At 72.0% G+C, this 56,051-nt stretch carries 51 protein-coding genes and 2 pseudogenes (2 of these 53 running past the window's edge); 19 read left to right on the plus strand and 34 right to left on the minus strand.

The window, feature by feature from the left end; genetic code table 11:
* The 3 genes in view from F6W97_RS11000 to F6W97_RS11010 are tightly spaced (at most 59 nt apart) and all read right to left on the minus strand, a layout consistent with a single transcriptional unit that may run on beyond the window.
* On the minus strand, window positions 1-70 hold the start of the coding sequence (locus tag F6W97_RS11000) for a DUF2273 domain-containing protein (protein ID WP_155370147.1). Its footprint begins 125 nt before the window's first position; 70 of the gene's 195 nt are visible here — the first part of the coding sequence; its start codon is at window positions 68-70; its stop codon lies off the left edge, out of view.
* A gap of 59 nt (window positions 71-129) precedes the next feature.
* Entirely contained in the window at window positions 130-654 is a 525-nt protein-coding gene (locus F6W97_RS40045) for a hypothetical protein (protein WP_196279078.1), read from the minus strand.
* The gene (locus tag F6W97_RS11010) at window positions 654-1,121 is read right to left on the minus strand and encodes an Asp23/Gls24 family envelope stress response protein (protein ID WP_155370148.1); all 468 of its coding nucleotides are present in this window, start codon (window positions 1,119-1,121) and stop codon (window positions 654-656) included. The genes F6W97_RS40045 and F6W97_RS11010 overlap by 1 nt, the downstream gene beginning before the upstream one ends.
* A 379-nt stretch (window positions 1,122-1,500) precedes the next feature.
* Between F6W97_RS11010 and F6W97_RS11015 the strand changes: the two genes are divergently transcribed.
* The 3 genes from F6W97_RS11015 to F6W97_RS11025 all read left to right on the plus strand — a co-directional run bounded on the left by F6W97_RS11015 (window position 1,501) and on the right by F6W97_RS11025 (window position 4,281).
* A complete protein-coding gene (locus tag F6W97_RS11015) occupies window positions 1,501-2,043 on the plus strand; it encodes a hypothetical protein (RefSeq protein WP_155370149.1) in 543 nt (180 codons plus the stop codon).
* Between the two features lie 46 nt (window positions 2,044-2,089).
* Window positions 2,090-3,136, plus strand: coding sequence for a lytic polysaccharide monooxygenase (locus tag F6W97_RS11020; protein ID WP_155370150.1), 1,047 nt, complete (start codon window positions 2,090-2,092; stop codon window positions 3,134-3,136).
* Window positions 3,137-3,453: 317 nt separating this feature from the next.
* The gene (locus tag F6W97_RS11025; protein ID WP_155370151.1) at window positions 3,454-4,281 is read left to right on the plus strand and encodes a class II glutamine amidotransferase; all 828 of its coding nucleotides are present in this window, start codon (window positions 3,454-3,456) and stop codon (window positions 4,279-4,281) included.
* 137 nt (window positions 4,282-4,418) lie between these two features.
* Here the strand turns inward: F6W97_RS11025 and F6W97_RS11030 are convergent, their stop codons facing one another.
* Window positions 4,419-4,769, minus strand: coding sequence for a hypothetical protein (locus F6W97_RS11030; RefSeq protein WP_155370152.1), 351 nt, complete (start codon window positions 4,767-4,769; stop codon window positions 4,419-4,421).
* Between the two features lie 104 nt (window positions 4,770-4,873).
* Between F6W97_RS11030 and F6W97_RS11035 the strand changes: the two genes are divergently transcribed.
* Window positions 4,874-5,887, plus strand: a complete 1,014-nt coding sequence (locus F6W97_RS11035; protein WP_155370153.1) for a hypothetical protein — start codon at window positions 4,874-4,876, stop codon at window positions 5,885-5,887.
* 7 nt (window positions 5,888-5,894) lie between these two features.
* Here the strand turns inward: F6W97_RS11035 and F6W97_RS40560 are convergent.
* From F6W97_RS40560 to F6W97_RS40050, 4 genes and pseudogenes are all read right to left on the minus strand, one after another.
* A pseudogene (locus F6W97_RS40560) lies at window positions 5,895-6,080 on the minus strand (ACP synthase); the annotation flags it as partial.
* Between the two features lie 267 nt (window positions 6,081-6,347).
* Entirely contained in the window at window positions 6,348-7,421 is a 1,074-nt protein-coding gene (locus F6W97_RS11040; RefSeq protein ID WP_155370154.1) for a GDSL-type esterase/lipase family protein, read from the minus strand.
* Window positions 7,422-7,672: 251 nt separating this feature from the next.
* Entirely contained in the window at window positions 7,673-11,977 is a 4,305-nt protein-coding gene (locus F6W97_RS11045; protein ID WP_155370155.1) for a fibronectin type III domain-containing protein, read from the minus strand.
* 776 nt (window positions 11,978-12,753) lie between these two features.
* The gene (locus F6W97_RS40050) at window positions 12,754-13,110 is read right to left on the minus strand and encodes a hypothetical protein (RefSeq protein ID WP_196279079.1); all 357 of its coding nucleotides are present in this window, start codon (window positions 13,108-13,110) and stop codon (window positions 12,754-12,756) included.
* On the opposite strand from F6W97_RS40050, the gene F6W97_RS11050 reads away from it, so the two are divergent.
* Window positions 13,064-15,358 carry a tetratricopeptide repeat protein gene (locus tag F6W97_RS11050; protein WP_196279080.1) on the plus strand — a complete coding sequence of 765 codons (2,295 nt, stop codon included), beginning with the start codon at window positions 13,064-13,066 and terminating at the stop codon, window positions 15,356-15,358. The two genes, F6W97_RS40050 and F6W97_RS11050, sit on opposite strands and share 47 nt — an antisense overlap.
* A gap of 51 nt (window positions 15,359-15,409) precedes the next feature.
* Here F6W97_RS11050 and F6W97_RS11055 read toward each other — a convergent pair whose 3' ends face one another.
* A complete protein-coding gene (locus F6W97_RS11055; RefSeq protein ID WP_155370157.1) occupies window positions 15,410-16,135 on the minus strand; it encodes an NAD(P)/FAD-dependent oxidoreductase in 726 nt (241 codons plus the stop codon).
* Window positions 16,136-16,197: 62 nt separating this feature from the next.
* Window positions 16,198-16,860, minus strand: a complete 663-nt coding sequence (locus tag F6W97_RS11060; RefSeq protein ID WP_230686579.1) for a TetR/AcrR family transcriptional regulator — start codon at window positions 16,858-16,860, stop codon at window positions 16,198-16,200.
* A gap of 101 nt (window positions 16,861-16,961) precedes the next feature.
* On the opposite strand from F6W97_RS11060, the gene F6W97_RS11065 reads away from it, so the two are divergent.
* A complete protein-coding gene (locus F6W97_RS11065; protein ID WP_230686580.1) occupies window positions 16,962-17,849 on the plus strand; it encodes an alpha/beta fold hydrolase in 888 nt (295 codons plus the stop codon).
* Between the two features lie 429 nt (window positions 17,850-18,278).
* Here F6W97_RS11065 and F6W97_RS40055 read toward each other — a convergent pair whose 3' ends face one another.
* The 7 genes and pseudogenes from F6W97_RS40055 to F6W97_RS11100 form a co-directional block, all read right to left on the minus strand.
* Window positions 18,279-18,455 carry an alpha/beta hydrolase gene (locus F6W97_RS40055; protein WP_196279081.1) on the minus strand — a complete coding sequence of 59 codons (177 nt, stop codon included), beginning with the start codon at window positions 18,453-18,455 and terminating at the stop codon, window positions 18,279-18,281.
* Window positions 18,427-18,816 (minus strand): annotated as a pseudogene (locus F6W97_RS41515) (RBBP9/YdeN family alpha/beta hydrolase); the annotation flags it as partial. The gene F6W97_RS40055 and the pseudogene F6W97_RS41515, both read right to left, overlap by 29 nt.
* A 32-nt stretch (window positions 18,817-18,848) precedes the next feature.
* The gene (locus F6W97_RS11080; RefSeq protein WP_155370162.1) at window positions 18,849-19,472 is read right to left on the minus strand and encodes a GNAT family N-acetyltransferase; all 624 of its coding nucleotides are present in this window, start codon (window positions 19,470-19,472) and stop codon (window positions 18,849-18,851) included.
* 83 nt (window positions 19,473-19,555) lie between these two features.
* Entirely contained in the window at window positions 19,556-20,725 is a 1,170-nt protein-coding gene (locus F6W97_RS11085) for an MFS transporter (RefSeq protein WP_196279082.1), read from the minus strand.
* 85 nt (window positions 20,726-20,810) lie between these two features.
* Window positions 20,811-21,464, minus strand: a complete 654-nt coding sequence (locus tag F6W97_RS11090; RefSeq protein ID WP_230686581.1) for a DUF7003 family protein — start codon at window positions 21,462-21,464, stop codon at window positions 20,811-20,813.
* A gap of 67 nt (window positions 21,465-21,531) precedes the next feature.
* Window positions 21,532-22,377 carry a hypothetical protein gene (locus F6W97_RS11095; RefSeq protein ID WP_155370164.1) on the minus strand — a complete coding sequence of 282 codons (846 nt, stop codon included), beginning with the start codon at window positions 22,375-22,377 and terminating at the stop codon, window positions 21,532-21,534.
* 111 nt (window positions 22,378-22,488) lie between these two features.
* Window positions 22,489-24,966 (minus strand): glycoside hydrolase family 127 protein, encoded by a 2,478-nt coding sequence (locus F6W97_RS11100; protein WP_155370165.1) that lies wholly within the window; start codon window positions 24,964-24,966, stop codon window positions 22,489-22,491.
* A gap of 173 nt (window positions 24,967-25,139) precedes the next feature.
* Here F6W97_RS11100 and F6W97_RS11105 point away from each other — a divergent pair, with 173 nt between their 5' ends.
* Window positions 25,140-25,565, plus strand: coding sequence for an ASCH domain-containing protein (locus F6W97_RS11105; protein WP_155370166.1), 426 nt, complete (start codon window positions 25,140-25,142; stop codon window positions 25,563-25,565).
* Window positions 25,566-25,588: 23 nt separating this feature from the next.
* Here the strand turns inward: F6W97_RS11105 and F6W97_RS11110 are convergent, their stop codons facing one another.
* Window positions 25,589-26,194, minus strand: a complete 606-nt coding sequence (locus F6W97_RS11110; RefSeq protein WP_196279083.1) for a TetR/AcrR family transcriptional regulator — start codon at window positions 26,192-26,194, stop codon at window positions 25,589-25,591.
* Between the two features lie 23 nt (window positions 26,195-26,217).
* Here F6W97_RS11110 and F6W97_RS11115 point away from each other — a divergent pair, with 23 nt between their 5' ends.
* Together F6W97_RS11115 and F6W97_RS11120 are read left to right on the plus strand one after the other, a co-directional pair.
* Window positions 26,218-26,649, plus strand: coding sequence for an SRPBCC family protein (locus F6W97_RS11115; RefSeq protein ID WP_155370168.1), 432 nt, complete (start codon window positions 26,218-26,220; stop codon window positions 26,647-26,649).
* A 94-nt stretch (window positions 26,650-26,743) separates the two neighbouring features.
* Window positions 26,744-27,586: a hypothetical protein gene (locus F6W97_RS11120; RefSeq protein ID WP_196279084.1), complete on the plus strand. Its 843-nt coding sequence runs from the start codon at window positions 26,744-26,746 to the stop codon at window positions 27,584-27,586.
* Here the strand turns inward: F6W97_RS11120 and F6W97_RS11125 are convergent.
* Together F6W97_RS11125 and F6W97_RS11130 are read right to left on the minus strand one after the other, a co-directional pair.
* A complete protein-coding gene (locus tag F6W97_RS11125; RefSeq protein WP_155370169.1) occupies window positions 27,495-28,166 on the minus strand; it encodes a hypothetical protein in 672 nt (223 codons plus the stop codon). The genes F6W97_RS11120 and F6W97_RS11125 overlap by 92 nt on opposite strands.
* 96 nt (window positions 28,167-28,262) lie before the next feature.
* Entirely contained in the window at window positions 28,263-29,183 is a 921-nt protein-coding gene (locus tag F6W97_RS11130; protein WP_155370170.1) for an AraC family transcriptional regulator, read from the minus strand.
* A 49-nt stretch (window positions 29,184-29,232) separates the two neighbouring features.
* On the opposite strand from F6W97_RS11130, the gene F6W97_RS11135 reads away from it, so the two are divergent.
* Window positions 29,233-29,973 (plus strand): SDR family NAD(P)-dependent oxidoreductase, encoded by a 741-nt coding sequence (locus F6W97_RS11135; RefSeq protein ID WP_196279085.1) that lies wholly within the window; start codon window positions 29,233-29,235, stop codon window positions 29,971-29,973.
* Window positions 29,974-29,983: 10 nt separating this feature from the next.
* On the opposite strand, the gene F6W97_RS11140 is transcribed toward F6W97_RS11135, so the two are convergent.
* Both F6W97_RS11140 and F6W97_RS11145 read right to left on the minus strand, forming a co-directional pair.
* Window positions 29,984-30,634: a response regulator gene (locus F6W97_RS11140; RefSeq protein ID WP_155370172.1), complete on the minus strand. Its 651-nt coding sequence runs from the start codon at window positions 30,632-30,634 to the stop codon at window positions 29,984-29,986.
* Entirely contained in the window at window positions 30,631-31,776 is a 1,146-nt protein-coding gene (locus F6W97_RS11145; RefSeq protein ID WP_155370173.1) for a sensor histidine kinase, read from the minus strand. The genes F6W97_RS11140 and F6W97_RS11145 overlap by 4 nt, the downstream gene beginning before the upstream one ends.
* A 156-nt stretch (window positions 31,777-31,932) precedes the next feature.
* Between F6W97_RS11145 and F6W97_RS11150 the strand changes: the two genes are divergently transcribed.
* Window positions 31,933-32,610: a DUF2306 domain-containing protein gene (locus F6W97_RS11150; RefSeq protein WP_155370174.1), complete on the plus strand. Its 678-nt coding sequence runs from the start codon at window positions 31,933-31,935 to the stop codon at window positions 32,608-32,610.
* A 49-nt stretch (window positions 32,611-32,659) separates the two neighbouring features.
* Here F6W97_RS11150 and F6W97_RS11155 read toward each other — a convergent pair whose 3' ends face one another.
* Window positions 32,660-34,978 carry an esterase-like activity of phytase family protein gene (locus tag F6W97_RS11155; protein WP_155370175.1) on the minus strand — a complete coding sequence of 773 codons (2,319 nt, stop codon included), beginning with the start codon at window positions 34,976-34,978 and terminating at the stop codon, window positions 32,660-32,662.
* A 179-nt stretch (window positions 34,979-35,157) separates the two neighbouring features.
* Here F6W97_RS11155 and F6W97_RS11160 point away from each other — a divergent pair, with 179 nt between their 5' ends.
* The 5 genes from F6W97_RS11160 (at window position 35,158) to F6W97_RS11180 (ending at window position 39,661) form a co-directional block, all read left to right on the plus strand.
* The gene (locus F6W97_RS11160; RefSeq protein WP_230686582.1) at window positions 35,158-36,390 is read left to right on the plus strand and encodes a sensor histidine kinase; all 1,233 of its coding nucleotides are present in this window, start codon (window positions 35,158-35,160) and stop codon (window positions 36,388-36,390) included.
* Window positions 36,387-37,040, plus strand: coding sequence for a response regulator (locus tag F6W97_RS11165; protein ID WP_155370176.1), 654 nt, complete (start codon window positions 36,387-36,389; stop codon window positions 37,038-37,040). The genes F6W97_RS11160 and F6W97_RS11165 overlap by 4 nt, the downstream gene beginning before the upstream one ends.
* Before the next feature lie 74 nt (window positions 37,041-37,114).
* Window positions 37,115-37,990 (plus strand): alpha/beta hydrolase, encoded by an 876-nt coding sequence (locus tag F6W97_RS11170; protein ID WP_155370177.1) that lies wholly within the window; start codon window positions 37,115-37,117, stop codon window positions 37,988-37,990.
* A 166-nt stretch (window positions 37,991-38,156) separates the two neighbouring features.
* Complete coding sequence (locus tag F6W97_RS11175; RefSeq protein ID WP_155370178.1) at window positions 38,157-38,903, plus strand: SAM-dependent methyltransferase; 747 nt, start codon at window positions 38,157-38,159, stop codon at window positions 38,901-38,903.
* 182 nt (window positions 38,904-39,085) lie between these two features.
* Window positions 39,086-39,661 (plus strand): DUF4142 domain-containing protein, encoded by a 576-nt coding sequence (locus F6W97_RS11180; RefSeq protein WP_155370179.1) that lies wholly within the window; start codon window positions 39,086-39,088, stop codon window positions 39,659-39,661.
* Here the strand turns inward: F6W97_RS11180 and F6W97_RS11185 are convergent.
* Complete coding sequence (locus F6W97_RS11185) at window positions 39,633-40,463, minus strand: peptidoglycan-binding protein (protein WP_155370180.1); 831 nt, start codon at window positions 40,461-40,463, stop codon at window positions 39,633-39,635. The genes F6W97_RS11180 and F6W97_RS11185 overlap by 29 nt on opposite strands.
* Before the next feature lie 88 nt (window positions 40,464-40,551).
* On the minus strand, window positions 40,552-42,309 hold the full coding sequence (locus tag F6W97_RS11190) for an aminotransferase class V-fold PLP-dependent enzyme (RefSeq protein WP_155370181.1): 1,758 nt from the start codon (window positions 42,307-42,309) through the stop codon (window positions 40,552-40,554).
* 201 nt (window positions 42,310-42,510) lie between these two features.
* Between F6W97_RS11190 and F6W97_RS11195 the strand changes: the two genes are divergently transcribed.
* Together F6W97_RS11195 and F6W97_RS11200 are read left to right on the plus strand one after the other, a co-directional pair.
* Window positions 42,511-43,338 carry a phosphatase PAP2 family protein gene (locus tag F6W97_RS11195; protein ID WP_155370182.1) on the plus strand — a complete coding sequence of 276 codons (828 nt, stop codon included), beginning with the start codon at window positions 42,511-42,513 and terminating at the stop codon, window positions 43,336-43,338.
* Window positions 43,339-43,413: 75 nt separating this feature from the next.
* On the plus strand, window positions 43,414-46,689 hold the full coding sequence (locus F6W97_RS11200; protein WP_155370183.1) for a DUF2961 domain-containing protein: 3,276 nt from the start codon (window positions 43,414-43,416) through the stop codon (window positions 46,687-46,689).
* 51 nt (window positions 46,690-46,740) lie between these two features.
* On the opposite strand, the gene F6W97_RS40570 is transcribed toward F6W97_RS11200, so the two are convergent.
* Together F6W97_RS40570 and F6W97_RS11210 are read right to left on the minus strand one after the other, a co-directional pair.
* Window positions 46,741-48,201 carry an FG-GAP-like repeat-containing protein gene (locus F6W97_RS40570; RefSeq protein ID WP_407924567.1) on the minus strand — a complete coding sequence of 487 codons (1,461 nt, stop codon included), beginning with the start codon at window positions 48,199-48,201 and terminating at the stop codon, window positions 46,741-46,743.
* Between the two features lie 317 nt (window positions 48,202-48,518).
* The gene (locus F6W97_RS11210; RefSeq protein WP_155370184.1) at window positions 48,519-49,583 is read right to left on the minus strand and encodes an alanine racemase; all 1,065 of its coding nucleotides are present in this window, start codon (window positions 49,581-49,583) and stop codon (window positions 48,519-48,521) included.
* Between the two features lie 101 nt (window positions 49,584-49,684).
* Here F6W97_RS11210 and F6W97_RS11215 point away from each other — a divergent pair, with 101 nt between their 5' ends.
* Entirely contained in the window at window positions 49,685-50,404 is a 720-nt protein-coding gene (locus F6W97_RS11215; RefSeq protein WP_155370185.1) for a hypothetical protein, read from the plus strand.
* A 119-nt stretch (window positions 50,405-50,523) separates the two neighbouring features.
* Here F6W97_RS11215 and F6W97_RS11220 read toward each other — a convergent pair whose 3' ends face one another.
* From F6W97_RS11220 to F6W97_RS40060, 7 genes are all read right to left on the minus strand, one after another.
* Window positions 50,524-52,833, minus strand: a complete 2,310-nt coding sequence (locus F6W97_RS11220) for an ABC transporter permease (protein ID WP_230686583.1) — start codon at window positions 52,831-52,833, stop codon at window positions 50,524-50,526.
* Window positions 52,830-53,510 carry an ABC transporter ATP-binding protein gene (locus F6W97_RS11225; RefSeq protein WP_155370186.1) on the minus strand — a complete coding sequence of 227 codons (681 nt, stop codon included), beginning with the start codon at window positions 53,508-53,510 and terminating at the stop codon, window positions 52,830-52,832. The genes F6W97_RS11220 and F6W97_RS11225 overlap by 4 nt, the downstream gene beginning before the upstream one ends.
* Window positions 53,511-53,542: 32 nt before the next feature.
* Window positions 53,543-54,067 carry a PadR family transcriptional regulator gene (locus F6W97_RS11230; protein WP_155370187.1) on the minus strand — a complete coding sequence of 175 codons (525 nt, stop codon included), beginning with the start codon at window positions 54,065-54,067 and terminating at the stop codon, window positions 53,543-53,545.
* A gap of 108 nt (window positions 54,068-54,175) precedes the next feature.
* Entirely contained in the window at window positions 54,176-54,499 is a 324-nt protein-coding gene (locus tag F6W97_RS11235) for a plasmid stabilization protein (protein ID WP_155370188.1), read from the minus strand.
* A gap of 128 nt (window positions 54,500-54,627) precedes the next feature.
* Window positions 54,628-55,041 (minus strand): TIGR03668 family PPOX class F420-dependent oxidoreductase, encoded by a 414-nt coding sequence (locus F6W97_RS11240; protein ID WP_155370189.1) that lies wholly within the window; start codon window positions 55,039-55,041, stop codon window positions 54,628-54,630.
* The gene (locus tag F6W97_RS11245) at window positions 55,038-55,868 is read right to left on the minus strand and encodes an LLM class F420-dependent oxidoreductase (RefSeq protein ID WP_155370190.1); all 831 of its coding nucleotides are present in this window, start codon (window positions 55,866-55,868) and stop codon (window positions 55,038-55,040) included. The genes F6W97_RS11240 and F6W97_RS11245 overlap by 4 nt, the downstream gene beginning before the upstream one ends.
* 148 nt (window positions 55,869-56,016) lie before the next feature.
* Window positions 56,017-56,051, minus strand: the 3' portion of a protein-coding gene (locus F6W97_RS40060) for an aldo/keto reductase (protein ID WP_230686584.1). It continues 247 nt past the right edge of the window; the window shows 35 of its 282 coding nt (coding positions 248-282); its start codon lies beyond the right edge, outside the window; its stop codon occupies window positions 56,017-56,019.

The raw sequence follows: 56,051 nt of genomic DNA on the forward strand, positions 1-56,051 counted from the left end.
CGAATCCGGCGAACACCAGCACTATGCCGAGGAGCAGTCCCACGGCGGTGCCGAACATGGTGTGGTTCATCTTCTGCTCCTTGGCTGTACGCGAATGGGTGCCGGCTCAACCCGCCGGTGGCCGACGTGTCATGTACCGTCTGGGCCTGCCGGATCCGGGCCTGGCAGCGCGGCGCTCAGCGGGCCGGGGCGCGTGGCGATCGCGGTGGGCGTCGCCTGGATTTCGCCCAGCAGCGGATCGCCCTGCACCTTGCCCGCTCGTTGCGAGGCGTGCGCCAGCGGTGCCCGCCCGATCAGGCCGATGGTGCCGGTCCGGTCGGATTCGGCGGTCACCGGCTCAGCCGTGAGCGGCGGGTCGCCGAGACTGGCGATCATCACGTTGACCTCATGTCGGCCGATCAGTGGCACAACGGCAGCCTGAACCGCCGCGGCGATCTCGTACGCCGGGACCCCCCAGGCCACGCGAATGTGGACTTCCACTGCATCGCCGACGATCCGCACTCCCCGCACACGCCGGCCGGGGAGGTAGGTCGCCACCTCCGGGAAGCCGCTTTCGAGATCTTCCACGCCGCGGCAGGCGCGGGCAGCACCTGCCACCGCATCGACGTCGACGCCGTCGATCAGTGACAGGGCCGAACCCGCCGGGGCGTTCATCATTCGACCCGGGCCGGGCTGCGCTCCTCGCCCGTGTCCGGTAGATGCACGTCGTCGACGTTGACGTTGACCTCTACGACTTCGAGCCCGGTCATCCGCTCGATCGACTGCTTGACGTTGCGCTGCACGCTGCGGCCGAGTTCGGCGATGCTGGCCCCGTAGTCCACGACGATGTCGAGATCCACAGCAGCCTGGGTCTCGCCTACCTCCACGCCGACGCCCTGCGCCACGTTGGGTCCGCTGCTACCCGGGATCCGCTCCCGGATCGCCCCGAATGCACGCGCGCTGCCGGTACCCATGGAGTACACACCGGCGATCTCCCGGCAGGCGACGCCGGCGATCTTCTGGACCACTCCCTGGGCAACGCTGATCTTGCCTGCGTCGGTGGACAGCCGGTCATTGTGTGGCTTTTCCTTGTCGCCGGCCGCCATGGTCGGCACTGGTGAACGTTCCACAGTCTGCGTCATGGCCCAACCCCCTAGGTTCTGCGCAAACTAAGCCGTTCCCCAATAAATCTCCGCTAATCGTCGATGGCGAACTTTGTTCACGTAGAAGCCCGGCATTCCCCCTCAGACCGCCACGTAAGTGACGGAAGTCCAGAAACAGCACACGGCGCGCCGGGTCGCACCCGGCTGAGCCTGACGTGGGATGCCGCAGAAACTTTCATGGGCGCGCACACGCGTCCGGCGTCCCGACGATCGACAGTCGGCGCCGTCGGTGCAGCACCACGATGGTCCGGACGTACCGCCGCGCCGTGAACGTCGGATTTCGCGAGCGTTACCGGCTTGCCTGACATTGACGCAATGCGATGATGGGAGCGTTCCCACAACGGTTGAGGAGTACGGCATGTCGGTGGTGGACTCCGCGCCGCGGGAGCGTCGCAAGGTCCCGGCCGCGGTGACCGCAGCAGGTCTGCTGGTCGCCTGGGGAGTTCTGATCGTTGCCGTGCCCTACGTTCCGACCAGCGCGGAAATACGTCCGGTGGTGCTGTTCGTGCACCTGGCGGCGTTGGTTCTCGGCTTCGGCGCAGTGCTGACCGTGGACTGGTTCGGCCTCATGTGGATGCTCGGCCGCCAGGATCTGGTGACTCTCGTGTCGGTGGCGCGAGTCGTGCAGACGCCGATCTGGATCGGGCTGAGTGTGCTGGTGGTCAGCGGGGCACTGCTGTCGCCCGACACCTCGTCGCCGCTGACCGTGGTCAAGCTGATCGCGGTGCTGGCGGTGGCGCTCAACGGCCAGTGGGCCGAACGGGTGCAGGAGCGGCTCGCCGCAACCAGCGGCGCTCAGCCGTCACGCCGGCTGTTGGCCGCCGCGGTCTCGGTGGCGGCCATCTCCCAGGTCGGCTGGTGGACAGCCACTCTCGTGGGCTTCATCAGTGCCCAGCGGTAACGCCCACTCCCCCAATCAGCCCGTACAACATGCGAATGGAGTCACGATGAACTGGAAGAGAGCACAAGTCGCCGTGGTCACCGCGGTCACGACGGTGGTGACGGCGGGAGTCGCCCTGCTCGTGTCCTCCGGGGCGGACGCGCACGGCGCGGTCTCCGACCCGGCCACCCGGGCGTACAGCTGTTATCTGCGATGGAGCGGCGACCACACCAATCCGGCCATGCAGACCCAGGACCCGATGTGTTACCAGGCCTGGCAGGCCGAGCCGGGGGCGATGTGGAACTGGAACGGCCTGTTCCGGGAAGGCGTCGCCGGCAACCACCAGGCGGCGATCCCCGACGGGACACTGTGCAGCGGCGGCCTGACCGCTGCTGGACGCTACGCCGCCATGGACACACCGGGCCGGTGGCACGCGGTCGACAAGGCGAACAACTTCACCCTGAAGCTCAACGACCCCTCTGCCCACGGCGCGGACTACCTGAAGGTGTACATCACCCGGCAGGGCTTCGACCCCACCAGCCAGCAGCTGACCTGGGGCGCGCTGGAACTGGTGACTCAGACCGGCAGGCAGGCGCCGAGCAACACCTACACGGCACAGGTCAACGCCGGCAACCGGACCGGCCGGCACATCGTCTACACCATCTGGCAGGCGAGCCACCTGGACCAGTCGTACTACGGCTGCAGCGATGTGATCTTCGGCGGCGGCTCGGAACCGTCACCGTCCAACTCCGGCCCGGCCAGCCCGAGCCCGTCCAGCCCTGGCCCGTCGCCCAGCGACCCCGCCCCCAGCAGCCCGGCGCCCAGCAGCCCGGCTCCGACCGGATGCACCGCAACGCTGCGCATCATCAGCCAGTGGCAGGCCGGATACCAGGCCGAGGTGCAGGTCACTGGGACCAGCGGCACCCGGGGCTGGTCGGTCGGATTCACCGGCGCTCTCCAGAACGGCTGGAGCGCGAACTTCACCACCTCCGGGAGCGCCGTGACGGCGACCAACGTCGCCTACAACGGCTCCCTCGCACCGAATGGCACGACGACCTTCGGCTTCATCGGGATCGGTGCACAAGCCAGCGGGTTCACCTGCCGCGCAGCCTGACCCCCGGCGCATCCGGTCGCCCGCCGCTTCCCGAGACGGGCGACCGGACGCGTTGGCGAGATCGTGAGCCCGCGGTCGCGCCCCTGGTGCCGGCGTACCGGCCCGGCCTGTCCGCCGTCTCGGTCTCTGGATGGCCGTCGCCGAGCCGGTGGCAATACCGGCGATCCCAGCCGACCCGCACCAGGCCCGCCTAGCCTGGAGCCGAGGAGGCGGTCGCCCGCGGCGACCTGCCGGGACTCGCCGCGTAATGCGGGCCGCATCACGGCCTCGGCGGCATCCGCGTTCCATCGCTGACCCGCCACCGACAGGAGGACACCATGTGCCGATGGCTTGCCTACTCGGGCTCGCCCGTGCTCCTGGATGACCTGCTCTACAAGCCGAAGCATTCGCTGATCGACCAGAGCCTGCACTCGACCCTCGGTGTCGAGACGACCAACGGCGACGGCTTCGGCGTCGGCTGGTACACGGAAGGCGACCCAGGCGTCTTCCACGGGATCGGTCCCGCCTGGAACAACCGCAACCTGCGCAACCTCGCCGCGCACATCCGGGCGCCGATCGTGCTCGCCCACATCAGGGCCTCGACCGGCACGCCGGTTCAGGAGAGCAACTGCCACCCGTTCCAGTACCAGAACTGGCTCTGGATGCACAACGGCTCCATCACCGCCTTTCCCACCGTCAAACGCGACCTCGTCCTGAAGGTCGACCCGCAGCTGTACCCCTTCATCGAGGGGTCCACCGACTCGGAGCTGATGTTCTACCTCGCGCTCACCTTCGGACTGCGCGACGATCCGCCGAGTGCCGTGGCGCGCATGGTCGGATTCGTCGAGAAGACCGGCCGCGAGCACGGGATCGAACACCCGATCCAGATGACGGTCGCCACTTCGGACGGGGACAGGGTGTGGGCGTTTCGCTACTCGTCGATCGGCGACTCCCGCTCGCTGTTCTACAGCACCAACGTCGCCACGCTGCGCCAGCTCCACCCGGACGTCGCCGTGCTGCAGCACGTCTCGGACGAGAGCCGGCTCGTCGTCTCCGAACCGCTCGGCGACCTACCCGGCGCGTGGAACGCGGTGCCGGAGTCGACCTACGGCGTGATCCAGGAGGGCAACGACGTCATTACCGCGTTCCAGCCGCAGTGGCCGTGACCCGGCCGCAGCTGTGGGGGCAGAAGCCGATTGGCGCCCGGTGACATCGACGAACCCGCTCGACTCACGGTAGACGCGACTCTCTGATCGCATGATGGCCGGAGAGTCGCGACCGGCGGCCGGCCCACGACCACCGATCAGATCAGGTTGTACCGGGTGCCCAACGGCTTCGGATTCTGCAGGTCCTTGCTCCGGTACACGCGCGCGGTGCTGAGCAGGTCCGCGGAGCCGGTTTCCCAGAGGGCGGGATCGCCCCAGCCCACAGGCTTCGGGTCTCGCAGCCGGCCCACCAGCGTGCACGACTTGTGCGGGTCGATCCGGTCGACCAGCACCGCCTTGGCGTGCTCGTTCGCCGCGAACTCCACGGTCACCGGCACGGCCTTCCTGCTGTCGGACCGGTGCGGCAGGCCCAGAGCCTTCTGCCATCGCTTGACCGCCGTCGCGGTGGCCGCCGAGTACGCGCCACCCCCGCACAGACCAGCGCACAACAGCAACCTGCCGGCAGATCGGCAATCACCAGGCCCGGCCCGCTCCCGCCGGTCATGGCCGAGCCGTTGTTGCCGCCGGACCGTCCGTCCCCGACACTGTCGACATGCCGCAGCCGCAGAGCAGCTTCCATCCCAGCATGCCGGCGGATCCACCGAACAGTCCGCAGCAGCCGTCCGCCGAACTGCCACTATGGGTGATCGGCTTGCTGGGGCTGGCGCTCGGCGGCGCGACGACGTTCATGAGCTTCATGGTCACCGTCCTGATCCACAGCATGCTGGCGGGAGACACGACGAACGACCTGCTCGACTCCGGCTACTACACCCCAGGCTGGCACGCGACCCTCGCCGTCGTCGCGGTGGCCATCGGCGGGCTGGTCGCGCTGGCGTACGGCGGCCGCCGAGCGGTCTGGATCGCGCTGCTCGGCCCGCTCCTGTTCTGGGCGTTCACATCGACGCTGCGGGTCCTCTACAGCCTGGACTACCGGCAGCACCTGCCGGCATGGACGCTGATCGGCGTCGCGCTGGCGCCGATCAGCTACGCGCTGGCCGCAGTGCTGATCGCACGGCTGCCGCTGAGCGTCAGGCGGGCCACCGCCCTGCGGACCGGGGTCGTCGTGCTGTCCGTCGCCACGATCGCCGCCAGCGCGCCGATGTCCGCCGCGCTGCCCACCCTGCGCAGGGAGCACGACTTCGCACAGATCACGTTCGCGGTCGCCTACCCGGCGGTGGCCGGCTACGAGCCGACGATCGCGCACATGTCCGCCGACCGCCGAACCGTCAGCATCTGGCTGAATCCTGTCGAGGCGGCCGGCGGCGAGCGGGGCCAGATCACGGTCACCGTGACAGCCAACGACGGTCAGGGCCAGTGCGGCCAGCCGTCGGGCTGGCTGCTGCCGAGCCCGGCGCCCGGCGGGCAGCAACCCGATCCGACGTGCCGGAGCGTCGCGCCGGATCGCTGGCAGAGCGGCAGCCCGGACCAGCCGATGGTGTTCGTCGGCTACCGGAACTCGTGGATCACCTTCCAGAGCCCCTCGGAGCCTCCGGTCGCCGCGGGGCGGCTGCTGACCGCGGAGCTTCGCGAACTGACCGCTGCAGACCTGGCGGCCATCGCGTACTGACGCCGTCCTACAGCAGGCCCGCCTCGCGCAGCAGGCCGGCCAGGCCGGCGCCGTCCGGCGCGGACAGCCAGCGCTGATCGGCCGGACCGCAGGCCCGCGGCGCCTCCGACAGCGTCGGCAGCGCGCCGGCCAGCACCGACTGGGTCGGCTACAGCCGCCGGATCGCCACCGCGGCCACGTTGCCCGGGTGGCTCTGGACGCCGCTGTGAAGCCGCTGGGGTTCCGGCCGGGCGGGAGTTCGCGACCAAGCCGCAGTTGGCCCGGCAGATGATCGCCCGCGCGGTCGCGCATGCGGCCAGCCGGAACAGCACAGGCCGGTTGCCCGCGGCCGCGCTGTACCTTCGGCGCGGCTACCGGGATACCGGCCGTCGCCACCTCGATCGCTACCACTACACGGACGACCACGGACCCCGTCGCGAGGTCGCGGACCCTTGCCGGTTCCTGGACACACACGGCTCCGTCAGGCGTACGGCGTCACCGAGCAGACGTTCGAGAACACGCCCTTGTCGTACCATTTCGCTGCCTGCAGCCGGTATTCGTAGGTCTGGCCGGCGGTGAGGTAGAGGTTGGTGAGCGGGTTGTCGGTGAGGAACTTGAGCTGGTAGACCTGTGCGTCCCAGGTGCCGCCGGCGAGGCGGCGCTGGAACCAGTAGCCGGTCGCACCCGGTGACTCGGTCCACTGCAACCGGGCCATGTTCTGCCCCGCCGTGCAGGTGAGCTGGAACGGCAGCACCGGTCCGGTCGTCACGCCGGAGAGGCTGAGCGGGTAGGCGGGGCCGATCCCGAACGCGGCGGAGAACACGTCAGCGACCGCGTCGGCGATCCGGATCTCGCCGTGGGCGTTGGGGTGCGTGCCGTCGTAGCTGTCGTGCGGTGTCACGTTGAAGTCCGGCTGGTATCCGGCTGCTTGCGGGACGTAGGCGATCGGCGACGTCGGGGTCGACGACGCGGCCGCCAGGTCGCTCAGGCGCTGGTTGTACTCGGCGACGCGAGCGGCGTTGTCGGCGTTGCCCGCGGCCCACTTCGTCGGCTGGATCGCCGCCAAAACCAGCCGCACGTTCGGCTTGGCCGCCCTGGCTTTGCCGACCAGGGTCTGCATGTCCGCCGCGACGGCCGCCGGGGTCCGGGTGCTGAACCAGGTCAGATCGTTGAGGCCGAGCATCACCACGACGTAGTCAGGCTGGTAGGCGCTCACCTGCGCGGCGATGGTGTCTTTTGCCCCGGTCGGGTAGCCGGAGAACGTGCCCACGAATCCGCCCCAGCGGGCGAAGTGGTCGCGGTCGAAGGCCGGATCGGCGTAGGCGTCGTTGAAGACGAAGGTGCTGCCCGCCGAGCGGATGTTGTCGAACACCTGGTTGCTCGGCCCGACGAAGTCGACACTGACGTTGTTGGCGGTCAGGTGCTTCGAGAAGCGGTAGCGCCAGGTGTAGTCCCCGGCACTGCCCTGGGTGGTCGACGACCCCACCAGCATGATCTTGGTCGGGGTCAGCGGGTCGGCCACGGCCGGCGTCTGGACGATCAGGGAGCCCAGCATCGCGAGTACAGCGAGAATTCCGGCCGCGGCGGGACGGCGGCGCGCGGAGCCACATACGTGTGGATCAGTCGATGTCACCTTGCTAAAACGATGCGGCACCGCCAAAAGTTGACGCCGTGCCGGCGCATTCTGCCCTGCAGCGCAAATCCGGCGGCCGCCCCGGCGTCGTTGCCGACGCTGTCGGCGGTTCGCCCGTTGCCGGGGCGCTTTCTCGACCTGTGCGTCGAGCAAGCGCCCCGGCAACGGTCAACTCACATGACCGTCAGGTACGTGTCGAACGACGACGCGAGCACCCGCCGCCGCGAGTACGCCTCGGAGTTGACGCCGTTGTACTCCTCGATGATCACGTATGCGCCGTCGATGCCGGCGACCCAGGCCACGTGCCCGTAGTCTCCTCGGCTGTGCTGGGCGATGGAGCCCACCACGGGAGTGGTCCAGACCGCTCCGCCGTGCTTGGGCGCTTCTTCGTCCCAGTTCTTGGCGTGCCAGTAGTTGGTGACGACGAAGCCCGGCGGGTCCGGGTTCGGATAGTGCCGCCACACTCGCGAGGCCACGAACGAGGTGCACTGCTTGCGCCAGAACCCGTACCGGTCGATCGGTGACCAGCCGCCGTTCCACGGGTAGTCGTCGACCGTGCCGAACGCCAGGATGGTGCCGGTCGAGTCAGGGCCGTAGACGCCGAACCGGTCGGCGACCACCCGGTAGGTGTAGCAGCCCGCCGCGCCGCCGACCCGGTGCGAGGTACCCGTGATCATGAACCCGACCCGGTACCACGTCGACGTCTTGCAGACCTGCGCCTCCACGGTGTACCCGGTGGCGTTGGCGACCGTGTTCCAGGACACGTCCACGTCGGACGAGTCGACCCGGGGCACCGCCTTGACCCCGCCGGGCCGGCCCGGCGCGGTGATGGTCAGGGTGACCGCGGCGGTGTTGGAGGCCCCCGACATCCCGGTCAGGTTCTCGGCCTTGAGATGGAACTCGTAGCGCTTGCCCGGGGTCAGCATGCTCATCGTGAACGCGCAGCACGTGCTCAGCGGGTACTGGGCCTTCGTCCAGGCGCTTTGCCCGGCGATGCGGTAGAAGATCCAGTAGTAGACGCTGCCGGTGGAACTGGCCGTCCAGGTCAGCCTCGCCGCCGTGTCACCCTGCGCGCTCACCGACAGCCCGCCCGGCGCCTGCGGCAGCGGCGGCATCGGCCTGGCCCCGGCCGCGACCGACGCCGCCGAATCGCCTGCCAGGTTCGTCGCCCGCAGCCGGAACTCGTAATACGTGCCGTTGCTGAGCAGCCCGGCCGTGAACTGGCAGCACGTGGTGACCGGCAGCGGCAGCCGCTGCCACGTCCCGCCCGCCGGGCGCTGCTCGACCCAGTAGTACACGTTCGGAGTCGGGCTGGCCGTCCACCGCAGCGTGATCTGCCCGTCGCCCACGATCGCGATCAGGCCCGTCGGGGGCTGCGGCAGCGGCGGCAGCGGCCGTGCGCTCGCCACGTTCGAGGCCGCCGAGTCACCGTGCACGTTGTTGGCCCGCACCCGGAACTCGTACGTCGTGCCGTTGGTCAGCAGCGTCGCGGTGAACACGCAGCAGGTGCTGAGCGGGTACTGCAGCCGCTGCCAGGTGCCGCCCGCCACCCGCTGCTCGATCCAGTAGTACACGCTCGCGGTGCCACTGGCCGTCCAGCGCAACGTCACCTGCCCGTCGCCCGCGGTCGCGGTCAGGCCGCTGGGCGCCTGCGGCAGGCCGCCGGTCGCCGTCGCCCGCACCGCCGCCGTCGCCGGGCCCTCACCGCCCTGGTTCTCCGCGGTCACCTTGAACTCGTACACGTGCCCGTGCACCAGCCAGCCCAAGCTGCCCGACGTCCGGTCGGTCGGATACACCGACTTCGTGAACGACCCACCGGCCGTGACATCGCGCGAGTAGATCCAGTACAGGACGTTGCCCGCGGTGGCGTCCCAGTCCAGGTCGATGCTGCCGTCACCGGCGGCCGATGCGCGCAGGTTCGCCGGGGCCGGCGGCTTGGCATAGGTCGCGGTGCCCCGCACCGCGGCCGACGCGGGGCCGTCGCCGGTCTGGTTGGTGCCCGCCACCTTGAACTCGTACACGTGCCCGTGCGCCAGCAACCCGGCCGTGAACGTGCAGCACGTGCCGACGGGCAGCGACAGCTTCGTGAACGCCGTCTCCCCCGCCGTCACGTCGCGCTGGTACACCCAGTAGTACAGGTCGGTGTCCGGCGCGGTCCAGTTCAGCCGCAGCTCGCCGCTGCTCAGCGATGTCACCGTCAGCCCGGTCACCTGACCGGGCAGCGGCCGCAGCGGCTTGGCCGTCACCGTGTTCGACGCCGCCGACTCCCCCGCCTGGTTCGTCGAGGTCACCTTGAACTCGTACACATGCCCGTTGGCCAGGTAACCCGCCGTCATCGTGCAGCAGGTCGAGATCGGGATGGACAGCCGCGTGAACGCGGACTCCCCCGCCGTCACATCCCGCTGGTACACCCAGTACCACGTGTCCGGGCTGCTGCTGGCACCCCAGGTCAGCTGCACCTGGCCGTTGCCCGCCACCGCGGACAGGGTGCCCGGCGCGGCCGGCAGCGGATACGACGAGACGGCCCTGGCCAGGTTCGACGCCGCCGACTCCCCGCCGGAGTTGCTGGCCACGACCTTGAACTCGTACTCGTGGCCGTGGGCGAGGTAACCGGCGGCCAGCTCGCAGCACGGCAGCGGCAGCGGCAGCTGCGTGAACGTCGTCTCACCGGCGGTCACGTCACGCTGGAACACCAGGTAGTACACGTTGCTGGCCGGGCCGGACCAGGTCAGCCGGATCGTGCCGTTGCCCTGTGCGACGGCGGTCAGTCCGGTGGGCGCCGGCGGCAGCGCGTAGCGGGCGGTGGCCCGCACCGCCGCCGACTGCGGCGAGGTGCCCCCGCCGTGGCTGGCCGTGACGGCGAACTCGTACTCGTGGTTGTGTGCCAGCCAGGTGACGCTCAGCGTGGTGTCGCCCGGGTTGGCGTCGTTGACCGCGCTGAACGCCGTCTCACCCGCGGTCACGTCCCGGCGGAGGACGTCGTAGCGCCACGCGTACGGCACCGCCCCCCAGTTCAGCGCGATGGTGCCGTCGCTGCCCGCGACGGCGGTCAGCCCGCTCGGGGCCGGCGGGGCGGCGATGGTCACCGCGACGCTGCGCACCGCCGACGGCGGGCCCTCGCCTGCGGCGTTGCGGGCGGTGACCCGGAACTCGTACGTGTGGCCGGTACGGAACCCGCCCAGCGTCTGGTTCGCGGCCGTCGGCGATGCGACCCGGGCGAAGTGGGTCTGCCCCGCGGTGACATCACGCTGATAGACGATGTAGGCCACGCCGCTGCCGGACACCGCCGGCCAGGTCAGGCTCACCGCGCCCGTCGGGTCGCCGGCCGCGGTCAGGCCCGCCGGCGCGGCCGGCACCGCAGCCGGGTCCGGTGCCGGCACCGGCCAGGTCACGTCCACGAACCGCGGCCGGTAGATCCGCGCGTCGGCATACAGGTCCTCGCTGACCAGGCTGTGCACGTTGTACGACACCAGCAGCTTGCCGTTGGGCGCCAGGTGCGGGTGCACTCGCGCGTCGTACACGATCACGCCCTCCCGCTGGGCCGGCTCCGGCGCGGTGAACAACTCGACCGGGCCGGCGAACGGGCCGGTCGGGCTGCTGGCCGTGTACGCCACCGCGTGCGCGGCGAACGGGGTGTTGCTCTCCATCGTCACCACGACGTACTGCGAGCCGACCTTCTGCACCCCGAACGCGGTGCCGACCCCCGACAGGGGTAGCCGACCCGACGCCGCAGCCGAGGCTGACCAGGCGCTGCCGGTCCAGTACTGCCACGCTCCACTCAGCTCGCCCGCGGGCACCCTGGCCAGGCGGGCGAACCGCATCGCGTCGGCGGCGACGTACTCCGAACCGTAGATGTAGGTGTAACCGCCGTCCTCCAGCAGCGCCGCACCCCACGCGACGGTGTCGCCGAGCGGCAGCTCGGTGACACTGCTGACGGTCAGGCCCGGCAGGGCCATGCTCGCCAGCGCGGTGCCCGTCAGCGCGAAGTCCAGGCCGCCGTCACCGGTCTTGCGATAACGGTTGACCAGCACCTTCATCGTGCCGGCTTCGACCGTGGCGTCGGCGATCCAGTACCACTCGCCGCTGACCGCGGACGGGATCAGTGACTGCGGGGCGGCGGCCGAGCCGCCGTGCACGGTCGAGGTCAGCGCCGCGCCGTCCTGCACCACCAGCGAATTGTTGATCATCGGGCTGGACCGGGGTCGGCTGAAGTCGGCGTTGACCGTGCCGATCATCGTGTCGGAGAACAACCACGCCACCCGCCCGTCGGGCAGCAGCACCGACGCGGTGCTGTCGGCGCCGCTCCACCGGCCGCTGGTGTTGCCGTAGCCGGCGAACAGCTCCGTCAGCTGCGCACCGGTCATGCCGCCCGCGGGCGGCGCCGCGGCAGCCGTCGCAGGTTTCACACCGGGTGCGGTGATGAGTCCGATCAGGATTCCTGCCAGTGCCAGACCGGCGGTGTGGCGCCTTCGGCGCATGAGCCCTCCCCAGGGGTCGTCACCGCGGTCTGGCGGCGCGCCGGACGGCTCGACCGGGACGCGGGCCGGTAAAAGATATCAATACCTCGACTCCCCGGAGGCCCCTCACCCGCTCATGACGAAGTCGTGCTGGGATCGGCGGTCAGCGCGAGAGTCCGGGCTGGCCTCGATCTTCCCGCACCTGAACGCCTGCCCGGAGAACACCCTGGCTGACGCGCAGCGGTGGCCGCTGACCTCGGGGTGCCGGCTTGTGCCATCGACGAACAGACGGCCATCAAGGTCGTCAACGGCTCCATCGAGGTGGTCTCCGAAGGGCGGTGGGCGAAGTTGCGGTGATGCCCTGGGCTCCCGTCCGGATCTGCACCCGACCGCGCTGACGAGGGCTGGCAACCGATCCTCAGCGCTGATACACCAGCGCCGGTTCGTGCTGTACCAGCGCATTCCTGGACGGCTGCCGCTACTGCCGCGGACGGCGGCCCGCGGTGGGCCGGATCGCGCGCCGAGGACTACACGGGCAGCACGCCGGACAACACGGCAATGCGCCGGCATCGAGGATCGCCAGGCGACCGCAGGACCGCAGCCTAGCCGAGAAGACCACTTTGCCGGTTGCGGGGCCCTACCAGGTGGCGGCGACGGCCGCGATGATCGGCGCGGCGCATAGGCCGGTGAGCCTTGTCCCCTCTGCAGGGAGCGCAGGGCGGTCGTGGCCTCGGCGCGGTCTGCCGCCGGCCCCGACTGAACCTGCGCTTGAACGATCAAGGCCGCGTGACGTGGCTTTAGTTGAAGGTGTTGTGCTGGGTGGCGTGGTCGCCGATGATCAGACCCTTGGCGTCCGGTGCGTGCACGTTGAACTTCGCCCCCGCACTGTTGAGCAGTTCCAGGAGTCGGCGTGCGGCTTCCTCGGTCGGATCGTCGACACCGGCCGCCTCCAGCTTCGAAGTCAGCGCGGCGCTGCTGTCGGTCGCGCCGCCGTTGGCCTGCTCGACCAGCTCGCGTCCGGTGTCCGCGGCGGTGCCGCCACGACGCAGCAGGCCGACCACCAGGGACTTCAGCGTGTCGTACGCGTCGACGACCAGTTTCGTGGCCGTGCCGGCCAGGCCTGCTTTCGCGCCTTCGATCAATGCTGTGACCACCAGTGTCACCGGGTCCATCAACCCCACCATCCACTTCTCTTCCACGCTTGTCCACAATGGACCAACCGCCCAGCAATGTCGATCAAGGAGTGCGGGTGTGGGACCTGACCGAGCAGCCTTCCACATCGATGCCGCCCACGGCCAGGGCCAGCAGATCGGCGACCGCAACACCCAGCACAATCACTACTACAGCCCGGTGGCACGCACAACATGGCCGCTGCGGGTGGGGGTGGTGCCGCCGCTGGCCGACTGCTTGCAGGACCGGTGCCTCGAGAAAGAGATCCTGGCTGCAAGACCGGACGCCACCACGATGCCGGCGCGAGTGCTGTCGGGCATGGGCGGGGTCGGTAAGACGCAGCTGGCCGCCGCACACGCCGAACGGCTGTGGCAGCAGCGGTCACTGGACGTGCTGATATGGGTGCCGGCCAGGTCGCGTTCCGGAATCGTCGACAGCTACACCGACGCAGCAGGCCAACTGGGCATCGACGAGGGCCTGACCGGCGAACGAGCCGCCGTCCGGTTACTGAACTGGCTGGCCGCGACCGACAAACGGTGGCTGGTCGTACTGGACGACATGGCCGATCCCGACGACCTGCGGGACCTGTGGCCGCCGCAGAACCCAGCCGGATCGACGGTGGCGACCACCCGTAGCCGCGACGCCGCCCTGACCGGCGCTGGACGGCGCCTCGTGCAGGTCGGCCTGTTCACCTCCGAACAGGCGCGCGATTACCTGGCCGCGCGGCTCGCCGACCGGCCCGCGCTGGCCGACGATATCGACGGCTTGGCCGCCGACCTGGGCTACCTGCCCTTGGCCCTGGCCCAGGCCGCCGTCTACCTGATCAATCAGGAGCGCCCCTGCAGTTGGTACCGGTCGGCGCTGGCCGACCGCAGCCGACACCTTAGCCGGCTCGCCCCGCGCAGGCTGCCCGACCAGCACCGCGATACTGTCGCGGCGGCCTGGTCTCTGTCGATCGAGCAGGCCGACTGCATGGAACCGATCGGCGTGGCACAGCCCTTGCTCCAACTGGCCAGCCTGCTCGACCCCGACGGCATCCCCGCCGCCGTACTCACCGAACCCGAAGTCCTCGCCTGGCTCGACACCGAAACCGGCACACCCGTCGGCGCGGACGAGGTGCACGACGCGATCCGCAACCTCCACCTGCTGAACCTGGCGACCCACGACCCGGACAGTCCCACCTGGAGCCTGCGCGTACACGCTCTGGTCCAACGCGCCACCCACGACCAGACCCCACCCGAGCGGCTCGACACCGCGACCCGCGCTGCCGCTGACGCGCTGAAGTCCGCGTGGCCGCCGATCGAGACCGACCCCGAACTCGGCCAGGTCCTGCGCGCCAACACCTTCCGGCTGCACCACATCCGCCCCGATCCGCTGTGGACCGACCACGGCGCGCATCTGGTGCTGTTCGCCGCAGGCAGAAGCCTCGGCGAGACCGGGCAGGTTGCCGAGGCCGCGGACTACTACCTGCACCTACACACCGACGCTCAGCGACGCCTCGGACCCGGCCACCCTGACACTCTGGCCGTCCGCGCCAACCTCGCCTACTGGCGAGGTGAGGCCGGGGATGCGGCTGGCGCGGCCACCTCGTTCGAGCACCTGCTGGCAGACACATTGCGGGTCCTCGGACCCGACCATCCGCACACCCTGCGCATCCGCGCCAACCTCGCCCGGTGGCGGGGTGAGGCCGGGGACCCGGCCGGTGCGGCCACCGTCTTCGAGCACCTGCTGGCAGATTCGTCACGGCTTCTCGGACCCGACGACCTCGACACCCTGACTGCCCGAGCCAACCTCGCCTGGTGGCGGGGCATGGCCGGGGACCGGACCGGCGTTGCCGCCGCGCTCGAGCCGGTGCTGGCAGAAATGGTGAGAGTCCTCGGACCCGACCACCCCGACACCCTCACCACCCGCCACAACCTCGCCTACTGGCGGGGTGAGGCCGGGGATCCGGCCGGCGCGGCCACCGCGACGGAGCATCTGCTGGCAGACCGGCTGCGGGTCCTCGGACCCGACCACCCACAGACCCTGACCACTCGCCACAACCTCGCCGAATGGCGGGGTGAGGCCGGAGACCCGGCCGACGCGGCCACCGCGTTCGAGCACCTGCTGGCAGACACCTTGCGGGTCCTCGGACCCGACCACCCCGACACCCTCACCACCCGCGCCAACCTCGCCCGCTGGCGAATGAGAAGCCGCGATCCGGCAGTCGTTCGTCGCGGTTGGCACGGATGAGAACGCGTCAAGCGGCACCGTCGGCCCGGCTTTCCGTCCATGCGGTGGGTCTCAGCGCAAGGTGAGCGAGATCTCGGCGTCGAGGCGGGAGAGCTTCTCCGGGTTGCGGACGTAGTAGATGCCGGTGACGTGGGAGTCCTCGATCCGCAGTGCGGCGACGCCGTCGAGCCGGCCGTCAAGTTCAAGCACGGTCACACCGAGCTTGGCGAGCCGCCCGGCCACCGCGCGCCGGGCACGCGGATGCAGGTAGGCCCCGAACACCTTTCCGCATACGAGGGTGACCTTGCGGCCCAGCTCCGCCAGCTCGGAGGCGGTTTCGATACCGGTCGACCCACCTCCCACCACCGTCAGCGCGGCCGATGCCGGTGCGGCGTCGATGACGGGCCGCAGCCGCTGCGCCTCCTCCAGGGTGGCGATCGGGTAGGCGTGCTCCGCCGCGCCGGGCACGCCCGGGTCGGCGCTGCCGCTGCCCACGGCGTAGATCAGGTAGTCGTAGTCGAGGACGCCCCCGCCGGCCAGGGTCACCCGACGCCCCGCCGCGTCGATCCGGGTCACGGTGTCGACCACCAGCCCGACGCCGCCGGCCAGCACCCGCTGGTAGTCCACCAGCGCGTCGTCCGACCCGCCGACGAGCTGGTGCAGGCGGATCCGCTCGACGAAGGCCGGACGGGGGTTGATCAGGGTCACAGTCACGCCGTCGCGTCGCGTCAGGCGGTTGGCCGCCATCACGCCGGCGTATCCGCCGCCGACCACGATGACATCGGTGTTCTCAGCCATTGACCTCTCCTTCGTGTCCAAGGTCCGACCTCAAGACACCGCAGGTGCGGCGGTTTGTGACATCAGTGAGTCAGATCACCCGCCGCGCTTCGGGCCGAGTCCGCAGCTTCACCTGACCCCGGCTGATGGCCGAACAGCCGGTCGAGGTGGTAGGTCAGGATCGCGAGCGCGGCGTCGCCGTCGCGCTGGCCGCCGAGCACGCTGGAGCCGAGGCCGTTGGTGAGGGCCAGCAGCCCGGCGGCCGCGGTCGGCGCGTCCAGGCCCGGATCGACCTGGCCGGCCGCCTGGGCGGTGCGCAGGTGGCCGGCGAGGAACCGCTCCAGCGCGTCGGGATAGGTCGTGCCGTGGTCCGCGGCGAGCGCCGGCTCGGCGAGCACCAGCGCGTAGTACGCGGCGTAGGTCCTGGTCAGGCGGCGGCTCTCGGCGTCGGTCGGCAGGATCGCGGTGAGGGTGCCGTAGACGAGGCTGCGCGGGGTCGGCGGCAGGCCCAGGGCCCGGATGTGCGCCTCCACCCGGGCGGACAGCTGCTCGCCGAGATAGGCGAGCGCGCCGAGCAGCAGCTCGGTCTTGGTGTGGAAGTAGTACTGCACCAGTCTCAGCGAGACGCCGGCCTCCGCCGCCACCTCGCGCATGCTCGCCGCCTGCAGACCCCTGGTGCTCGCGATGCGCAGCAGTGCCTCGCCGATCTGTCGGCGCCGCAGGTCGTGGTCCACGCGCTTGGGCACGGCCCTCCGTTCGGGTCTGGCGGTGCGGTCACGTCGGCCTATCATGCAACAGCCTCTTGATGATACGGTCGTACCATCAAAATGGGCGATCGGAGACCGTGGTGACCCAGGCACGGATCAGCACCTTCACCAGTGACAACGCGCGCATGAAGTTCCTGGCGGTCTACACGCGCGCCTTCGACCGGCTTTGGCCCGCCGACCACCGGTCTCTCGACATTCCCACCTCGTTCGGCAACACCCGGGTCTACCGGAGCGGGCGATCCGACGGCGTTCCGTTCGTGCTGCTGCCGGGCGCGGGCGGCAACGCGCTGGGCTGGCACCGGCACGTGGCGCGATGGGGTCAGGTCCGGCCAGTCATCGCGATCGACCCCGTCGGCGAACCGGGACACTCCACGCCGGACAAAGCCATGTCCGACGGCCGCGACCTCGCCCACTGGCTCGACGAGGTGCTCGCCGCGCTGGACGTCGACCGGGCACACCTCGTGGGGTGCTCGTATGGCGGCTGGGTCGCCCTGCAGCACGCGCTGCACACGCCGGGACGCGCCGCCACGATCACGCTGCTCGACCCGGCGGGCTTCGGCCGGATCACCAAGCGGTTCCTCCTCTGGGTGGTCATGGGCGGGCTCGCCGGGCTCACCCCCCGCCCGCTGCGCCGCCGGGCGGCGCGCTGGCTGCGCAACGCGACCCTGCTGGACGACGACCTGATGGGACTGGCACTGGTGTCGACGAGCTTCCGGCGGCGGCTGCCCAGCCCTCCCCCGCTCACCGACGAGGAGTTGCGCAGGGTGGCCGTGCCGACCCTGGCCCTGCTCGGCGAGCGCAGCCAGATGTACGACGCCGCCCAGGTGGCGGCGCGCATCCGGGCGCTGATGCCGGCGGCGCACGCCGAGGTCGTTCCCGGCGCCGGCCACGACCTGCAGGTGCACAGCCCTGAGCTGGTCACCGAGCGCACCGCCGCGTTCGCCGCCGGCGTCGAGACCGCGGCCTGAGCCGCGAGCGGCACACCCGGGTCAGGATTCGCGGCACCGTGCGCCTGGTCGCCACCGGCTTGTTAAGGTCAAAACAAACATAACGGACCCTCCCGGCCTGTCATCTACGCTGCCGCCCCGCGGCGGGGCGGCGGACGGGGGTACGCCATGACGAGCACCATGAGGCGCGACGGTCAGCTCCGGGTCGCCGTCGTCACGGGCGGATCACGCGGTATCGGTCGTGACTGATACCCCTCGCCGGCCCGCCGTCGGCCGTCACGCTGATGGAGCAGCTGGCGCGCACCGCGGTGCAGGTGCTGCCCGGTGTCCTCACCGACCTCACCTCGACCGGACCGCCGACACCGTGGTCGGGCTGATCCGCGATCGTGTCCGCACCACCGCGGGACCCGAGGCCGGCGCGCAGGCGCAGTGAACCGGGTCAGATATCGCTCAGCCGAGGCCGGCGACGAGCCGCTCGCCGTCCGGCCAGTGGCCGTGGCCGCTCGCCGTCTCGATGTGGCCGACGTCGCCCGCGTCGTACAGCTCCGCGCCCCAGTCCGCGGCGTAGCTCTCGAACTGCGGGAACGTCGTTGTACGGATCGGTGCGGCTGGCCACCAGGACAGCACGGAACGGCAGCGGCTCGCGCGGCACCGCCCCGAAGACCGAGTCGGCGGGATCGTCCGGGCCGGGTGTCCATCTTGGGTCGAGGTAGGGCGGCGTGACCAGCAGGGCCGCGCGCACCGGGCCGGTATGGCGAGCCGCCCACGCGACCGTCGTGATGCACCCTGCGCTGTGCGCGATCAGCACCGCCGGCTCGTCGTCGGCCATGACCGCCTCGTGCAGCGCGGCCACCCGGTCCTCCAGCCTGAACGGCGGACCTGGCGGGTAGGGCGCCCAGCGGTACTCCGGATGCGCGTCCGCCCAGCGTCGTTGCCAGTGCTCCGGCCGGGGGATGCCACGCCCCGGTACCAGCAGATGTCGCGCCATCGGCCGATCCTAACCGGACGCGTGCCGCACGATCACCCCTCAGCCGGTGCGCGACCCGCCTCCCACATCTCGCGGGTCATCTCGTACTCGACCTCCCCGAGGTCCGCGCCCGGCAGCGGCTCATCCCAGTGGGGGAAGTACGTGCGCACGTACCGCAGGCCGACGGCCTCCATCACGCCTCGGGACCCGGTGTTGACGGCCATGGTCTGCGCGATCACCCGGCGCTGGCCGACGGTGTCGAAGGCGTGCCGCAGCAGGGCCCGGGAGGCCTCGCTCGCCAGGCCTTTGCGCCAGTGCCGGCGGAGGATGCGGTAGCCGAGGTCCGTGACGGTCGGGTCGTCGGGCTGGTCGGGCCCGTGCGCCGGCGGGAGCATCATGAGACCGATGAACTCGCCCTCGTCCTCGGCTGGCGGTGCCGTCGAGGCACGCGCGCCGCCGTCGCACCCGAACGCCATCCAGAAGCCCAGGCCGTCCACCCTGCCCGCCAGGGCCATCCGCTGCGCATGGGACTCGACCACCTCGTCCCTGGACCGCGCCCGGCCCCAGATGTAGCGGAGCACCTCCGGATCCGAGTCGAGCTCGACCTCCAGCTCGAGATGCCGGTCCGCAAGGGGCACCAGCAGCAGGCGGTCAGTGCGCAAGATCGGTTGGGGCATTCCCAAAGGATCGCATAACGGCGCCTGTGGTCCCGTTCGGGCACCTGCGGGGACCGTGTGCCGCCTCTGTACCCGCCGGTGGGTCACAGGCGTTCCGGCTGCACCCGGGCGGATGCGGTGCCGGACACGTAGAGCGCCAGGCCGCCGGCGACCAGCAGCGCGCCGAGCGGCGGAATCGCCCCCAGGCCCCAGGTCTCCAGCGCGAACGCGCCGCTGAGCGCGCCAGCGGCGACGCCGACGTTGTACGCGCTGGCGTTGATGCCGGAGGCCTGCTCGGTGTGGTCAGGGGCGATCCGGAGCGTCGCGGCCTGCATGAAGATCGGCAGCAGGCCCATGCCGACGCCGAGCACGACGACCGCGGTGACGGCCGCCCAGGCCGCGGTGCCGTGGAGCCAGAGCAGCACCAGTCCCCCGAGCAGCACCCCGCACGCCGCCATGATGCCTGCCCGCAGGCGGCGGTCGGCGATCCAGCCGGCGAGCGGCAGCATCAGCGTGCCGGCCAGCCCGTTGGCCAGCAGCACCGGCGCGATCCCGTGCTCGCTGATCCCGGCGCGCTGCAGCAGCGGAGCCGTGTAAGTGATCATCATGTAGGTGCCCAGCATGGTCACCGCGGTCATCGCCACGATCGGCGGGAAGTCGGGCACGCGCAGCACCTCCCGCATCCGGGCGCGCACGGCGGCGGTGCTGCCCGGCACCTCAGGCAGCAGCCACCAGGCCAGCAGCGTCAGCACGACCGCCACTGCGGTCAGCGCGGTGAACGTGGCCCGCCAGCCGAGCGCGGTGCCGACGCTGGTGCCCGCGGGCAGTCCGATCAGCACCGCCATGCTGCCGCCCGCGGAGACCACGGTGACGGCCCGGCCGATCCGGTCGGGGGTGACCAGCCGTGCCGCGAACCCGCCGACCACCGCCCAGAACAGCCCGTGCGTGGCCCCGCCGAGCAGCCGTGCCACGAAGGCCACCGGATAGTCCGGGGCCACCACCATGACCGCGTTGCTGGCGGTGTACGCGGCCAGGGACGCGACCAGCAGCGACTTGCGCGGCATCCGGGCGGTCAGCGTGCCCAGCGGGGCCGCGAACAGCGCCACCATCAGCGCGTACCCGGTGACCAGCAGGCCGAGCTGCGACTCCGACACCCCCAGGTCACGGCTCATGCCCAGCAGCAGGCCGGTGGGCACCAGCTCGGTGGTCACCGACACGAAGACGGCGGCGCTGAGGAGCACGAGCGACGGCCACGGGCCTGGTTTGCGGATCACGTGCCGCATTTTGTGTTGCGGGTGAACAAATGCGCAACCGAGATCGCGGTGAACCGACCGACCGGCCGGTCCGCCGCAACCACCGTCAGAGCGAGCCGGACTCCGGCCAGAAGGACCAGTGCGTGTTCGGCGCGTGCGTGGGCCGGTACGCGCCGATGTCGCCGGTGACGAGCACCTGTGCCAGCTGCTGGAACGTCTCGGTCTCGCTGGGCAGCTGGTCGAACCGGTCCGGGTCGCGGTGCCACCACTGCTCCAGCACCATGATCCGGGGCAGGTCGTCGGGCAGCCGGTGCCGCAGCTCCTCGTCGTCGGCCAGCAGCAGGTCGCGGTGCTCGGGCACGAGCCGGCGGAACACGTCCCACAGCGGCTCGCCCGCGGTCGCCTCGACCTCGATGGCCTGCCCGCGGACCACGATCGGCGGGCGTCCGCCGCGCAGCAGCTCGCCGTCCTCGGGGTCCTCGACCTGGTGCATGTTGTCGACGCGGTCCAGGAAGTCGCCGTGGGTGTAGCCCGGCTGGCCCTCGGTCAGGCAGTTGCCGAAGCAGTGCAGCACGTCGATGACGTTCGCGGCGCGCGGGTTGTAGCCGACGAGCTCGACCACCAGCGCCCAGCGGGCGTCGTCGCGGAACGCGTGCAGCCTGGCGTCGATCGCGTAGTAGTAGCCGTTCTCCAGGTCCGGGAAGTCGAACCCTTTCGCGGCGCGGTCCAGCTGCGCCAGCACCTCGTCGGACGTGATCACGGGCGGACACGGTACACGTGACGGGCCGGGTCGCCCAGCCGGCCACGCGGAGAACACCCGGGCCGGATCATCGGCCGGGTGGGTCCGGCACGACCCCGTGCTCGCGCCCGCAGGCGGTCAGCGCGAGCAGTGCCTGCCCCGACACCGGCGTGTCCGGGCCGAACACGCTCGGGTCGACGGAGGTCGACGCGGCGATGTCGGTGGCGTAGCACACCTCCGGCAGCGCGTGCCGTTCGAACAGCTCCGCCCGGCGGGCCATGACCGCGTCGACGTCGGCCGGGTCGATCCCGTCGTACGCATCGGCCGGCAGCTCGTCGTCCTCGTCGGGCAGGCGGTAGCCGTCCTCGGCGCGGTGGGGTCCGCCGAGCCGCTCCCCCGAGCCGGCCTCGTAGTAGCGCCGCACGGCCCCCGCCTCGGCCAGGCACCACATCGTCCACGCGTCGCCGCAGCTCATCCCGTAGAGGTGGGTCGCGCCGAACCGGGTGCTGAGCCGCGCGCACAGGGTCTGCACACGCCGTGCCCACGTGCTGCGGTCAGCGGGGTCGATGTGCGCGGTTTCGGGCAGGGTGCCGAACACGAGGGTCCAGCCGTCGATCGCCGGGGCGACGTACACGCGGCCGTGCGAGCGGTGGTCGTCGCGGGCGAGGCCCCACGAGTGGTGGTCGCGGTTCCAGGCGGCCTCGCCCTGGCGCATGGTGACCGGCACCGGGCCGGACAGGTCGAGGGCGGCCAGCACCGCCGCCTGGTCGGTGGTGTGGATCGCGAGCCAGGTCCCGCACAGGTGGACGGGGCCGACGGGCGAAGTCCGCGCGCCCGTCCGGCCCCCGGAGTCGCCCGGCGGCGCCGGGAACTCCGGCACGCGGCCGGCGTCGCCGCCACGGGGATGGTCGTCGCGGAGAGAGGTGGTCCGCATAGGACACCACGCTACGCCCGACCGCCGACAGATCTTCAGACCCGCAGGTACAGCCGTTTGACGACAGCGGCCGCGACACCGCACCGGGTGCCGCGGCCACCGCCTGCGCGCCTACAGGCCCGACGAGTGGAAGCCGCTGACCTCGGACGCGGTCAGCACCCGGCTGTACACGCGGAACGAGTCCACGGCGCCGTCGAGGTACGGGTCGCTGTACTGCGAGCGGCCGATCCAGTTCTGGGTGGTGCTGCCCAGCGACGCCGGGGTCAGCGTCATCGCCGCGTTGCGGGCCACCTCGGCCCCGTTGACATACAGGATGCCGCCGCCGCCGCCGACCGTGACCGCGACGTGTGTCCACACGCCGATCGGCAGCCCGGACGGCGCGTTGATGCGCTGTTCCCCACCGGACCCGGACGTGGTGATGGCGAACCGGGCCGTGCCGGAGCTGCTGCTCGGGACCAGGAACATGTTCGCCGTGGTGCCGGTGCCGAAGTCGAACAGCCGCGCCCAGTTCGTCACCGCGTCCAGGCGTACCCAGGTGGCGATGCTGAACGCGCTCGCCCCGGCGAGGATGCCCGACGGCAGCGACACGTACTGCGAGGTGCCGCTGAGGTTGACCGCGTTGCCGGTGCGCCCGGCGACCCAGGTCGCTCCCCCGGCCGTCGTCGCCGTCTTTCCGTTGCCGGTGGCGTCGGCAGCGGACGTGCCGGAGGACTCGTTGAACAGGTAGTGCGCCACGAACGCGGGCAGCGGGTTGGTCGTGGTGACGTTCCAGTAGACGGTGTAGCGCTGGCCGTGCACCTTGTAGAACGGCAGCAGGGTCACCGTGCCGGTGGACGCGGTCGCGGTGAACTGCAGCGGCGTCGCCGTCGCGGTGATCGACGACGCGGTCAGGGTGGGCAGGGCGGACAGGTTGGTGCTGCCGTACGCCCCGGCCAGCACGATCGGGCCGTACTTGACCGCCTGCGTGGTCGCGCTGTCCGGGGTGGCCTCGCGCACCAGTGCCATCGGCAGCGCCACGTCGACCACGTCGCCGGTGGCCCAGGTGCGGTTGACCACGGCGTACGACCCAGGGGTGATCCCGCTCTGCAGGGTGCCGTTGACGCGGATCGTCGCGCCGGTGGCCCAGGCCGGCACCCGGATGCGCATCGCGAACGTGCCCGAGCCCGCGGTGACCGTCAGCTTGCTGGACGCCGCCTCCGGGAACGTGGTGTCCTGCCGGATCGTGACGCCCTTGGCGGCCCAGTTCAGCTGCGAGGCGACGAACAGGTTGACGTACAGGTTGTCGCCGGAGTGGAAGTAGATGGTGTCGCCGAGCTTGGTGTTGGTCTCCATGCCGGTGCCATGGCAGCAGGTGAAGTTGCTGTAATCGTTGCTGTAGGTCTTGATGCCGCCGGCCCGCAGCGGGATGTAGTAGCTGTGGAAGCCGTGCGAGGAGTTCGGGTCCTGCGCGCCGAGCAGGTGGTTGTAGAGCGCCTTCTCGTAGAAGTCCATGTAGTCGGCGCGGGCCGGGTTGGTGAAGAACAGCTGCCGGCTCAGTTTGAGCATGTTGTAGGTGTTGCAGCATTCGGCGGTGTTGTCGGAAAGCTCGCTGGCGATCCGGTTGGGGGCCTTGAAGTACTCGCCGTTGGAGTTGGCGCCGATGGCGTACGTGTGGCGGCTGACCACGATGTCCCAGAAGTTGCGGGCGATGTCGAGGTAGCGGGTGGTGCCGGTGGCGTGGTACTCCCGGATCGCCCCGAGGGCCTTCGGGATCTGGGTGTTGGCGTGGTAGTTGTTCAGCGCGTCGGTGTTGGCGGCCAGCGGGTCGAAGACCTCGGCGTGGTCGAAGTGCTGGGCTGCGGTGAGGTGGGCGCTGTTCTCGGTCAGCTGGTACAGGTTGGCCAGCACCTCGTTCATGCCGCCGAACTCGGTGTCGAGCATGTTCTGTCGCTGGGTCAGGGTGAGCCGGTCGTTACGGAACTTCACCCACGACGCCATCGCGGTGAGCACGGTCAGCGCCTGCGCGTTCCCGGCGAGCAGGTGCATGTCCAGCAGCCCCGCCATGATCTTGTGGAGCGTGTAGTACGGGGCCCAGACCTGCTGGCGGGCCTCGACGCGGTCGATGAAGCTCTCCGGGTAGGCCGACAGGTAGCCGGTGTTGTAGCCGGCGGTCGTCGCGCGGGCCTGACAGATCGCCAGCTGCGCGACGAGGTAGTCGCCCTTGGTCTTGAAGCTCGCTGTGCCGGTGCTCGCGTACGCCTGGGCCAGGCCGGTGAGCACGTGGCCCATGGAGTGCCCGCGCAGCTCGGTGGTGGGCGACTCCCAGCCGCCGCACGCGGTCGCCGAGGAGCTGAGGCCGTAGTTGAGCCGGAAGGTGTGCAGCAGCCGGTCGGCGTCGAGGAAGCTCAGGTAACTCTGGGTGCGGCCGGTGTTGGCCAGGAACGGGCCGGACAGCAGCGTCACCGCGCCGAGCGGGAACGGGTAGACGGATACACCGATGTCGGTGCGGGCGGCATGGGCGGGCGACGCGGGCAGGCTGCCGGCGACAGCCGCGGCCGCGGCGCCGACGGCCCCTGCACGCAGCACGGTACGGCGGGACAGTGCGGACATCGATTCGCCTTTCTCTCAGACGGGGCGGTGAGAGCGACGTGTCCGGCGCATCGACGATGTCCTACGAAAACCATTTCGGCAAGATGTCCGGGTGATTACCCTCCCTCTCGAAATGTTTCGAAACTGAGCTGGTCGACAGCCGTAGGCGCTCAGCGACGGTCTACGGTGTCGCCATGACCGCGCTGCCCTTGTTCGAGTTCGCCTTCCCCGGCCCGCTGCGTGAAAAGCTCATCGCCGCCGTGCTCGACGGTGCCAAGTCGTCCACGACATCACTGCTCAAGGGCTATGAGCACGAAGGCGGTGCGCCGCGCCGGGTCGGCACCCGCTCCGTCGTGATCGACTCCGCGGAACGCCCCGTCGTCATCATCGAGACCACCAGCGTGCGCGTGGTGCCGCTGGCGCAGGTCGATCTCGGACACGTGGTGGACGAGGGCGAGGGCCTGACGACGGTGGCGCAGTGGCGTGCCGAGCACGAGCTGGGCTGGCACAGCGCGGAACAGCGCGCGGAATTCGGCGACCCGGATTTCACCGTGAACGACGAGACCCTGGTGGTGCTCGAACGGTTCCGCGTGGTGGAAGACCTCCGTTCCACCCGATAAAGCAGATGGTGATCGGCTTCCGGTCACCTTTCGCGGGTGCGGCGATCGGTGAGCCAGCCCTCCCACATCCGGACGAACAGCCGGTAGGAGGCGTCCGTCGCCTGCGGGTCGGCGCCCGCGAGCAGCTCCAGCAGCAGGCCACGGCAGGTGGCCACGCCCAGCCGCAGCGCGTCGCGGTCGACGGGCAGGCCGAGGCGACGCACCACCGCCTCGCTCTCGTCGAGCCACGGGCCGGTCAGGTTCGCCAGGAAGCCGCCGGTGCCGGGGGCGTCGTGCACGGCGACTCCGACGACCTCGAAGAACAGCCGTACGTACGGCCGCAGCTCCGGATCGGACAGCCGCGCCCAGAGCAGGAGCATGAGTTCGCCGGCCCTGGTGCCCTCGGCCGGGGTCCCGCCGGCCGCGACCTGTTCGACCAGTTCCCTCAGCAGGTCGCGTTGCTGCTGCTCGATGAGGCCGACGACGGCGGCGAGCAGGCCCTCGCGCGAGCCGAAGTGATAGAGCAGCATGCGGTGGCTCGTGCCCACCCCGGCGGCGATCTCGCGCAGGCTCCGGCCCGTGATGCCCTCGGCTGCGGCGTACGCGACCACGCGTTCCAGCAGCTCCCGTGAGCTCGCACTGACGATCATGTACCACATGGTACATTGGCGTCATGCGATGGGAAGACGAGATCGTGATCGACGCGCCGGCGGACGCGGTCTGGGCGCTGACCGCCGACGTCGAGCAGTGGCCCGCCGCCACGCCGACGATGACCCGGGTGGTCCGCCTCGACGAAGGGCCGCTCCGGGTGGGCAGCCGGGCCCGCATCAAGCAGCCGGGCCAGGCCGAAGCCGTGTGGACCGTGACGGCGCTCGACGAGGGTCGCGGGTTCACCTGGCAGACCAGCCGGCTGGGCCTGACCGTCGTCGGCTCGCACCTGGTGGAGCCGGTCGGTGGCGGCTGCCGCAACACGCTGGGCATCGAGGTGCGCGGCCGGGGCGCGGGACTGTTCTGGGCGCTGCTCGGCCCCCTGCTGCGCCGCGCAGTCCGCACCGAGAACCGCGGCTTCCGCGACGCGGCACATCGCCTGCGCGCCACGCCCTGACTCCGGCGGCGATGAGTTTCGGTCGTGCCGCCCGCCTTCACTGATGACTGCCACAGGAGATGGCGCGATCCCGGGCGACGTCTAGATTGTGCCCGTGACGCTGCTGCTCAAGCTTCTGCTGGCTCCCGCGCTGGTCGTCGGTTCGTCGCTGGCCGGGCGGCGGTGGGGAGCCCAGGTGACCGGAGTGCTGGTCACGCTGCCGATCGTGGCGGGCCCGATCCTGCTGATCACCTGCCTGGAGCAGGGCACCGTCTTCGGGGCTGCCGCGGCGTCGTCATCGCTGCTCGGACTGGTGACACTCGCGCTGTTCGCGGTCGTCTTCGCCTGGTGCTCGCGAACCATGCGCTGGGCCGGCGCGCTGGCGGTCGCCTGGGCGGCATGCCTGGTGGCGGACCTGGTCGTGGCACAGGTGACCGTGCCCGCCTGGTGCGGCCTGCTGCTGGCGCTCACCGGGATCTCAGCCGCGGCCCGCGCGCTGCCGCCGGTGGCGGCCGCAACGGGGGTACGCCCGGCGACGTCGTGGCCGTGGTGGGATCTGCCCGGCCGGGCCGTGGCCACCGCGAGCCTGGTGGTGCTGGTGACCACGCTGTCGAGCGCGCTGGGTCCGGAGCTGACCGGGGTGCTGGCCCCGTTCCCGATCGCGACCAGCGTGGTGGCGGCGTTCGTGCTGGCCCGGCACGGTACGGCGGAGACGGTGCGCACCCTGCGCGGCGTGCTGGCCGGGCTGGTCGGCTTCGCGGCCTTCTGTTTCGTGGTCGCCATGCTGGTCGACAGATGGGGCATCGCGGCCGCGTTCAGCCTCGCCTTGCTCGTGACGGTGGCCGGGCAGCTCGCCTGGCTGCGGTTCAGCCGCGCAACCAGCGCCGCCAGGACCCGGCCGTCACCGGGGCAGCCGGGTTGTCCAAGGCCCAGCGCAGGTAGCCGGCGCGCAGCCTGATCAGACCGTCGAGGCTCTGCTCGGCCGACTCGATGATCATGCGCACGGATGGCTCGTGCAGCGTTCGGGCGATCTTGACGTAGCCGAGGTCCTCGCAGCGGTGCTCGCGCCCGACCGCGGCCGCGACCAGGCCCAGCAGCTCGGCATGGGTGTCGAGGGTCGGCCCGTCGGCGGCGAGGGCGCGCAAAATGTGCCGTTTGGCCTGCCAGCTCCGAGCGTGCTTGGCCCACTCGGCGGGGTAGTCGGTCTCCCAGCGCAGGTAGAGCACGGCGAACCGGGCCAGCGGCGCGCGCTCCCGCGCCGTCTCGGCGGCCACGTAGTGCCAGATCGGGGCGGCGAACATGCGGGCGTGCACATCACGCTTGGCGGCCTCGGTCTGGTCGTGCTCGGCGACCAGGCGCGGGTCGGGCCGGTCGGCGGCGTCACCGGAGCGGGGGCGCACGATGCGCGACCACGAGTGCAGGCGGGCCCAGTCGTCCTGGTAGCCCTTCTCGCGCTCGATGGCGGCCCGCCGCCGGTCGGCGTCCGGGTGTACGACGTCGAAGGCCCAGGTGAAATCGGCCAGCTGCTCTGCCTGCACGACGGCAAGATTGCCAGCTCAGGGGCCTGTCGCCAAGGGATCGGGGCCCGTTGTGATCCCGCACCGACGACCTGTCGACCTGGAGAGACATTTCAGTCACTCTCCGTGTTCACGGGCTCGTCCGCGCATGGCGGACGGGGCGAGTCCGTGCCGAGTGGTGAAGCACCGGGTCAGGTGCGCGTGATCGGTGAACCCACAGGCCGCCGCGATCTCCGCGAGACCCAGGTCGGTGCGCCGGACCAGGCCGCGAGCGATGTCCAGCCGGGTGCCGGTCACCAGCACGCGGAAGCCCGTCCCCTGCTGCGCCAGCGTCCGTTGCAGGCTGCGGGTGGAAACGCCCGACCGCACGGCCGCCCCGGCCAGCCGCCAGCGCCGTGCCGGATCCGCCGCGATCATGTCGCGTACGGCGAACACCGGCGACGCGGCCGTCTCCTGCGGCGTCGCCAGGTCCAGAGTCCAGCCTTCGACCCTGCCGCGCGCGGTCAGGCTCCGCTCCCCGGGTTGATCATCGACCAGCGCGCTGCCGTCGGCGAACCGCACCGTCACCGCCGGTCGCCGACCCGCACAAGCCCCGAGCAGCACCGCGTGGATTGCCGCGGTGAACAGACTCTCCGCGGGGTTCGGGAAACCGCCCAGCAGGGGCCGGTGGGACGCGACGAGCCGGCCCGGCTCCAGCCGCAGGTCGGTGGTGTGGCCGACGTGGAAGCGCAGCTGCAGCTCGGGCAGCCGGGAGGTCAGTTCGGGCACCGAGCCCCGCTCGATGACCTCCGCGATGTCCGTCTCGCGGGGCCGGTCCAGCAGGTGCTCTGCCGCACCGCGCAGCGCCTGCCAGCCGTGACCCGCGAGTTCCGCCAGCAGCGCGTGGTGCAGCGCTTCCGGCACGGGCTCGGCCGCCGCCTGCCGCCGGGCCACCGCGTCCGCGGCAGGGCTCGGGCCGAACCGGTGCGCGCCGAGCCGCGCCGCCCGGGCCAGGTCCGGGTGCACCGTGCGCTCGTGCGCGGGAACCCGGACCTGCATGGCGGAATCGTACAAGCGTCGGGGCCGCCGCTTCGGCCAGGCTTCGGGCATGACCTTCCATCGCACCCGCGTCCTCGTCACCGGCGGCACCAGCGGCATCGGCACCCACCTGGTGCGTCTGCTCGCCGAGCAGGGCGCACTCGTCGCGACCTGCGGCCGCGACCCCGACCGGCTGGCCGAGGCGACCCGGCACCCCGGTGTCACCGGCTGGGTCACCGACCTGGCCGACCCCGGCCGCACCGCCGCGCTGGTGGCCGACGCCGCGGCCGCGCTCGGCGGGCTCGACGTCGTCGTCGCCAACGCCGCCGTGCAGCACCGGCAGTCCTTCACGGCCGGCTGGTCCGCCACCGACAGCGCGGCGGTGCTCGCCGAGGTGTCGACCAACCTCGTCGGGCCGGTCGTGCTGGCCGGTGCGGCCTGGCCGCACCTGCGGCGATCCGGCGGCGTGTTCACCGCGCTCACCTCGGCCCTGGCCTACTCGCCGAAGAAGAGCGCGCCCGTGTACTGCGCCGGAAAGGCGGGACTCGGTGTGTTCCTCAGGGCGCTGCGCTACCAGTGGGACGACGCCGACGCCGGAGTGACCGTGCAGGAAGCGCTGATGCCGCTGGTCGCCACCCCGATGACGGACGGGCGCAACGACGGCGCGATGCCTGCCGAGCAGGCCGCACGGCAGATCCTGCAGGGCATCGCGCGGCGCGTGCCGGTGATCGCCGTCGGGCGGGCGCGGCCCTTCCGCGTGATCCGCCGGGTCGCGCCGGGATTCGCCGACGCGATGCTGCGCGACTCCTGACCGCGCGGGCTCAGCGGCCGGTGAAGCCGGTCCGGTACGCCCAGACCACGGCCTGCGTGCGGTCACGCGCGCCGAGCTTGCCGAGCAGACTCTTGACGTGGCTCTTGACCGTCTCCAGCGAGATGAACATGGCCCGCGCGATCTCGGCGTTCGACTTGCCCGCGGCGAGCGCCCGCAGCACCTCCGCCTCCCGCTCGGTGAGGCGGGCCGCCGCCACGGCCGCCGGGTCGGCCGGACCCCGCCGGGCCGCCGCCTCCAGCAGCCGCCGGGTCACCGCCGGGGCGATCAGCGCGTCCCCGGCCGCCACCGTGCGTATCCCGGCCACCAGCTGCTCCGGCGTCGCCCGCTTGAGCAGGAACCCGTCCACCCCGGCAGCGACGGCGTCGTCGACGACCTCGTCGTGGTCGAAGGTGGTGAGCACCAGCACCCGGGGGCGCGGCGGCGGCCAGGACACGATCTCACGACCGGCCGAGGTGCCGTCCTGCACCGGCATGCGGATGTCCAGCACCACCACGTCCGGCCTCTGCGCGCGGGCCGCGGCCACCGCGTCCCGGCCGTTGGCCGCCTCGCCGACGACGACGATTCCCGGCTCGGCGGCCAGCAGCGCCCGCAGCCCGCCGCGCACCAGCGCGTCGTCGTCGGCCAGCAGCACCCTGATCACGACCGCACCGCCACGGGCAGCGCGGCCCGTACCCGGAAGCCGCCGTCGACCGGGCCGGCCTCGAACAGGCCGCCCTCAAGCCGGGCCCGTTCGCGCATGTTGACCAGCCCCCGGCCGGGGGTCGGCGCGGGCAGCGGCGGCGACTCGTTGACGACCTCCAGCACCACCGTGTCCGCGGTCTGCCCGATGTCGACGGTGATGCGCCCGGCGGCCGTATGCCGCAGCGCGTTGGTGACGGCCTCCTGCGCGATGCGGAACAGCGCCCGCTCCCCGCTGGGCGACAGCGACACCGGCGCGGGGTTCAGGACCAGCTCGCGCCCGGCGGCCCGGACCCGGCCCGCGAGCTCGGCGAGATCGGTCAGGGCAGGCTCGGCGGCGGGCTCGCCGGCGCGGTCCGGGTGCAGCACCCGCAGCAGCCGGTCCAGCTCGCCGAGCGCGTCGCGGCCGACGGTCTCGATGTGGACGAGGGCCTGCGCGGCGAACTCCGGGTTGTCGGTGAACACCCGCCTGCCCACCCCGGCCTGCATCACCATCACGTTGACCGCATGCCCGAGCGCGTCGTGCAGCTCCCCGGCGAGGCGGTGCCGCTCCTGGGCGAGCACCCGGTCGGCCGCGGCGGCCTGCTCCCTCGCCGCCGCGACGACGCGCACGCGCTCGGCCGCGGCGGCGATCCGGCGGCTGCGCGCGGCGTCGCCGGCGACCGTCGCGATGCCGAAGCACATCGCGATCCCGAAGTAGTCGAGCGTGCCGACCGCGCCTCCGTCGGCGAGTGCGAACCCGCCGACGGACAGGCCGGTCAGCGTCACCGCGAGGACCCGCCGACGCAGGTCTTCGGTATGCGAGAAGCAGGTGAACAGGGCGATCCAGGCCACCCACTGCACCGTGGTGACCGCGTAGCCGAGCGCCGCGGTCAGCGGCACGGCCGCGCCCGCGACGGCGAGCACCCGCAGCGGCGCTCGGCGACGCCACAGCAGCGCCAGCGGCGCGAGCGCGCCCAGGGCGAGGCCGACCGCGTCGGCGGGCCGGTAGGGCGGGCTCACCGGCATGAACAGTCCGGCCAGGACGGAGACCAGCGACAGCCCGGCGGCAGGTCCGAGGTCGGCGAACGCGAAACGCCGGACGGCTGCGGGGGTGGTGGCCATGGCGGCAATCCTGCCGGATCCGGGTCGCCCAACGGCAGCCGCAGTACGGAAACCCCTCGCGCGAGGGAGGCGGGATCCCTGTGGCGAGTGGGGTGGGACGCACCTGCGCCTGCCTACGCTCGGCCGGACGGATCCACCGACCGACAAGGGGTTTCCATGGTGACGACCGGCCTGTCCACCGGCCGCCGTACCGCTCGCGTGCTGGGTTTCTGGTGGTTCGCGCTGAGCGGTGCCGCCGTCGCGGCGTTCGCGGTGGCGCCGTACCTGACCGCGTCGCTGCAGCGGCTCGCCGAGGACGACGCCGGGCTCGCCGCCGGCTACGCGGGCCGGCCGGCCTGGGTGCACGTGGTGTTCTACACGCACATCGTCGGCGGCGGGATCGCGCTGGCCGTGTCGCCGCTGCAGTTCGCGGCCCGGGTGCGGGCGCGGCTGCCGCAGGTGCACCGGGCCGTCGGCCGGGTCGCCGTCACGGCGATGCTGTTCGGCGGGGCGGCCGGGCTGGTGCTCGCGCCGATGAACCAGGCCGGGCCGGTCGGCACCGCCGGGTTCGGGGCGCTGGCGGTGCTGTGGTCGTGGTTCGCGGCCGCTGCGCTGCGGGCGGCCCGGCGGCGGGACTTCGCCGCGCACCGGCGCTGGGCGGTGCGTGCCTTCGCGATGACGTACGCGGGGGTGATGCTGCGGCTGTGGCTGGTCGTGCTGATGGTGGCGGCGATCGGCTGGTTCGGTGTCGCGCCGGAGGAGGCGTTCCCGGTCGCGTACGCGTACGTGCCGTTCCTGTGCTGGGTGCCGAACCTGCTGGTGGCCGAGTTCATGTTGCGCCGCCGCGCGTCCTGATCGCCGGGTGAGGGGGCCGCGGAGTGCCGTCGCGACCCCCTCGGCTCACTCAGCTCGCCGGGCGACGGCGGCGGGCCAGCCGGAACAGGCCCGCGCCCAGGGCCAGGACCAGGAAGCCGGTCGCGACGATCGTGCTGACCTTGGCGCCGGTGACGGGCAGGCCGCCGCCGTCGGCGGGCGGGAACACGCCCGGGAACACCGCGTTCGCCTTGCCCAGGCGCAGGAAGACGGTCTCGCCGGTGGCGTCGTCGATGCCGTCGTTGTCGGTGACGGCGTACACGTGACCGTCCCCGCCGACGGTGAGGCCTTCCAGCTTGTCCTGGGTCCAGCCGTGGCCGGACCGCAGCGCGGGCAGCACGTCGACGGCGAGCTTCTTGGTGACCGGGGTGACTCCCGCGCCGAGCGTGGCGGGCACGTCGAAGGTGTACACCTTCTTGAGCTTGGCGAGCTCGCCGCGCTGGTTGTCTCGCTCGATCACCGCGAACGTGTCCGCGTCGAGCGCCACCAGCTCGGAAAGGCCGACCCAGGCGCCGGTCTGGGCGGCGTCGAGCGGGTAGCCCAGCCAGGCCCAGTCGCCCTCGGTGACGCGGTAGCGGCCGATGCGGGCGGTGCCCTTCTCGCCGGTCAGCTCGCGCTGCACGGCGACCCATACGGTCTCGGTGACGCCTGCGCCGGTGACCGCGACGCCCTCCAGGCCGTTGCTGCCGAGCTTGGCGGTGACGTCGGCGGGCAGCGAGACCTCCTGCTGCACCGCGCCTGCGGCGTCGATGCGCACGAGCTTGTTCGCCGGGCCCTTCGCGCCCTCGACGGCCAGCCAGAAGCCGCCGCCGGGCCGGGTGGCCAGGCCCTCGGCGTCCAGGGCGACGCCGTTGCCGTCCTTGGTGACGGTCAGGTCCTTGGTGATCACGGCCGGGGTCGCCGTGGTGTCGATCGCGAACAGCCGGGTCGGCGCGTACACGCTGTCGCTGACGCCCCAGAGCCTGCCCGGCTCGCCGGCGGCCGGGGTGAGGCCGGACAGCGCGCCCCAGGCGATGGGCAGGCCGCCGGACTTGCCCGAGACCAGCGACGGGTACGCCGGAGCCTGCCCGAACTGCGCGATGGTCACCGCCCCGCGCAGCCCGTTGTCCGGGTCGTCCAGCTCGCTGGAGATCACGACAAGGCCACGCGACGGCACCGCGATGACGCCCTCGGGCTCGTTCGCGGTCGGGATGAGCTGGGTGAACTTCGGGTGGGCCGGGTCGCTGACCTCGTACACGGCGGTGAAGTTGCCGCGCTCGGCGTTGACGAACAGGTACGGCCTGCCGCCGAACACGCCCGTGGCGACGTTCTCCGGTTCCACGCCCTTGGCATCGCTGCGCTTGTCCGGGTAGCTGCCGTGGGTGACGGCGAGGTGCTCCAGGCTGTTGCCGGCGTCGAAGACGACCTTGCCGCTGGTGTCGAAGACGGTCCAGCCGCGCGAGCCGCCCTCGTAGTCGCCCTCGTTGGCGGTGGCGAACCGGTCGGTGCCCAGCCACACGACGCCGTCGGGCTCGCGGCGGGCACTGATGCTGCCGCTCAGCGAGATCTTGTCGTCGTCTTCGGTGTCGACCGCCGAGACGGCCACCTGGCCCGCGCTGAAGTGCTTGTCGACCGTGCCGGCGGCCAGGTCCACGATGACGAGGTGGTTGTTCTCCTGCAAGGAGACCACGGCCTTGCCGGCGCTGTTGATCGAGACGTACTCCGGCTCCGGGTCGGTCGGTGCGACCTCGGCCAGGCCGGTCAGCGCGACGGTGCGCAGCGCCCAGTCCGCCACGGCCGCCTTGACGTCCACGACCGCCAGCCGGCCGGCGGGCGCCTGCGGGATCGCGCCGTCGTCGACGTCCTCGTCGCGCTCGTTCTCGATGGCGACCGCGACGAACCTGCCGTCGGGTGACACCGCCACCGAGTCGGGCTGCCCGCCCAGGTCGATGCTGCGCTCGACCGTGCGGGTGGCCACGTCGACGACGAGCAGCTCGCCGTCGGGGTGGGTGAAGTCCGCGCCGGTGCTGACCGCGACCAGGGCGTGCCGGCCGAGCACCGCGACCGAGGTCGGCGAGCCGGGCAGGCCGAGCACGCCGGCCGGGGCGGGGGCGTTCGGGTCGGTGATGTCCACGAAGCCGATGCGGTCGCCGGAGGCGTCGGTGTAGATCACGGTCTTGCCGTCGGCGCTGACGGCGGAGATCTCGGCCGACGCGGCGTCGGCGGCCGAGGTGTTCAGGTAGACCGGGAAGGTCGCTGTGCGGGTGAACGTCTGTGGCGAATCGGCGGCCTGCGTGGGGCCGCTGAGCAGGAGCGTCGCGGCGAGACCGGCGGCGCCGGCTCCCGCGATCGCCCGGGTGGTGAAAGACATCGGTGCTCCAAACCAAGGGTGGACCTGGTCTTGGTACCGAGCACGGCTGACCGCCTGGAGTTGATCAGGACAACGGGGGGTGAACAACCGCCGACCGGCCACCCGCTACCCCGGTACGACCTGCGGATGGCTCCCGGGTATGACGACCGCGACCCCGGGCACGCCGTAGGCTTCCGCCGGTGGAGAGCGCGACGCGGCGGCCGGGTGGACAGGTGATGGGCGACCTGCGCCGGTTGTTCGTCGGCGCGGACTACCCACCCGGGGCGCCTACGAGCCGGCGGTGGCCGCGGATTCGCCTGCTCATGTCACCGGTGCTGCTGCTGGCGCTGATCGGGCTGACGAGCGCCGCCTACGAATACCTCAGCGACAACCGCAACCTCGGCGGCGGCTGGTCGATCCTGCTGGCCGTGGCCGGGACCGCGCCCGCCGCGCTGATGGCACGCCGCCCGCTGGCGGCCTGGCGGATCGGCTTCGCCGCGCTGTTGTTCGGCACGACCGGATACGTCCCGACGGAGTCGTGGCCGTGGAACCCGGTGCAGATTCTGGCGCTGCTGGCCGTGCTGTGGTTCGTCGCGCTGCGCGCGGACGCCGGGGTGAGCGTCTGGTGCTGGCTGTTCAGCCTGCTGCCGGTGTGGGTGTACGTGCCCAACGCCGGCAACGCCTGGGGTGTGACCGTGCTGCTGGCCGCGATCATGCTGGTCGGCGACCAGGTGCGACGTCGGCGGCGCAGCCAGCGTGCCCTGGCCGAGCAGGCCGAGCGCAGCGAGCTGGAACAGGCCCGGCGTGCGGTGCTGCAGGAACGCACGCGCATCGCCCGGGAGATGCACGACGTGGTCGCGCACTCGATGTCGATGATCGCGGTGCGCGCGGAGACGGCCCCCTATCGCGTCGCCGAGCTGACCGGGCCCGCCAGGGAGGAGTTCACCGAGATCGCCGCGTCGGCGCGTACGGCGCTGGACGACATGCGCCGCCTGCTGTCGGTGCTGCGCCAGGCCGACGACCCGGCCCTCACCGCGCCCCAGCCCGGCCTGGCCGAACTCGGCACGCTGGTCGACGACGCGCGGGCCGCGGGAGTGGACGTGCACCTGGCGATGGAACTGCCGATGCGGCCGGTCGGCGAGGCCGCGGCGCTGACGGCATACCGGATCGTGCAGGAGGCGCTGGCCAACGCGGCCCGCTACGCGCCCGGGGCACGGGTCGACGTGTCGCTGGCCGCCGACGAGCCGGGCCTGCGGGTGCGGGTGCGCAACGGGCGGCCGACCGGGCGTCCGGCCCGCCCGCCCGGGGCGGGACACGGCCTGGTGGGGATGCGGGAGCGGGTCGCCATCCTGGACGGCGAGCTGAGCACGGAGGCGACCGGCGACGGCGGGTTCGCGGTGACGGCGCTGCTGCCGGACGGAGGAGTTCATTGATCAAGGTCCTGATCGTCGACGACCAGGCCATGGTGCGGCAGGGATTCGGGGCGCTGCTGGCCGCCCAGCCGGATCTGGTGGTGCTCGGCGACGCGGCGGACGGGGCCGAGGGCGTGGCCGCGGCCCGTCGCCTCGACCCGGACGTGGTGCTGATGGACGTGCGCATGCCGGTGATGGACGGGCTGGAGGCCACCCGGCGGCTGGCGGGCGGCGAGCGCCCCAAAGTGATCATCCTGACCACGTTCGACCTCGACGACTACGTGTACGAGGCGCTGCGTGCCGGGGCCAGCGGGTTCCTGCTCAAGGACGCCCCGGCCGCCGACCTGATCCACGCCGTGCGGGTGGTGGCCGGCGGTGAGGCGCTGCTCGCCCCGTCGGTGACGCGGCGGCTGATCGCGGAGTTCGCGTCGCGGCCCCGGGCCGACCGGCCCCGGCCGGTGTCGCTCAACGGGCTGACCGCGCGGGAGACCGAGGTGCTGCGGCTGATCGCGCGGGGCATGTCCAACCAGGAGATCGCGGAGCTGCTGGTGCTCGCCGAGCAGACGGTCAAGACGCACGTGAGCCGGGTGCTGGGCAAGCTCGGGCTGCGCGACCGGGCGCAGGCGGTGGTGCTGGCGTACGAGTCGGGTCTGGTCGCCGCCGGGGAGTAGTACCGCGGTAGGGGCCTGGGAATGGCTCCGCAGCGCGACGCCGGCGCGGCGGCCCGCCGCACACGGTGGCGCTCATGCGATCCCGATTCCTTTCCGTCGGCACGGTCAGCGCGCTGGCGCTCGGCCTGTTCGCCGCGCCCACCGCCGTGCCGCTGCCCGATGCCGCCGACTTCGCGCAGGCCACGGCCGCGATGTCCGACGCCGGCGAGCCGTTCGCCGGGTGGGCCGCGGCGGGCCGCCGGTTCCTGCTGTTCGATCCGACCGGCGACGGCTTCGCGGCCGAGGTCCTCGGTGACCTGTCCACCGCGGACCGGGTCGCGCTACTGGTGCCCGGGGTCGGCACGACCCTGGCCGACTTCGACCGCGGGCTCGGCGGCGTCGCGCGCCGGGCGCCCGCGGTGCAGGCCCGGCAGCTGTACGCGGAGCTACGACGCCAGTCACCGCAGACACGGGTGGCGGTGGTGGCCTGGCTGGGCTACGACCCGCCGGACGGCTGGGGGGTCGACGTGGCCACGGAGTCCCGGGCCGTGGCCGGTGCGGCGGCGCTCACCCGGTTCGTGGGGAGGTTGGTGCGCGAACGCCCGGCCGCGGCGATCACGCTGGTCGGGCACAGCTACGGCTCGACGGTGCTGGGCCTGGCCGCGAGCGCTCTGCCCGCGCAGGTCGGCGACCTGGTCGCCGTCGGCAGCCCCGGCATGGGCCACGACCACGTCGGCGACCTCGGCACCGAGGCCAGGGTATGGGCGGCGGAAGCACCCACGGACTGGATCCGCCGCGTCCCCGGCGTACGGGTGCTGGGCCTGGGTCACGGAACCCGGCCCGGCACCGCGGCGTTCGGCGCACGGCTGCTGCCGACCGACGGCGTCGCGGGCCACGACGGCTATCTGGACACCGGCAGCGCCACGCTGTCCGCGTTGGCCGAGGTCGTCCTCGGCGCGCGTCCGCGCTGAAGGGTCAGCGCGGACGCGCGCCGTCGCGTAGTCTCGGCGGCCGCAGCCCGAACCCGGCCCGGGCTCGGCTGTCGCTCACGACTTCTGGAGGTGCATTCAATGCGGGTCACGGTCGCTGTTCCCGAACTCCTGACCACCCGTGACACCGATTTGGAGACCTTCCGAAGTGGATCTTCCACGTAGTTTCGTCATTCGCGAGCAGCACCACCTCATCCACGACCCGTTCACCGCGGAGAAGTTCGCCGTCCTCGGGCGGGCGATCGGATTGCGGCCCGGCACGACCGTGCTCGACCTGGCCTGCGGCAGCGGCGAGATGCTCTGCCTGTGGGCGCGTGACCACGGCGTCGGCGGCACCGGCGTCGACATCAGCACCCATTTCCTCGGCAAGGCCCGCGCGCGGGCCGTGGAGCTGGGCGTCGCCGACCGGCTGACGTTCGTGCACGGCGACGCGGGCGGTCACGTCGAGCCCGCCGGGTACGACGTCGCGGCGTGCGTCGGCGCGACCTGGATCGGCGGCGGTGTCGCCGGGACGGTCGAGCTGCTCGAACGCAGCCTGCGTCCCGGTGGGCTGCTGCTGGTCGGCGAGCCGTTCTGGCGGATGGACCCGCCGGACCAGGCGACCGTCGAGGCCTGCCACGCCTCCGCCAAGGACGACTACCGGGACCTGCCCGCGCTGGTCGCGCACTTCCGTGACCTGGGGTGGGACCTGGTGGAGATGGTGCTCGCCGATGAGGACAGCTGGGACCGGTACGTCGCCGCCCAGTGGTTCACGGTGCGGCAGTGGCTCGACGCCAATCCGGAGGACGAGCTGGCCGGCGAGTTCCGGGCCGAGCTGGACCAGGCCCCGCTGGACTACGTCCGCTACCTGCGGCCGTACCTCGGCTGGGGTGTCTTCGTGCTGAAGCGGCGCTGACGGCGGCGTGGCGGCTCCGGTCACGAGACGGAGCCGCCACGCGGCCTTGCTCCCGGTGACTCGTCCGAAATCGGCCCCACTGTCGCACTTGCCGGTGCCCGGGTTTGGGCCTGCGGCATCCGTGGGAACTGACAGGGCACAGCACCGCGTATTCGCGGTGCCCGGCCTACGGGGGTACGGCCATGAGCTTCGTGCGGAACATCTGCGTGTCGGCCGCGGCACTGGCCGCCGCGCTGCTCACCGCGGCAGGGCCGGTCGCGGCGGCGCCCGTCGCCACGGTCGCGCCGCCGGACGACGCCTACCTTGCCGCCGCGCATCAGGCCAACCTCGCCGAGATCACGATCAGCAACCTGGCGGCGACCCACCAGGGCGCCTCGCCGGTGGTCGTGCGGCTCGGCGCGCAGTTCAAGGACGATCACCAGAAGCTCGACGACGCGCTGATGTCCGTGGCGCAACAGCAGGGGGTCGCCCTGCCGGCCACACCGGACACCGAGCAGCAGGCCCTGATCCAGCAGATGCAGCACCTGACCCGCGCCGAGTTCGACCAGGCGTTCGTGCCGACTCAGCTCCAGGCGCACGAGGCGGCGATGGCGGCGACCCAGGCCGAGATCGCCAAGGGTCAGGATCCCGCGGTCGTGCAGCTCGCCAAGGACGCGCTGCCGGTCATCACCGAGCACCACGAGGAACTCCTCGCCGCGGTGAAGCAGCTCAACATCCAGCTTCCGCCCGCTAAGCCCGCTGGTACTGCTCCCAGGTGACCTTCGGATCGACCACGGGTCCGTCGTCGGCCCCGTGGTTGGCCAGGCCGTTGAATCCCAGGTAGTAGTCGCCCGCCTGGTTGCGGGCCGGGATCGACAGGTCGGTGTCGGCCAGCGCGATCGCGTGGATGTGATACGGCCAGTTCCCCTGGGACGGGGTGCGCAGCCAGGCCGCGAAGCCCACCTGCCGCAGCCGCCGTACGGCCGAGGTGCGCTGGGCTGAGGTCAGGCCGTCGACCGCGAGGTCGAGCGCGCCGCCGCCGTCGTGGGTGCCCGCGGACGTCGGGTCCTCGCCGGGGCTGTAGGAGCCCTGGGTGACGGAGAACTGGCGGCCGAGCAGGCGTTCGGCCTCGAGCAGCATCGCCTTGGTGCGCGCGTTCATCGGCACGCCGTGGAAGGTCAGTTCGGCGCCGGGCGACAGCAGGCGCACCACGGTGAAGCGCTGCTCGCCGAGCTTGGTGAGCGAGGTCGGGCCGGGCAGGCCGGTGGCGTCGAGGCCGGTGTAGCCCAGCGAGCGCTGCCAGGCCGCGTACGCGTCGATGGTCTTGGTGCCGAAGTGCCCGTCGACGTACGACGCCGCGAGCAGCCCCTTGGCCTGCAGCGCGCTCTCGACCAGCAGCACGCTGTCGCGGCTGCCGGGCGTGATCGCCGAGTCGGCGCGGCGCGGGTCGATCTGGGCTGCCTTCACGACGGCCTCCATGTCGACCGTGGGCAGCGCGGCCGACGCCCGCGCCCATGCCGCCATCGGTGCGACCAGCGCGCCCACTATCGCGGCGCCGGTCAGGCGTCTCCTGGTGACCATCGGGCCCTCCCCACTGTGCGGCGGGCCCGGGTGCGGGCTCACTGACGGCGAGGCTAGGCAGCGCCTCTACACCGGCGGTACACAGTCCCTACAGGTCACCTGCCGGGGTCTGGCCGTCGGCGGGCGGGCAGGCGTACGGGACCGGGCTGTCCGGGCGGGGCGGACCGTCGGCGGGCAGCGGGAACCAGCGGATCGGTTCGAAGGCGCAGCTCTCCCCCGCTCTCGGACCGGGCACCACGCCGGGGCGGCCTGCCGCGGCGAAGATCTCCCGGGCCGCCGCGAGCTGCCTGGCCAGCACCCGGTCGAGGCGGTCGGGGCGGGGCCGCCCCGGGGTGATCGTGGACAGGACCTCGGTGAGCGAAGGCGGCGGCTCGGCCGGGGCTCGATGGTGCGTCCACAGTCCGGTGACCGGGTCGAAGCCGTACTGCGGCAGCATTCTCCAGGCGTGCTCGGCCAGCAGCCGCACCGCCTGCACGAGGTAGTCCACGACGGCGTCGTCGGCGAAGTACGGGAAGCCGATGCGGACGAACGACAGCTTCGCGCCCATGCGCCCGTCGAGGATCTCCTGCTCCATGCGGCGCGACCAGGCGTCGCCGATCGGGAAGTCGCGGTGCAGGTACGGTCCCGCGCAGAAGCATCCGCTGCGCGCCTGGACGCCGAACACGTCGTTGAGCAGCGCGGCCACGAAGTTGCCGTGCAGCAGGCCGAAGCCGTGGCGCAGGCCGAACGACACGATGGCCAGCCGCCGCGCGGTCGGGTTGCCGAGGATCTCGATCCGCGGATCCTCGCTCCAGGAGGCGAGCACGCGGCGCACGTGCCCGGCCTCGCGGCGGGCGATCTCGGTGGCGCCGACCGCGTCCTTGACGGTGAACGCCAGGCCCGCGCGGACCGCGCCGACGATGGCCGGGGTGCCGCCCTCCTCCCGGATCGACGGGTCCGGGTGGTAGGACACCGTGGTCGGGCTGACGAACAGGATCGTGCCGCCGCTGGGCACCACCGGCACCGGGTTGGCGAACAGCGCCCGCTTGGCGACCAGCACGCCGGGGGTGTCCGGGCCGCCGACGAATTTGTGCGGCGAGAGGAAGACCGCGTCCTTGGCCGCCGCCGGGTTGCCGGCCGGGTTCATGTCGATCGGCAGGTACGGCCCGGCCGAGGCGTAGTCCCAGCAGGCCAGGGCCCCGTGTGCGTGCAGGGTGGCGGTGACCGCGTCGACGTCGGTGAGGATGCCGGTCACGTTGGACGCCGCCGAGAAGCTACCGAGCTTGACTGGCCGGTCCGCGTACGCCCGCAGCTGCCCGGCGAGGTCGTCGAGGTCGACGCCGCCGGCGGCCGCCTCGCGGATCGTCACCAGGTCGGCGTCGGACTCCCGCCAGGGCAGCTCGTTGGAGTGGTGCTCGTACGGGCCGACGAACACGACCGGACGCCGCCCCGGCGCCGCGATCCGCGGCCCGCCCGGGACCAGGCCCAGCACGCGCAGCAGGCGGTCCACCGCACCGGTGACCCCGGTGCCGCAGAACACCACCACGTCGCCGTCGCCGCCGTTGACCGACCGGTGGATGGTGCGGCGGGCCTGCTCGCGCAGCGCCGTGGTGCGCCGCCCGGTCGCCGTCGCCTCCGTGTGCGTGTTCGCGTACGTCGGCAGCACCCGGTGGCGGATGAAGTCCTCCACGAACGACAGCGCCCGCCCGGACGCGGTGTAGTCGGCGTAGACGATCCGCCGCGGCCCGAACGGGCCGACCACGACCAGGTCGTCGCCGATCACGCTGCGGCGGATGCGTTCCAGCAGCGCTTCGGTGTCGCCGGTGCGGCGCGGCGGGCGTCTTCCCAGGCGTCCTACGGTCAGCATCTGCGCTCCCCGTGACTCGGGACTCCCCCGGCTCGGGCCGCGGGATGGCACCGAGGGTAGGCGCGCCGGAAGCGGCGTTCCACCACGCGGGAGTCGGATCACGGCCAGCGGCGATGTCGACTTGCCGATGGAAGCGACGCCAGTTAACAGACTTCGTCCAGGTGGCTCTGATCGAATGGCGTGCGGCGGAGAGGAGCGGGTATGACCGGGAGCGTGCTGCTCGGGCTGGGCGTGGTGACGGTGCTGGTGGTGGCCGCGTACGCGGTCGTGTGCGCGGTGCGGCCCGGTGCCGCGTACCTCGCCGGCCGGCGCTGGACGCAGGCCTCCGACCGGCGCGGGCGGGCCGCGTTCACCTGGCTCACGGCCCGGGTCGCCGCCGAGATCGTGCTGCTGGTGATCGGCGCTGCGCTGGTGTTCACGCTGGCGTCGGTGTTCGTGGAGGTGCTCGACGCGGTGGTCGACGCCGACGACCTGACCGTGATCGACCGGCCCGCCGTCGAGTGGCTGGCCGGACATCGCACCCCGGGCCTGACCCGCCTTCAGATCGCCGTCACCGACCTGGGCAGCGCGGTCGCGCTGACCATCGCGGCCGTGATCGGGGTCGCGGTCGTCGGGTGGCGCAGGCGCTCGTGGTATCCGCTGGTGCTGGCGCTGCTGTCGCTGGGAGTGCTGCAGCTGATCGTGTACGCCATCAAGGAGATCATCGGCCGCGACCGGCCCAACCCGCCCGACCAGGTGGTCACCGCGGCCGGTTATTCGTTCCCGTCCGGGCACAGCGCCAGTTCCCTGGTGGGGTTCGCGCTGCTGGCGTGGCTGGTGTGCATGCTGACGAGCAACCGCACGGTGTGGGCGACGGCGTGGGTGGCCGCGGCGGCGGGCACCGTCCTGGTCGGCCTGTCGCGGGTGTATCTCGGCGTGCACTATCCGAGCGACGTGCTCGGCGGCTGGGCACTCGGCCTGACCTGGCTCGCCGTCATCGCCGTGGCGACCCGGGTCTGGCAGATGCGGGCTGCGGCCAAACCCCGATAGTGAAGGTTTTCTCACTCCTCACGGCACACACTGACACTTATTGACATTCACGGACGTCGAATATACGTTCCCGGGATGCGCCCTCCTCACCTGCGTGCCCTCATCGTGGCGGCGGCCGTCGCGCTCGCCCTGACCAGCACCGCCGCAGCCGCGCCGGCCAGTCCCCGCACGGCCGCGGCGCAACTCGCGGTCGCCGCGAACAAGGGACCGGTCGGGTGGGACGTCTACCGGCGGCTCGACCTGCTGCCGCACCTGGCCGCCGGCACGCGCACCGCGCAGTTCTCCAGCTTCGGCCGGGACGGGTCCAACGACGACGGCTTCAGCGGCGCGTACTCCTGCCTGCGCCAGTCCGGCGGCTGCGTCATCGCCGAGGACCGCGGGCCCGGCGAGGTCCAGTCGATCTGGTTCACCCGCGACGACGGCAACGTCACCGCGACCGGCTGGATCCGCATCGAACTCGACGGGGTGACCGTCGTGGACACCGGGCTGCAGAACCTGGTCAACGGCAACCTCGGGGCGCCGTTCAGCTACCCGCTGGTCACCAACGCCGACCAGACCTCGGGCGGGGTGACCGTCAAGGTGCCCATGCCGTACCGGACCTCGATGCGGATCACCACGCAGCACAATCCGCTGTTCCACCACGTGTCCTACCGGAAGTTCGCCGACGCCGACGGGATCACCACGTTCAGCACAGCAGACAGGGCCAACGATGTCATCACGATGCTCCGGGCGGCGGGCACCCGCGACCCGAAACCGGCCCAGTCCGGGTCGGCGACCACCGCCGCCACCGTGTCGGTCCCCGCGGGCGGGGCGGTCACCGCGGCGAACCTGGCCGGGCCGCGGCTGATCACGGCGCTGCGGCTGCGCGTGCCCGACGCCGCCGCCACCCCGGCGGTACTGGCCGGGCTGCGGCTGCGGATCTCCTTCGACGGGCGGCGCACCGTGGACTCCCCGATCGGTGAGTTCTTCGGCTCCGGCCTGGCCGAACGGCACGTGCGAGCGCTGATGTACGCCATGGACACCGCGTCCGGCGGCTGGTACAGCTCCTGGTGGCCGATGCCGTTGCGCAGCAGCGCGAGTGTCGAGCTGGTCAACACCACGGGGCAGGCCGTCAACGGCGTCGGCGTCGAGGTGACCTCCGCGCCGGGCGCGCAGTGGACCGACCTGCTGGCCGCGACCGGCGACGCGGGCTACTTCAGCACCCGCTCGGCGCGCGGCGAGGCAGTCATGGGCCAGGACTGGACGCTCGCCGACCAGTCGGGCCGGGGGCGGCTCGTCGGCGTCACGCAGACCATGCGCGGGCACATCACCGGCGGCAACACCCGCAACTACCTGGAGGGCGACGAGCGTATCCACGTCGACGGGTCGCCGAGCCCGTCGTGGCACGGCACGGGCACCGAGGACTTCTACGAGTCCGGCTGGTACTTCAACCGCGGCGAGTACAGCGGGGTGTTCACCGGCAACCCGGCGCACCAGTTCCGCTCCGGCGGCTGCGCCGACGAGTGCGACGGGGCCTACCGGCTGCTGATCGGCGACGCGGTCGCGTTCACCACCGCACTGCGGTTCGGCATCGAGCACGGTCCCGGCAACGACATGCCCGCCGACTACGGATCGACGGCATACCTGTACACGCAGGTCACGGCCGCTTCGCGGCGTACCGACACGGTGCTCGCGGGCGATGCGGCCAGCCGATCCGCGCACGCCTGGTCCGACAGCGGCGCGACGCAGTATCCGCTGGTGTCGGCGTTCGAGGGCGACGACCCGAGCACGGTCACCGGGCAGGTGCGGGCCTCGGGTGCTCAGGTGGGCTTCCGGCTCGCGGTCGCCTCCGGCAACCAGGGGGTACGCCTGCGCCGCACCGGCGACCAGCAGTCCCCCGGCCAGCAGGCGGCCGTGTCGGTCGACGGGGTGTCCGCCGGGACGTGGCTGCAGCCGCTGGGCAACGCGACCCAGCGGTGGCTGGCCGACGAGTTCGCGCTGCCCGCAGCGCTCACCGCGGGCAAGTCCGCGATCACGGTCACGCTCACCCCGGTCGCCGGATCGCCGGCCTGGACGGCTGCCCGCTACGAGGCGCTGAGCCTGGTCACGCCGTTCGCCGACACGGTCGCGCCGGGGCAGGTCACCGGGCTGACGCTCGGCGGCGGCCGGACGCACGCGCTCAGCCTGAGCTGGGCCGCGGCGAGCGACGACGTCGGCGTGGCGAGCTACCGGGTGTACGCCTCCCGCACCTCCGACGTGGCGACCGTGCCCGGCAACCTGGTCGGCACCGTGTCGGCCACCGGGTTCCGGCACGGACCGCTGCCCGCGAAGCAGACCTGGTACTACCGCGTCGTCGCCCTCGACGCGGCGGGCAACGCCGGACCCGCCTCGGGCGTGGTGTCGGCGACGACCCGGGTCCGCGACACCAGCGACGTCAACGGCGACGGCCGCGACGACGCCCTGCGGTTCACCCGCGCCGACACCGCCGACGCGTACACGGCGCTGTCGAACGGCTCCTCGTTAGGCGCGAACACGAAGTGGCACGACTTCTTCGCGATCAGCGGCGAGGTGCCGCTGACCGGCGACGTCAACGGCGACGGCCGGGCCGACGCCATCACCTTCACCCGCGGCGACGCCGCCGACGTGTACGTGGCCCTGTCCAACGGCTCCTCGTTCGGCGCGGGCGTGAAGTGGCACGACTTCTTCGCCGTCGGCACGGAGGTCCCGGCCGTCGGCGACGTCGACGGCGACGGCCGGGCCGACATCGTCACGTTCACCCGCGGCGGCACCGGCGACGTGTACGTGGCGCTGTCCACCGGCAGCGGATTCGGGCCGGGGATCAAGTGGCACGACACGTTCGCGTTCGGCTCCGAGACCCCGGCGCTGGGCGACGTCGACGGCGACGGCCGCGACGACATCGTCACCTTCACCGGCGGCAGCGCGGCCGACGTGTTCGTGGCGCTGTCGGACGGCAGCCGGTTCGTGCAGAACGCCTGGAAGTGGCACGACCAGCTGGCGGCGGGCACCGACCTGCCGACCCTGGCCGACGTCGACAACGACGGCCGCGACGACGTGGTCGCCTTCAGCCGCGGGAGCACGGCGGACGTGTTCGTGTCCCTGTCCGACGGCGGGCGGTTCGTGCAGACGGGCTGGAAGTGGCACGACAACTTCGCGATCGGCGCGGAGACACCGGGCGTGGCCGACTTCGACGGCGACGGGCGCGCCGACGTGGTGACCTACACCGGCGGCAGCGCGGCGGACGTGTACGTGTCGCTGTCGGACGGCGGCCGCTTCGTCCAGAACGGCTGGAAGTGGCACGACGACTTCGCCACCGCGACGGACCTGCCCCGGCCGGGCCTCGTGCTGTCCTGAACATGAACGAGGGCGCCCCGTGTTCCGGGGCGCCCTCGTCGTCGCGGTTCGCTACAGCGTGGTCTCCCCGGTCAGGCCGAAGAAGTCGTGCCACTTCGCCCCGCCCAGGAACCCGGTGCCGGTGGACAGGCCCACGTACACGTCGTTGAGCGAGCCCTTGGTGAACACGATGATGTCGTCCTTGCCGTCACCGTCGAAGTCGCCCAGGTACGGGAACTCCCCTGCCGTGCAGAAGAAGTCGTTCCACTTCACGGTGGTCCCGACGAACGCCGAGCCGTTGGACACGGCCGCGTACACGTCGGCGTCGGCGTTGCAGGTGAACGTGACGATGTCGTCCTTGCCGTCGCCGTTGACGTCGCCGACCCGCGGCTGCTCGGCGCCGACCGCGAACAGGTCGTGCCACTTCAGGCCCGGCCCGAAGGAAGAGCCGTTCGACAGGCCCACGATCACATCGGACGCCGTCGCCGGGCCCTGCGTGAAGGTGATGATGTCGTCCCTGCCGTCGCCGTCGACGTCACCGGCCGCCGGGAACTCCCCCGCCGGGGCGAAGAACTCGTGCCACTTGACGCCCGCGCCGAACGACGAGCCGTTGGACAGCGCCACGAACACGTCGCCTGCGGCGTCGTGGGTGAAGGTGGCGATGTCGTCCTTGCCGTCGCCGTTGAAGTCGCCGACGACCGGCGCCTCGGCGCCGGGGGCGAACCAGTCGTGCCACTTCGCCCCGCCGAGGAACCCGGACCCTGTGGACAGGGCCACGTACACGTCGCCCGCCGCGGTGCCCGTGGTGCCGTGGGTGAACGCGATGACGTCGTCCTTGCCGTCGCCGTTGAAGTCACCGGTCAGCGGGGTCTCGCCGGTCAGCGCGAAGAAGTCGTTCCACTTCACCGAGGTGCCCGCGAAACCGCTGCCGGTCGAGGTCGACACGTACACGTCGGCCAGCGAGCCGTGGGTGAACAACACGATGTCGTCCTTGCCGTCGCCGGAGAAGTCCGTCGGCGAGCCACCGAACAGCTTCGGACCGGGCGGCGTGCCGCCGCAGTTGTCGCTGGTCAGGTAGCGCTGGTTGTACGAGCCCGGGTACGGGGCCAGGGACACCCCGTTGATCGCGATGACCTGCCCGACGCCGTTGAGCAGCTGCTCGTAGTGGATGTGCGGGCCGGAGGAGTTGCCGGTGGTGCCGGTGATCCCGATCTGCTGGCCCTGCTGCACATACGCGCCGTCGGGCACCGAATAGGAGGTGAGGTGGAAGTAGTAGGTCTTCCAGCCGCCGCCGTGCTCGATCGCGATGTAGTTGCCGGCCCCGCTGGGTTGCGAGAACCGGTAGGCCGTGCCGGCCGCGGACGCCACGACGGGGGTGCCGCCGGTGACGCCGCCGTCGGCGCGTACGAAGTCGAGGGCCTGGCGGACCTCGGCGCTGTGATGGCTGTAGGTCCACCGCTGCCCGCACGGGAACGGGGCCTTGAAGTTGGGCGCGGCCCAGGCCGCGGCGGGGGCGACGACGACCGAGGCCAGGGCGATCAGCCCGGCCAGGGCGCGGGCCAGCAAACGTGCCGATGGGGGGTGCACGATCACGTCCTCAGGGGTGTGGAGGGAGTGCGACGCGTCGCCGCCGAGCGGCGGACGATCAGGGCCACGGCGTCCGCCGCGGAACGCGCGTGATCCACCTACGTCGATCGATCAGGTTGAAACTATCAACCGGTGAAATCGATTACAAGAAAGAATTTCTTCACCGATTGCCCGCGGCGGGTCCGCTGCCGCGGCCACCGGACACGAAAGAGGCCGGACGAGCAAACGCTCATCCGGCCTCACCAGGCCATACCTGGCCGGAACTACGTGTTGGCCCCCCGCGCGGCGACCGCCCACCGGTCGACGACCGCGCCGCCGGCGGAGACGACGATCAGCTCGTCGGCGAGGTTGACGGTGGCGCACACGTGGTTCGGCACGACGCGCAGTCTGCTGCCGCGTTCGGGCAGTTCCGCGCCCGGCGGCACGGTCACTGTCGCGTGGTGTTCGGACAGCGCGGTGATGCGCGCGTCGGGCAGGTCGGGCAGCCGCCCGTGCCCGGTCGCCCAGGCGGACCGGTCCGCGCCGAGCACCTTGCCGCCCGCGTCGAGGATCACGTGGTCGGCGGATCGGCTGACCACCGTGGCAACGACGCTCAGCGCCACGTCCTCGAAGTCGCAGACACCGAGCTCGACCTGCTGTGCGTCGTTGAAGACGTAAACGCCGGGCCGGATCTCGTTGAGCGCCGGGACGTGGCTCCAGGACGCCGTGGGCGTCGACCCACCGCTGATCACGTCGGGGTCGAACCCGGCCGCCCGCAACGCGTCCGCGGCGTCGGCCAGCGCCACGGCCTCCTCGGCGGCCACGCCCTCGGCCAGCGCCGGTCCGTAGCCGTGGCCCGGGAACGTGAACACGCCACGTACCCGCAGGCCCGATTTGTCCGCAGCGAGCGCGACCGTGCCTGCGTCGGCGGGGCGCACGCCGCTGCGGTGGTGGCCGCTGTCGACCTCCACCATCACCTCGACGTCCCGGCCCGCGTAGCGGGCCAGCGCCTGGGCGCTCTCCGCGGAGTCAACGCCGACGCGCACCGCAGCGCGGGCGGCCACCTCGCGCAGTCGAGCGCCACGCGCCTGGTCGACCCACAGCGGGTACGCGATGAAAAGGTCCTCGCAGCCGCCCGCGGCGAACACCTCGGCCTCGGCGACCGTCGCCACGGTGAGCCCGACCGCCCCCGCCGCGAGCTGCCGCCGGGCGATCTCCAGGCACTTGTGGGTCTTCGCGTGCGGGCGCAGCGACAGATCGCGCTCGCGGGTGAACGCCGCCATCCGGGCGATGTTGCGGTCCAGCACGTCGACATCGACGGACACGTAAGGGGTGGGCAGCGGCGTCATGGTCTCATGCTGCCATCGTCTCCGGCGCTCGCGGCGCACGGCGGGCAAACGCCCGGCCATGTCGCCGTGTAGCCGCGCACGCGGCCGGGTATCGGCCGATCATGAGAGCACGCGCCGTCCTGGCCGGACTGACCCTGACCCTGCTGGTGAGCGGGTGCGCCCCCTGGCACGACGACGATGACCCCGAGCGCGGTCGCGACGGCCTCGGACGGGCACACCTGGTCTCCGCCGAGCGGGGCGATCGCGACGCGGCCTCGCTGACCGTCGTCAGCGGCGCGACCACGGTCACCGTGCGCGCCGCCGACCTGGGCGACGACCTCTACCGGATCAGCACCCCGGACCACTCGGGCATCGCACCCGACGTCGTCGAGTCCGGCGGCCGCCACCAGCTGCACCTCAACAGCACCGGCGAGAACGGGCCGGCCGCGGTGGAGATCCTGCTCGACCAGCGGGTGCGCTGGGACCTGCGCTTCTCCGGCGGCGCGAACGAGACGCTGGTGGACCTGGGCGGCGGCCGGGTGGCCGGGCTGGACTTCTCCGCCGGTTCGAGCCGCATCGAGACGATCCTGCCCCGGCCGGAGGGGCCGGTGACGGTGCGCATGGCCGGTGGGGCGAGCGAGTTCGTGGTGCGTGCGCCGGACGGCGTGCCGGTGCGGGTCACCGCGGGCGGCGGCGCGGCGAACGTCACGGTCGACGGCGCCCGACGGACCGGGATCGCCGGTGGCACGGTGTTCGCCCCGGCGGGCTGGGACACCGCGGCCGACCGCTACGACATCGACGCCGTGGCCGGCGTCTCCAGCCTCACGGTGGCCCGCCGCTGATTCCGGCGCGGCACATGATCGCTGTTTCGGGTCAAGACCTGCGGTGGAACAGCAGGTCTTGACCCGAAACAGCGATCTTCGGTCCGAACGGAGCGATCTTCACCGGCCCGGTCGGGCCGTCATTCGGTGCGCAGGCCCTCGGCGCGCATGAGGCGCCAGAGGACCGGCAGGCTCAGCGCGGTGACCAGCAGGATGACCGCTCCGGCCAGTGCGGACACCACGCCGATGCCGGTCCAGTCGATCGCCACCGGCGCGCCGATGATGCGCAACAGCACCGCGCCAAGGGCGAGGCCCGCGGCGCAGGCCAGGACCAGGCCGAGCACCACCGGCACCGCGGTCTGCCACAGGATCGCCCAGCTCATGGTGCGGCGACGGGTGCCGAACGCGACCAGCACGGCCAGCAGCCTGCGCCGGTCGCGCAGCTGCTCCAGCACGACCACGAGCAGGCTCGCGCCGATCAGCAGCAGGGTCACCGCGGCCCCGGCGTACAGGCCGCGCCGGATCTGGGCGAACTTGTTGTCGACGACGGTCGGGTTGAGTTCCCAGGTCGCGCCGAGCTGGTCGGCCTCCCACCGGGTGTTGGTCACCCGGTCGACCGCGTCGGTCGCGGCCGGGTCCACGGCGATCAGCGTCTGCAGCGACAACCCCGGCCGGCCGACGACTGCCGCGGGCAGGGCCGCGGGCGTGACCAGCACCCCGGCGGTCGTCCCGTTGACGGGGTCGGTCAGCGGCCGCGCCCGGCGTGCCCCGGCCGGGACCGTCCAGGGTTCGGCCAGGGACTCGTCACGGATCGTGACCGCGGTCCCGGGCGCGGGCGCCTGGAATTCCGCGTTGTCCACGACGAACGCGTCGCCGTCGGCGCAGTCGCCGATCTCGGCGAGCCGGCGCAGTTCCGCACAGTCGGCGAGGACCAGCGGCGCGCTCGGGATGTCGCCGTCCGGCTTGGGCGGCAGCTCCATGGTGAGGATGCTGCGGGAGCCGACCGACGTCACGCCCGGCGTGGCCGCGAACCGGGCGGTCACCGTGGCCGCGTCAGACCAGCCGTGGGGCAGGCCGACGGCTGCGTACACCTGGGCGCGGGTCGGGTCCTGGCCGCTGAAGCGCTGGTAGTTGGCCTCGACGGCGGCGAACATCATCTGCAGGCCGATCGCTCCCGCGACCGCGACGGCGACGCCGGTGACGGCGCGCGCCGACATGCTGCCGTCGAGCTGGAGCCGCCGGATCGCCAGCTGCCAGGCGACGGGGCCGCCGTGCAGACGCCGGACGACCGACTGCACGAGCCAGGGCAGCAGGGTGGCGACACCCAGCAGGATGAGACACACCCCGCCGATGACCTGCCATTCGCTGAAGCCCTCGCTCTCCTTGCTGACGCTGCCCATCAGCGGCAGCAGCAGGAGCACGCCGAGCACCGGCATGATCAGACGCCACCACAGCCTGCGCCGGGTGTCGCCGCCCCGGCGCACCACGCCCAGCGGTTCGATCATGACGCGGCGCAGGGACAGCACGGTGACCACGACCGCGGCCGTCGGCACGGCCAACGCGATCAGCGCGGCGAACACGGGATCGGGCTGGACGTCGGAGGGGAAGACACTGATGTCCATCAGCTCGATCGAACCGACGAACGACCGGCCGGCATAGAACATCAGCGCTCCGGTCGCGACACCGAGCAGGGCACTGAGCATGGCCTCACCCGCGGCGATGCGCCGGGCCATGCCGGTGTCCGCGCCGACGAGGCGTACGCCGGCCAGCCGCCGGTCGCGGCTGTCGCCGCCGAAGCGGATCGCCGACGCGACGAACATGGCGACCGGCAACAGCAGCACCACAAAGATGATCACGACGAGGAGCAGCAGCACCGGGTCCAGGCCCTCGGAGGTGTTCTCGTCGCCGAACGAGTTGCGGCGGCCCACCCCGCCGACGTCGTCGGCCAGGTCGTCCGCGCCGAGGTAGAAGGCCAGCTCCGCGGGGCCGAGCAGTCCTTCGTCGGCGATGACGGCGGTCGTCGGGTAGTGCAGCCGCTCGCGCAGCAGCGCTCCTTCCGGGGACAGCAGCAGCCTGGCCAGTGCCGGGGAGACGGCCATCTCACCCGGGCCCGGCAGCGCGGTCAGCCCCGGCGGCAGCGCCGGGTCGGCGCCTTCGGCCTGCACCAGCCGGCCGCGGATCGACTGGTCGCGGTACTGCATGTCGGTGAGTCCGACCAGCGTGCTCCGATCGGTGCGTTCGACCTGCATGCCGTAGTTCTGGTCGGCGCGGGCGGCGCCGCGGTCGCCGCGGGCCTGCATCATGTGCGGGATGCTGGCGGCGGCCAGCAGCATCGCCACGCCGAGGCCCACGCCGACGGCGGTCAGCGCGGCGCGAGCCAGCCCGGACCGGCCGCCTGACAGCGCCATGCGCGCCCCGAGCAGCAGTTCCCGTAGCCAGGACGGTGTCACGCGACACGCTCCAGGTCCAGCGAGGCGCCGTCACGGACCACGACCTCCCGGTCGGCGTACGCGGCGACGCGCGGCTCGTGCGTCACCAGCACCACGGCCGCGCCGGTGTCGCGGGCGGCCTGGCCGAGCAGCTGCATGACCCGCTCGCCGTTGAGGGAGTCCAGGGCGCCGGTGGGCTCGTCGGCGAAGACCACCTTGGGCTCGGTGACCAGGGCGCGGGCCACCGCGACACGCTGGCCCTGGCCGCCGGAGATCTGTCCGGGCAGCTTGCCCGCCACGTCCCCGACCTCAAGGCGGTCGAGCCACTCGCGGGAGCGGCGCTCGGCCTCCTTGCGGCGCACCCCGTCCAGCCGCAGCGGCAGCGCGACGTTCTCGACGCAGGTCAGTTCCGGCACGAGCTGGCCGAACTGGAAGACGAAGCCGAAGTCGCGGCGGCGCAGGGCGCTGCGCTCCACGTCCGACATCGCGGAGATCTCGCGGCCGGCGTACACGACGGTGCCGTCGTCGGGGCGCACGATGCCGGCCAGGCAGTGCAGCAGCGTCGACTTGCCGGAGCCCGAGGAGCCCATCACGGCGACGATCTCCCCGGCCCGGACGGTGAGGGAGGAGCCGCGCAGGGCGGGGGTGGTGCCGTACATCTTGAACAGGTCGGTGCCGACCAGCAGGGGCTCGGTCATGGGGTGGTTCTCCTTGCGGGGGTGGTCCAGGGTCACGGGCGCACGCGGGCGGCCAGCTCGTTGAGCCGGGCCGCGGTCAGTTCGAGCCAGCGCAGGTCGGCTTCGAGGTGGAACAGGGCGTGGTCGCAGATCAGCTGCTCGGCGAGGTCGCCGCCGGTCTTGCGGCGGGTCACCTCGCGCATCAGGCGCAGGTGCTCGGTGCGCTGCACGTCGAGGATCTCGTCGGCGGGGCGGCCGGTCATCAGCGCGAGGACGACCTTGGTGTACAGGACGCTCTGCAGGTAGGGCTCGGGCTTCTCAGGCTGGCTGAGCCACTCCTGCACGTCGGTGATCCCGGCGTCGGTGACCGCGTAGCGCTTGCGCTCGGGGCCCTCGCCCGGTTCGAGGCCGTCGACGACGACCAGGCCGTTCTTGAGCAGGCGGGACAGCGTGGCGTAGACCTGGCCGTGGTGCAGGGGGCGGCCGGGTGAGAAGCGCTCGTCGTAGGCGCGCTTGAGGTCGTACCCGTGTCGGGGCCGGCCTTCCAGCAGGCCGAGGAATGAGTGACCGATCGACATGCGGAGGACTGTACACCACGCGTATACATCGTGTGTATACGTGTCGTGCCTACCGCAGCGTACGTCACGGCTCGAGCGTTCGACCAGGTCAGCGCCAGGCAGGCGGCGTCAGCGGCGCAGCGCGTGCTCCAGTTGGGCCTTGGTCATCGAGGAGCGGCCCTTGATGTTGCGCCGCCGCGCCTCCTCGTACAGCTCGTCCCGGCTGAGCTCACCGGCCGCCGGTGCGGGCGGCATGGACAGCATCCGGCCGGACTTGATCTCCTTCTTGGCCCTGGCGCGCGCCCGCTTGGCCTCCATCGCCAGGATCTCCTCGGTGCCGGGCACCCGGCTGGCCTTGGCCTCCGCCTCGCCGACCTTGCGCTCCATGGTGCGCACCGACGAGGTGACGTGCTTGCGGCGGCGGTCGCGTTTCTCCTCCGGGTCCTGCGGCATGACGTTCCCCTTCCACGAGGCCACCGGCACGGCGCCGGGGCGAAGGCACTCACCTCGACCATCGTCGCGCGAACCCGGCCCGCCGCGGATCCGAACGGTCCACCTGACCTGGGACTACGTCGCCGGCGTCAACCGCCGGCCGCGCTCCACTCGGTCCACCGGGTGACGTCGACGGCCAGCACCGGACCCGGCGGCGGCTGGGCGACGTACTGCGGGTAGCGCTCGGCCAGCAGGGACAGGGCGGTCGTCGCCTCGGACTCATCGGCGGCCAGGATTCGGGCGGTGCCGTCGGCGCGGACCCACCACAGCGCCGACCAGTCGTCGGCGTAGTGGTCGGCGAGCAGGCACACCCGCGGATCCGCTGCGACGTTCGCCAGCCGGCGCAGGGCGAGGGTGCGTTTGGGCTTGCGGTCCACGGCGCTGTAGACGGTGTCCCCGGCCAGCGCGAAGACCACCGGCACCAGGTGCGGCGCGCCGGACGGGCCGACCGTCGCGAGCCGGGCGACCCGGGCGGACGCGAACCGCTGCCGGGCCGTGCTCATCCCTTGGTGTACGTGCCGATCGCGCGCTCCCAGTCGTCCAGCGCCCGCTGCACGACCGCCTCGGGACCGGACGGCAGCCAGTGCATGGCCCGGCGCACCCCGGCCTGGTCCAGTTGCGCCAGCACGCCCGGGTCGGCCGGCACGGACATGACCTGCACCTGGACCGGCCGTTCGGCACGGGCGCGCAGCTGCGCGATGCGGTCCAGCACGGCGGCGTCCTCGCCCCAGTTCGGCAGCCAGCCGTCGCCGAAGGCCAGCACCCGGTCCAGCACCGTCGGGCCGGTGCCGCCGACCAGGATCGGCGGGTGCGGCCACTGCGCGGGTTTCGGATACGACCAGATCCGGTCGAAGTTCACGTGCTCGCCCGCGTAGCTGGCCTCGTGCCGGGCCCAGATCTCCTTCATCGCCTCGACGCGCTCGGCCAGGATCGCCATGCGCACCTTCGGATCGGTGCCGTGGTTGCGCATCTCCTCGCGGTTCCAGCCGGCCCCGACCCCGAACTCGAACCGCCCGCCCGACAGGTGGTCGACGCTGGCCACGGCCTTCGCGGTGTGGATCGGGTCGCGCTGGATGATCAGGCAGATGCCGCTGCCCACGCGCAGCCGCGAGGTCGCGGCCACGGCAGCCGTCAGCGCGACGAACAGGTCGTAGCTGTGCCAGTACTTCGGCGGCATCTCACCGCCCGGGTAGGGGCTCTCCCGGCTGGCGGGGATGTGGCTGTGCTCGGCGAAGAACAGCGCGTTCTGACCGCGGTCCTCGACTAGCCGGGCCACCTCGCCCGGACTCATGCCGTCATGGGTCGGGAAGTATCCGACGCCGAACTCCATACCGTCCCCCGTCCGTGCAGCCGCCAGTCAGCATATGCACTTGTAACGGTCGTTAACCGGCATATCGGCGGTCACGAGTTGTGCAGGTCGTTCCGCTTCAGCCAGGTCGACGGCGGTCGTCGGCACGCTGCGCCAGGCGTCGGGCGGACTAACGTTCGATCATCTGCATCTGGGCTTCGGTGT

This window comes from Catellatospora vulcania (assembly GCF_009720385.1).
In the GTDB taxonomy this organism is placed as follows: Bacteria; Actinomycetota; Actinomycetes; order Mycobacteriales; family Micromonosporaceae; genus Catellatospora; species Catellatospora vulcania.

Bases quoted from the DNA above. Each gene is read 5' to 3' on its own strand.
- F6W97_RS11215 (WP_155370185.1), top strand. From the start codon at position 49,685: ATGAGAGCACGCGCCGTCCTGGCCGGACTGACCCTGACCCTGCTGGTG.
- F6W97_RS11095 (WP_155370164.1), bottom strand. From the start codon at position 22,377: ATGCGGACCACCTCTCTCCGCGACGACCATCCCCGTGGCGGCGACGCC.
- F6W97_RS11035 (WP_155370153.1), top strand. From the start codon at position 4,874: ATGCCGCAGCCGCAGAGCAGCTTCCATCCCAGCATGCCGGCGGATCCA.
- F6W97_RS11155 (WP_155370175.1), bottom strand. From the start codon at position 34,978: ATGTCTTTCACCACCCGGGCGATCGCGGGAGCCGGCGCCGCCGGTCTC.
- F6W97_RS11010 (WP_155370148.1), bottom strand. From the start codon at position 1,121: ATGACGCAGACTGTGGAACGTTCACCAGTGCCGACCATGGCGGCCGGC.
- F6W97_RS11115 (WP_155370168.1), top strand. From the start codon at position 26,218: ATGCGATGGGAAGACGAGATCGTGATCGACGCGCCGGCGGACGCGGTC.
- F6W97_RS11210 (WP_155370184.1), bottom strand. From the start codon at position 49,583: ATGACGCCGCTGCCCACCCCTTACGTGTCCGTCGATGTCGACGTGCTG.
- F6W97_RS11020 (WP_155370150.1), top strand. From the start codon at position 2,090: ATGAACTGGAAGAGAGCACAAGTCGCCGTGGTCACCGCGGTCACGACG.
- F6W97_RS11235 (WP_155370188.1), bottom strand. From the start codon at position 54,499: ATGCCGCAGGACCCGGAGGAGAAACGCGACCGCCGCCGCAAGCACGTC.
- F6W97_RS40045 (WP_196279078.1), bottom strand. From the start codon at position 654: ATGAACGCCCCGGCGGGTTCGGCCCTGTCACTGATCGACGGCGTCGAC.
- F6W97_RS11145 (WP_155370173.1), bottom strand. From the start codon at position 31,776: ATGGCCACCACCCCCGCAGCCGTCCGGCGTTTCGCGTTCGCCGACCTC.
- F6W97_RS11225 (WP_155370186.1), bottom strand. From the start codon at position 53,510: ATGACCGAGCCCCTGCTGGTCGGCACCGACCTGTTCAAGATGTACGGC.
- F6W97_RS11025 (WP_155370151.1), top strand. From the start codon at position 3,454: ATGTGCCGATGGCTTGCCTACTCGGGCTCGCCCGTGCTCCTGGATGAC.
- F6W97_RS11105 (WP_155370166.1), top strand. From the start codon at position 25,140: ATGACCGCGCTGCCCTTGTTCGAGTTCGCCTTCCCCGGCCCGCTGCGT.
- F6W97_RS11190 (WP_155370181.1), bottom strand. From the start codon at position 42,309: ATGCTGACCGTAGGACGCCTGGGAAGACGCCCGCCGCGCCGCACCGGC.
- F6W97_RS11100 (WP_155370165.1), bottom strand. From the start codon at position 24,966: ATGTCCGCACTGTCCCGCCGTACCGTGCTGCGTGCAGGGGCCGTCGGC.
- F6W97_RS11015 (WP_155370149.1), top strand. From the start codon at position 1,501: ATGTCGGTGGTGGACTCCGCGCCGCGGGAGCGTCGCAAGGTCCCGGCC.
- F6W97_RS11200 (WP_155370183.1), top strand. From the start codon at position 43,414: ATGCGCCCTCCTCACCTGCGTGCCCTCATCGTGGCGGCGGCCGTCGCG.
- F6W97_RS11135 (WP_196279085.1), top strand. From the start codon at position 29,233: ATGACCTTCCATCGCACCCGCGTCCTCGTCACCGGCGGCACCAGCGGC.
- F6W97_RS11245 (WP_155370190.1), bottom strand. From the start codon at position 55,868: ATGGAGTTCGGCGTCGGATACTTCCCGACCCATGACGGCATGAGTCCG.
- F6W97_RS11195 (WP_155370182.1), top strand. From the start codon at position 42,511: ATGACCGGGAGCGTGCTGCTCGGGCTGGGCGTGGTGACGGTGCTGGTG.
- F6W97_RS11185 (WP_155370180.1), bottom strand. From the start codon at position 40,463: ATGGTCACCAGGAGACGCCTGACCGGCGCCGCGATAGTGGGCGCGCTG.
- F6W97_RS11110 (WP_196279083.1), bottom strand. From the start codon at position 26,194: ATGATCGTCAGTGCGAGCTCACGGGAGCTGCTGGAACGCGTGGTCGCG.
- F6W97_RS11240 (WP_155370189.1), bottom strand. From the start codon at position 55,041: ATGAGCACGGCCCGGCAGCGGTTCGCGTCCGCCCGGGTCGCCCGGCTC.
- F6W97_RS11055 (WP_155370157.1), bottom strand. From the start codon at position 16,135: ATGGCTGAGAACACCGATGTCATCGTGGTCGGCGGCGGATACGCCGGC.
- F6W97_RS11080 (WP_155370162.1), bottom strand. From the start codon at position 19,472: ATGCCCCAACCGATCTTGCGCACTGACCGCCTGCTGCTGGTGCCCCTT.
- F6W97_RS11180 (WP_155370179.1), top strand. From the start codon at position 39,086: ATGAGCTTCGTGCGGAACATCTGCGTGTCGGCCGCGGCACTGGCCGCC.
- F6W97_RS11130 (WP_155370170.1), bottom strand. From the start codon at position 29,183: ATGCAGGTCCGGGTTCCCGCGCACGAGCGCACGGTGCACCCGGACCTG.
- F6W97_RS11040 (WP_155370154.1), bottom strand. From the start codon at position 7,421: ATGCTGGGCTCCCTGATCGTCCAGACGCCGGCCGTGGCCGACCCGCTG.
- F6W97_RS11045 (WP_155370155.1), bottom strand. From the start codon at position 11,977: ATGCGCCGAAGGCGCCACACCGCCGGTCTGGCACTGGCAGGAATCCTG.
- F6W97_RS11150 (WP_155370174.1), top strand. From the start codon at position 31,933: ATGGTGACGACCGGCCTGTCCACCGGCCGCCGTACCGCTCGCGTGCTG.
- F6W97_RS11170 (WP_155370177.1), top strand. From the start codon at position 37,115: ATGCGATCCCGATTCCTTTCCGTCGGCACGGTCAGCGCGCTGGCGCTC.
- F6W97_RS11230 (WP_155370187.1), bottom strand. From the start codon at position 54,067: ATGTCGATCGGTCACTCATTCCTCGGCCTGCTGGAAGGCCGGCCCCGA.